The sequence below is a fragment of the Paenibacillus sp. FSL R7-0340 genome (assembly GCF_038002205.1).
GTDB classification, from domain to species: domain Bacteria; phylum Bacillota; class Bacilli; order Paenibacillales; family Paenibacillaceae; genus Paenibacillus; species Paenibacillus polymyxa_B.
Window position 1 is genome coordinate 403698 of record NZ_JBBOBY010000002.1, and the last position, 57671, is coordinate 461368.

54 protein-coding genes and 1 riboswitch are annotated in these 57671 nt (G+C 46.7%); of the genes, 41 read left to right on the plus strand and 13 right to left on the minus strand.

Going from position 1 to position 57671, the window contains the following annotated elements:
* The first annotated feature begins 87 nt into the window (after positions 1 to 87).
* On the plus strand, positions 88 to 666 hold the full coding sequence (locus MKX59_RS24690; RefSeq protein WP_029515795.1) for a hydrolase: 579 nt from the start codon (positions 88 to 90) through the stop codon (positions 664 to 666).
* 604 nt (positions 667 to 1270) lie between these two features.
* On the opposite strand, the gene MKX59_RS24695 is transcribed toward MKX59_RS24690, so the two are convergent.
* Positions 1271 to 2092, minus strand: a complete 822-nt coding sequence (locus MKX59_RS24695; RefSeq protein WP_340859207.1) for an AraC family transcriptional regulator — start codon at positions 2090 to 2092, stop codon at positions 1271 to 1273.
* 174 nt (positions 2093 to 2266) lie between these two features.
* On the opposite strand from MKX59_RS24695, the gene MKX59_RS24700 reads away from it, so the two are divergent.
* Positions 2267 to 4459 (plus strand): alpha-galactosidase, encoded by a 2193-nt coding sequence (locus MKX59_RS24700; protein WP_340859209.1) that lies wholly within the window; start codon positions 2267 to 2269, stop codon positions 4457 to 4459.
* 24 nt (positions 4460 to 4483) lie between these two features.
* Positions 4484 to 5917, plus strand: coding sequence for a PTS transporter subunit EIIC (locus MKX59_RS24705; RefSeq protein ID WP_340859211.1), 1434 nt, complete (start codon positions 4484 to 4486; stop codon positions 5915 to 5917).
* A gap of 192 nt (positions 5918 to 6109) precedes the next feature.
* Here MKX59_RS24705 and MKX59_RS24710 read toward each other — a convergent pair whose 3' ends face one another.
* Entirely contained in the window at positions 6110 to 6601 is a 492-nt protein-coding gene (locus tag MKX59_RS24710; protein WP_028541012.1) for a DinB family protein, read from the minus strand.
* 134 nt (positions 6602 to 6735) lie between these two features.
* Complete coding sequence (locus MKX59_RS24715; RefSeq protein ID WP_023986992.1) at positions 6736 to 7350, minus strand: superoxide dismutase; 615 nt, start codon at positions 7348 to 7350, stop codon at positions 6736 to 6738.
* Positions 7351 to 7871: 521 nt separating this feature from the next.
* Here MKX59_RS24715 and MKX59_RS24720 point away from each other — a divergent pair.
* The 7 genes from MKX59_RS24720 to MKX59_RS24750 all read left to right on the plus strand — a co-directional run bounded on the left by MKX59_RS24720 (position 7872) and on the right by MKX59_RS24750 (position 13407).
* Positions 7872 to 8297, plus strand: coding sequence for a GNAT family N-acetyltransferase (locus MKX59_RS24720; RefSeq protein ID WP_023986994.1), 426 nt, complete (start codon positions 7872 to 7874; stop codon positions 8295 to 8297).
* Positions 8298 to 8428: 131 nt separating this feature from the next.
* Complete coding sequence (lepB, locus tag MKX59_RS24725) at positions 8429 to 9013, plus strand: signal peptidase I (RefSeq protein WP_068939422.1); 585 nt, start codon at positions 8429 to 8431, stop codon at positions 9011 to 9013.
* A gap of 93 nt (positions 9014 to 9106) precedes the next feature.
* The gene (gene rnhA, locus MKX59_RS24730; RefSeq protein WP_023986996.1) at positions 9107 to 9544 is read left to right on the plus strand and encodes a ribonuclease HI; all 438 of its coding nucleotides are present in this window, start codon (positions 9107 to 9109) and stop codon (positions 9542 to 9544) included.
* A 95-nt stretch (positions 9545 to 9639) separates the two neighbouring features.
* Complete coding sequence (gene queG / locus MKX59_RS24735) at positions 9640 to 11388, plus strand: tRNA epoxyqueuosine(34) reductase QueG (RefSeq protein ID WP_068939420.1); 1749 nt, start codon at positions 9640 to 9642, stop codon at positions 11386 to 11388.
* Between the two features lie 105 nt (positions 11389 to 11493).
* Positions 11494 to 11748 carry a YneF family protein gene (locus MKX59_RS24740; RefSeq protein WP_013308742.1) on the plus strand — a complete coding sequence of 85 codons (255 nt, stop codon included), beginning with the start codon at positions 11494 to 11496 and terminating at the stop codon, positions 11746 to 11748.
* Between the two features lie 54 nt (positions 11749 to 11802).
* A complete protein-coding gene (gene folE, locus MKX59_RS24745; RefSeq protein WP_013308743.1) occupies positions 11803 to 12396 on the plus strand; it encodes a GTP cyclohydrolase I FolE in 594 nt (197 codons plus the stop codon).
* Positions 12397 to 12561: 165 nt separating this feature from the next.
* Positions 12562 to 13407, plus strand: a complete 846-nt coding sequence (locus tag MKX59_RS24750; protein WP_028541009.1) for a lipoate--protein ligase family protein — start codon at positions 12562 to 12564, stop codon at positions 13405 to 13407.
* 20 nt (positions 13408 to 13427) lie between these two features.
* On the opposite strand, the gene MKX59_RS24755 is transcribed toward MKX59_RS24750, so the two are convergent.
* Positions 13428 to 14807, minus strand: coding sequence for a Fe-Mn family superoxide dismutase (locus MKX59_RS24755; protein ID WP_071559308.1), 1380 nt, complete (start codon positions 14805 to 14807; stop codon positions 13428 to 13430).
* 253 nt (positions 14808 to 15060) lie between these two features.
* Entirely contained in the window at positions 15061 to 16098 is a 1038-nt protein-coding gene (locus MKX59_RS24760; protein WP_023987001.1) for an alpha/beta hydrolase, read from the minus strand.
* Positions 16099 to 16396: 298 nt separating this feature from the next.
* Between MKX59_RS24760 and MKX59_RS24765 the strand changes: the two genes are divergently transcribed.
* Entirely contained in the window at positions 16397 to 17140 is a 744-nt protein-coding gene (locus MKX59_RS24765) for an IclR family transcriptional regulator (RefSeq protein ID WP_023987002.1), read from the plus strand.
* A 155-nt stretch (positions 17141 to 17295) separates the two neighbouring features.
* Positions 17296 to 17408: riboswitch (TPP riboswitch) on the plus strand.
* A gap of 187 nt (positions 17409 to 17595) precedes the next feature.
* Positions 17596 to 19440 carry a phosphomethylpyrimidine synthase ThiC gene (gene thiC / locus MKX59_RS24770; protein WP_071559307.1) on the plus strand — a complete coding sequence of 615 codons (1845 nt, stop codon included), beginning with the start codon at positions 17596 to 17598 and terminating at the stop codon, positions 19438 to 19440.
* Between the two features lie 123 nt (positions 19441 to 19563).
* Here the strand turns inward: thiC and MKX59_RS24775 are convergent, their stop codons facing one another.
* Positions 19564 to 19716, minus strand: a complete 153-nt coding sequence (locus MKX59_RS24775) for a hypothetical protein (protein ID WP_010348453.1) — start codon at positions 19714 to 19716, stop codon at positions 19564 to 19566.
* A gap of 506 nt (positions 19717 to 20222) precedes the next feature.
* On the opposite strand from MKX59_RS24775, the gene MKX59_RS24780 reads away from it, so the two are divergent.
* From MKX59_RS24780 to MKX59_RS24790, 3 genes are all read left to right on the plus strand, one after another.
* The gene (locus MKX59_RS24780; RefSeq protein WP_023987004.1) at positions 20223 to 21059 is read left to right on the plus strand and encodes a YitT family protein; all 837 of its coding nucleotides are present in this window, start codon (positions 20223 to 20225) and stop codon (positions 21057 to 21059) included.
* Between the two features lie 794 nt (positions 21060 to 21853).
* The gene (locus tag MKX59_RS24785) at positions 21854 to 22039 is read left to right on the plus strand and encodes an SdpI family protein (protein WP_233903879.1); all 186 of its coding nucleotides are present in this window, start codon (positions 21854 to 21856) and stop codon (positions 22037 to 22039) included.
* A gap of 44 nt (positions 22040 to 22083) precedes the next feature.
* Positions 22084 to 22431: a DUF1648 domain-containing protein gene (locus MKX59_RS24790; RefSeq protein WP_071559305.1), complete on the plus strand. Its 348-nt coding sequence runs from the start codon at positions 22084 to 22086 to the stop codon at positions 22429 to 22431.
* 73 nt (positions 22432 to 22504) lie between these two features.
* Here MKX59_RS24790 and acnA read toward each other — a convergent pair whose 3' ends face one another.
* Positions 22505 to 25216, minus strand: coding sequence for an aconitate hydratase AcnA (gene acnA, locus MKX59_RS24795; RefSeq protein ID WP_071559304.1), 2712 nt, complete (start codon positions 25214 to 25216; stop codon positions 22505 to 22507).
* Between the two features lie 420 nt (positions 25217 to 25636).
* On the opposite strand from acnA, the gene MKX59_RS24800 reads away from it, so the two are divergent.
* The 14 genes from MKX59_RS24800 (at position 25637) to MKX59_RS24865 (ending at position 40315) form a co-directional block, all read left to right on the plus strand.
* Positions 25637 to 26632: an amidase domain-containing protein gene (locus MKX59_RS24800; protein ID WP_023987006.1), complete on the plus strand. Its 996-nt coding sequence runs from the start codon at positions 25637 to 25639 to the stop codon at positions 26630 to 26632.
* 73 nt (positions 26633 to 26705) lie between these two features.
* Complete coding sequence (locus MKX59_RS24805) at positions 26706 to 27794, plus strand: D-alanine--D-alanine ligase (RefSeq protein WP_068939418.1); 1089 nt, start codon at positions 26706 to 26708, stop codon at positions 27792 to 27794.
* A 101-nt stretch (positions 27795 to 27895) separates the two neighbouring features.
* Positions 27896 to 28219, plus strand: coding sequence for a hypothetical protein (locus MKX59_RS24810; protein ID WP_023987008.1), 324 nt, complete (start codon positions 27896 to 27898; stop codon positions 28217 to 28219).
* A gap of 138 nt (positions 28220 to 28357) precedes the next feature.
* Entirely contained in the window at positions 28358 to 29359 is a 1002-nt protein-coding gene (gene uvsE / locus MKX59_RS24815) for a UV DNA damage repair endonuclease UvsE (RefSeq protein ID WP_340859223.1), read from the plus strand.
* 174 nt (positions 29360 to 29533) lie between these two features.
* Complete coding sequence (locus tag MKX59_RS24820) at positions 29534 to 30400, plus strand: inositol monophosphatase family protein (RefSeq protein ID WP_023987010.1); 867 nt, start codon at positions 29534 to 29536, stop codon at positions 30398 to 30400.
* Between the two features lie 37 nt (positions 30401 to 30437).
* Positions 30438 to 30680 carry a hypothetical protein gene (locus MKX59_RS24825; protein WP_023987011.1) on the plus strand — a complete coding sequence of 81 codons (243 nt, stop codon included), beginning with the start codon at positions 30438 to 30440 and terminating at the stop codon, positions 30678 to 30680.
* A gap of 124 nt (positions 30681 to 30804) precedes the next feature.
* Positions 30805 to 32535, plus strand: a complete 1731-nt coding sequence (locus MKX59_RS24830; RefSeq protein WP_023987012.1) for a sensor histidine kinase — start codon at positions 30805 to 30807, stop codon at positions 32533 to 32535.
* Positions 32513 to 34072: a response regulator transcription factor gene (locus tag MKX59_RS24835; protein WP_023987013.1), complete on the plus strand. Its 1560-nt coding sequence runs from the start codon at positions 32513 to 32515 to the stop codon at positions 34070 to 34072. The genes MKX59_RS24830 and MKX59_RS24835 overlap by 23 nt, the downstream gene beginning before the upstream one ends.
* Before the next feature lie 175 nt (positions 34073 to 34247).
* Complete coding sequence (locus MKX59_RS24840; protein ID WP_340859228.1) at positions 34248 to 35537, plus strand: ABC transporter substrate-binding protein; 1290 nt, start codon at positions 34248 to 34250, stop codon at positions 35535 to 35537.
* 238 nt (positions 35538 to 35775) lie between these two features.
* Positions 35776 to 36684, plus strand: a complete 909-nt coding sequence (locus tag MKX59_RS24845) for a carbohydrate ABC transporter permease (protein WP_023987015.1) — start codon at positions 35776 to 35778, stop codon at positions 36682 to 36684.
* A gap of 5 nt (positions 36685 to 36689) precedes the next feature.
* Positions 36690 to 37529 (plus strand): carbohydrate ABC transporter permease, encoded by an 840-nt coding sequence (locus tag MKX59_RS24850; protein ID WP_023987016.1) that lies wholly within the window; start codon positions 36690 to 36692, stop codon positions 37527 to 37529.
* Between the two features lie 113 nt (positions 37530 to 37642).
* Positions 37643 to 38755, plus strand: coding sequence for a rhamnogalacturonan acetylesterase (locus MKX59_RS24855; protein WP_340859404.1), 1113 nt, complete (start codon positions 37643 to 37645; stop codon positions 38753 to 38755).
* A 72-nt stretch (positions 38756 to 38827) separates the two neighbouring features.
* Positions 38828 to 39862, plus strand: a complete 1035-nt coding sequence (locus tag MKX59_RS24860; protein WP_023987018.1) for a glycoside hydrolase family 88/105 protein — start codon at positions 38828 to 38830, stop codon at positions 39860 to 39862.
* 51 nt (positions 39863 to 39913) lie between these two features.
* A complete protein-coding gene (locus MKX59_RS24865; RefSeq protein ID WP_053324639.1) occupies positions 39914 to 40315 on the plus strand; it encodes a sensory rhodopsin transducer in 402 nt (133 codons plus the stop codon).
* A gap of 95 nt (positions 40316 to 40410) precedes the next feature.
* On the opposite strand, the gene MKX59_RS24870 is transcribed toward MKX59_RS24865, so the two are convergent.
* From MKX59_RS24870 to MKX59_RS24880, 3 genes are all read right to left on the minus strand, one after another.
* Positions 40411 to 41370, minus strand: coding sequence for a DMT family transporter (locus MKX59_RS24870; protein ID WP_053324640.1), 960 nt, complete (start codon positions 41368 to 41370; stop codon positions 40411 to 40413).
* 208 nt (positions 41371 to 41578) lie between these two features.
* Positions 41579 to 42895 carry a glutamate-1-semialdehyde 2,1-aminomutase gene (locus MKX59_RS24875; protein WP_023987021.1) on the minus strand — a complete coding sequence of 439 codons (1317 nt, stop codon included), beginning with the start codon at positions 42893 to 42895 and terminating at the stop codon, positions 41579 to 41581.
* A gap of 83 nt (positions 42896 to 42978) precedes the next feature.
* Entirely contained in the window at positions 42979 to 44100 is a 1122-nt protein-coding gene (locus MKX59_RS24880) for an LCP family protein (RefSeq protein ID WP_340859234.1), read from the minus strand.
* Between the two features lie 103 nt (positions 44101 to 44203).
* Between MKX59_RS24880 and MKX59_RS24885 the strand changes: the two genes are divergently transcribed.
* The 4 genes from MKX59_RS24885 to bcp are packed head-to-tail and all read left to right on the plus strand — an operon-like array spanning position 44204 to position 47343.
* The gene (locus tag MKX59_RS24885) at positions 44204 to 45244 is read left to right on the plus strand and encodes an ABC transporter ATP-binding protein (protein WP_075153730.1); all 1041 of its coding nucleotides are present in this window, start codon (positions 44204 to 44206) and stop codon (positions 45242 to 45244) included.
* A complete protein-coding gene (locus tag MKX59_RS24890; RefSeq protein ID WP_053324641.1) occupies positions 45237 to 46031 on the plus strand; it encodes an ABC transporter permease in 795 nt (264 codons plus the stop codon). The genes MKX59_RS24885 and MKX59_RS24890 overlap by 8 nt, the downstream gene beginning before the upstream one ends.
* A gap of 4 nt (positions 46032 to 46035) precedes the next feature.
* Positions 46036 to 46824, plus strand: a complete 789-nt coding sequence (locus tag MKX59_RS24895; RefSeq protein WP_028540996.1) for an ABC transporter permease — start codon at positions 46036 to 46038, stop codon at positions 46822 to 46824.
* A gap of 42 nt (positions 46825 to 46866) precedes the next feature.
* Positions 46867 to 47343, plus strand: coding sequence for a thioredoxin-dependent thiol peroxidase (bcp, locus tag MKX59_RS24900; protein WP_076295350.1), 477 nt, complete (start codon positions 46867 to 46869; stop codon positions 47341 to 47343).
* A 206-nt stretch (positions 47344 to 47549) separates the two neighbouring features.
* Here bcp and MKX59_RS24905 read toward each other — a convergent pair whose 3' ends face one another.
* Positions 47550 to 47903 carry a spore germination protein gene (locus MKX59_RS24905; protein WP_068939403.1) on the minus strand — a complete coding sequence of 118 codons (354 nt, stop codon included), beginning with the start codon at positions 47901 to 47903 and terminating at the stop codon, positions 47550 to 47552.
* Between the two features lie 156 nt (positions 47904 to 48059).
* Between MKX59_RS24905 and MKX59_RS24910 the strand changes: the two genes are divergently transcribed.
* On the plus strand, positions 48060 to 49292 hold the full coding sequence (locus tag MKX59_RS24910) for an MFS transporter (protein WP_340859240.1): 1233 nt from the start codon (positions 48060 to 48062) through the stop codon (positions 49290 to 49292).
* Here MKX59_RS24910 and MKX59_RS24915 read toward each other — a convergent pair whose 3' ends face one another.
* Positions 49293 to 49949, minus strand: a complete 657-nt coding sequence (locus MKX59_RS24915; protein WP_340859242.1) for a DedA family protein — start codon at positions 49947 to 49949, stop codon at positions 49293 to 49295.
* A gap of 145 nt (positions 49950 to 50094) precedes the next feature.
* On the opposite strand from MKX59_RS24915, the gene guaA reads away from it, so the two are divergent.
* Together guaA and MKX59_RS24925 are read left to right on the plus strand one after the other, a co-directional pair.
* A complete protein-coding gene (gene guaA, locus MKX59_RS24920) occupies positions 50095 to 51633 on the plus strand; it encodes a glutamine-hydrolyzing GMP synthase (protein WP_023987031.1) in 1539 nt (512 codons plus the stop codon).
* A gap of 474 nt (positions 51634 to 52107) precedes the next feature.
* Complete coding sequence (locus tag MKX59_RS24925; protein ID WP_076295349.1) at positions 52108 to 52725, plus strand: Type 1 glutamine amidotransferase-like domain-containing protein; 618 nt, start codon at positions 52108 to 52110, stop codon at positions 52723 to 52725.
* A gap of 70 nt (positions 52726 to 52795) precedes the next feature.
* Here the strand turns inward: MKX59_RS24925 and MKX59_RS24930 are convergent, their stop codons facing one another.
* Positions 52796 to 53926: a Gfo/Idh/MocA family protein gene (locus MKX59_RS24930; RefSeq protein WP_076295348.1), complete on the minus strand. Its 1131-nt coding sequence runs from the start codon at positions 53924 to 53926 to the stop codon at positions 52796 to 52798.
* Between the two features lie 131 nt (positions 53927 to 54057).
* On the opposite strand from MKX59_RS24930, the gene MKX59_RS24935 reads away from it, so the two are divergent.
* The 5 genes from MKX59_RS24935 (at position 54058) to MKX59_RS24955 (ending at position 57600) form a co-directional block, all read left to right on the plus strand.
* Positions 54058 to 54903 (plus strand): LysR family transcriptional regulator, encoded by an 846-nt coding sequence (locus tag MKX59_RS24935; protein ID WP_076265274.1) that lies wholly within the window; start codon positions 54058 to 54060, stop codon positions 54901 to 54903.
* 19 nt (positions 54904 to 54922) lie between these two features.
* Positions 54923 to 55594: an SGNH/GDSL hydrolase family protein gene (locus tag MKX59_RS24940; protein ID WP_076160664.1), complete on the plus strand. Its 672-nt coding sequence runs from the start codon at positions 54923 to 54925 to the stop codon at positions 55592 to 55594.
* 159 nt (positions 55595 to 55753) lie between these two features.
* Positions 55754 to 56224, plus strand: coding sequence for a MarR family winged helix-turn-helix transcriptional regulator (locus tag MKX59_RS24945; protein ID WP_023987036.1), 471 nt, complete (start codon positions 55754 to 55756; stop codon positions 56222 to 56224).
* Positions 56225 to 56245: 21 nt separating this feature from the next.
* On the plus strand, positions 56246 to 57184 hold the full coding sequence (locus MKX59_RS24950) for an NADP-dependent oxidoreductase (protein ID WP_053324647.1): 939 nt from the start codon (positions 56246 to 56248) through the stop codon (positions 57182 to 57184).
* A 26-nt stretch (positions 57185 to 57210) separates the two neighbouring features.
* Positions 57211 to 57600 (plus strand): nuclear transport factor 2 family protein, encoded by a 390-nt coding sequence (locus MKX59_RS24955; RefSeq protein WP_076295347.1) that lies wholly within the window; start codon positions 57211 to 57213, stop codon positions 57598 to 57600.
* Positions 57601 to 57671 lie beyond the last annotated feature (71 nt).

A 57671-nucleotide genomic window follows, 5' to 3' on the forward strand; every position in this document is an offset into this window, starting at 1 on the left:
ACAAAATACGAAACATGAAGTCAAATGACTATATGTTCGCGTAATTAAACATACGGTCAAATCGAAGAGATGAGGAGAACATACAGAATGGAACGATTATGGGATCCACAAAAAACAGCGTTGGTTGTTATTGACTTGCAAAAGTGGATAGGAAATCAATACGCCCCTTATTCTGCTGAGCAGGTAGTGTCTAACGCCGCAGCCTTGGCAGATACTTTCCGTGAGCAAAGCTCAATGGTTGCACTGGTCCGGGTATCTAGTAAAGATTTGAAGGATATCCCGCGTCCTAAGTTGGATTCGCCTGGACCACCCCTGAATCTGCCTGAAGGATGGGATCAAATCGTCCCGGAAATGCGGGTCACCGAGACAGACCATATCATCACGAAGAAGCAATGGGGGGCTTTTTACGGAACGGAGCTCGACCTTCAGTTGCGCCGCCGGGGAATTGATACCATCGTCTTATGCGGCATCGCTACTGAGTTGGGCGTTGATACGACTGCGCGGGAGGCGTTTATGCATGGGTATCAGCTGATTTTGGCGATTGATGCTATGACTGGATTTTCCGAAACCGGGCATGATTACGTAAAAAATTTCATTTTTCCACGCATCGGGCGTACCCGGACAACACAGGAAATCCTCTCTGCCCTTTCAGGCAACTGTTTATAGTTGAAAAAATGACTTTCCCATTCCCCGTGTATTATTTGACCGAATACACGAAGAACGCCACTGCTTGAAACTCGCTTTGCGTTTGCTGGGAATCTCATCTGGCCATACTTAAAGGACGATTATGTGTTCTCAGGGTGCACATATTGGCTGACGGCATGGGATACGACCTGCTGCACCAAATATACAAAGTAACCGCTGAATGATATAGAGCGAACGGCTCGTCGCAATTGGCACGCGCTTCTTGTATAGCAACCAGCATGAGTTCCGCAGTGCCCAATGGGACGAGTACGCCTAGTGGCGCAGCGCTAATGCTAATAAATTTGCATAATTGCCAGTGGAATTGGTGGTGCTCTTTTAAACGGTCTTTTCCAATCATGAGCTGCGCTTTTATTGTCTTTCGTAAGGCCATACGATTTATCGAAAGCTTTAAACTATCCTGCCCGTTAGCTTAATGAAGCAACGTCAGTCTAATACTTTAATTTTCAGTCTAGAACTTTATTTTCTTTTGACAATAGCGGCAGTATGGACATGAGGTTGATCCATGCTGCCGCTATTTTTCTGTTTTTGGAATGAATATGCCTAATTTAGTTGCGAACGAAGCGTGTTATTCCTGGGGATTTTTTCGGTATTCGGATGGAGTCACCTTGTTGACCGTTTTGAACATTTTGGAGAATAGGAGTACATCTTTATACCCTACAGACCGCGCAATATCTCCGATTTTAAGGGAAGTATTTCTTAATAGGGAGCACGATTTTTCAATCCTCAAATGTAATAAAAATTCCTGCGGTGACTTATTTAGTTGCTGTTTAAATAAACGATGCAAATACGAACGGTCAATTGAAATGTACTTGGCAATGTCACTTACGGTAATGAAGTGTGAATAGTTTTGCTGAATGAAGAGAAGCGCTTCTTTAATATACCGCTGCTGTCTTACCTCATGGTTGACTTCCTGATTAGGGTAATGTTCAAACATCAAATACAGAAATTCATATAGCTTGGATGCAAGCAGTAGGTCTTTGTTGGATTTCAGTGTAGAAGAAACGACGATGCTCTCCATACAGCGGGCAAGGCTGCCCTCTGCTTCAAACCGGAAAATGGGATTGTCCCTATTGATACAGGTCCGGCTTAGATATTCTTTTGCTTGCACCCCATTAAAACCAATCCAGGCATATTCCCATGGGTCGTCTTCGTCCGCTTCGTAGTAAATTAAAACCTTCGGCTCAATGAAGAAAGCATCGTTTTTCTCCAAATGATAGATTTTATCGTTGACTTTAAAGATCCCTTTTCCTTTTAAAATATAATGCACCATATACCCGCTTCGAATGGCTGGACCATAAGAGTGCTTGCTGGTACAGCTTTCTTTGCCACATGTGTATAAATTGAGATCCAGGTTGTTATAGGAATGATTGGAAAAGTGCGAACTCATTTGTTTTCACCCCTTAATTCATCTCTGTATATTATCACACCGTTTCATATAGAGTCTACATTATTCCATATAATTATTAAAACTATTCAATTATTATTAGGATGTAAACAATAAGAAAACAACATAATTTATAATTTTGAAAAAACGTACTATTGGCGCTATAAGGGGGTTGCTATGACTATACACATCGATAAAGAGAATCTTTTATTCCATTTACAAGGCAGCAATACGAGTTATGTCATGCAGGTTATACGAGATGGTTATTTAGCCCATCTGTATTGGGGAAAGAAAATTCAGAACTATCGGGGAAGCAATAAAATCATCTTTATGGATAGAGGATTTTCACCCAATCCGGATGGCTCGGATCGAGCCTTTTCACTGGATAACATCCCACAAGAATATCCGTCATTTGGAAATAGTGATTTCAGGATTCCTGCGTATCAGCTTCAATTGGAGAATGGTTCTACCGTGACAGACTTTCGGTATAAAGAACATCAGGTTTACCAAGGCAAGCCAAAATTGAAAGGGCTTCCTTCTACTTATGCAGAGGATGATGGCGAAGTAGAAACTCTGGAAATCGTCCTTGAAGACCCATTAATTGATGTAAAGGTTGTACTATCCTATAGCCTATATCAAAAGTGGGATGTCATCACCCGTTCAGTCCGGTTCGATAATGAAGGTCGGCAGCAGCTAAAACTGCTTAAAGCGTTAAGTGCTAGTGTGGATTTTCGTGATGATGAATACGAACTAATTACCTTGTACGGTGCGCATAATAATGAAAAAAATATAGCAAGGCGAAAAATTTTACCCGGAATTCAAATGGTAGACAGCTGCCGTGGAGCCAGCAGCCCTCAACAGGCACCCTTTATGGCACTTGTAAGAGAAGGAACAGATGAAGAACAGGGTGAAGTGTACGCCTTTAATCTGGTGTACAGCGGGAACTTTACGGCACAGGCTCAGGTAGATTCCTATCGGAACACAAGAGTCGCGATGGGGATTAATCCTTTTGATTTTACATGGCTGCTTGAACCGGAGGAATCCTTCCAAACGCCAGAAGTGGTCATGGTATACACCGAAAATGGATTGGGCGGCATGTCGAGAATTTATCATGAATTATACAGGAGCAGATTATGTCGTGGGCCTTTTCGTGACAAGGAGCGGCCGATCCTGATTAATAACTGGGAAGCCACCTACTTTAACTTTGATGCCGACAAGATTGAGCAGTTGGCGAAGGAGGCTCAAAGTGTAGGAGTGGAGCTGTTTGTACTGGATGATGGGTGGTTTGGAAAACGGGATGATGACAATACTTCATTAGGCGATTGGGTGGTGGATCGTCGCAAACTTCCAGATGGATTGCCGGATCTTGCAAACCGCATACGAAATCTGGGTATGGAGTTTGGTTTGTGGTTTGAACCTGAAATGGTATCCATAGACAGCAATTTATACAGAAAGCATCCAGATTGGTGTATCCATGTCCCTGATCGTCCGTATACGTTGGGAAGAAATCAACTGATGTTGGATTTATCGAGGAAGGAAGTGTGTGAGTACATTATTAAGTCGGTTTCCGATATTTTATCGGACGTTCCAATTACTTATGTAAAATGGGACATGAATCGTCACATGACGGATGTGGGTTCGGCAGCCTTGCCGCCTGAGAGACAAAGGGAGACTGCGCATCGTTATATCCTGGGACTCTATAATATTATGGAAGAGCTTACATCAAAGTTTCCCCATGTCTTATTCGAGAGCTGTTCTAGTGGAGGAGGCCGTTTTGATGCCGGTATGCTCTATTACATGCCTCAGACCTGGACGAGTGACAATACGGATGCCATTTGCCGATTGAAAATTCAATGGGGAACAAGTCTTGTCTACCCTCCAATTACCATGGGGGCACACGTCTCCACAGTACCCAACCATCAAGTGGGCAGAATAACTCCCTTGGAGACAAGAGGTTATGTCGCCATGGCCGGGAATTTTGGATATGAGCTAGATTTGACGACATTAACCGTTGAGGAAAAAGAAATAGTAAAAAAACAGATAGCTCTATATAAAGAAATGAGATCGCTCATTCAATTTGGGAAGTTTTACAGAATAATTAATCCGTTTGATGAAAATGAAGCCGCATGGAGCTTTGTATCAGAGGATCAAATGGAAATGGCGGCCAGCTATTTCAAGATTTTATCCCAACCTGCTGCCGCGATTAAAACATTAAAATTTAAAGGTCTGAATCCAGACTACGTTTATAGAAATGTAGAAACCGGTGAGCTGTTCGGCGGTGATGAATTAATGCATGTCGGCATAACACTTGCCAGGGTAAAGCAGGACTTTTTAGGCATGTTCTGGAGATTTGTTAAAGAAGACATCTGACTCAGCTAGAGGAGGTTTTACTAGATGGAAGCAAAAGAAAAGCAGTATAAGCAAATTTCTCAAGAAATTTTAAAATATATCGGTGGTGAAGAGAACATTATCGGTGTGGCCCATTGTGCCACAAGATTAAGAATTGTACTTGAGGACAATGAAAAAGCGGAATTAAAAAAGATTGAAGATATTGATCTGGTTAAAGGCGTTTTCATAGCGGGGGACCAACTGCAGATCATTTTTGGAGCAGGGTTGGTCAATAACATCTATGCCGTGTTCTCCAAACTGACCGGAACAGAAGATATGTCATTAAGTGATGTCAAATCGAAGTCCGCACAAAAGCAAAATCCTTTTCAAAAGGCCATTAAATCGCTGTCAGATGTCTTCATTGAGATCATGCCGGGAATTCTTGCTGCCGCATTGTTAATGGGGATAACCGGGCTGTTAGGTCAGAAGGGGTTATTCGGTCCTAAGTCAATTGTGGAGATGTATCCAATTTTTCAAGGGATCAATCGCTTCGTTCAAATCGTTTCCACGGGTATTTTTACAATCCTGCCGCTGCTTGTTGTTTATTCCGCAACCAAGAGATACGGCGGTCGTCCTATTCTGGGGCTTGTGCTGGGTGCGATTATGCTTCATCCGGCACTGGCAGATGCTTTTGAGGTAGCTAAAGGGAGTCAAAATCCGGAATCGATCAGTCTTTTCGGCCTTCCCGTACAGTTGGTTGGATTTCAGGGCGGTATTATTATTGCTCTAATGATGGGATATGTGGTAGCCAAGTTGGATCAGTTTTTTAACAAAAAGGTTCCAGACATGATTAAACTATTTTTGGCTCCGTTGCTGACGGTCTTTATTTCTTCCCTGCTATTGTTTACGATTATCGGCCCTCTTGGGCGAGAGCTAGCCAGTCTGGTCACCGTTTCGCTGCTTTGGATGACGCAAAACCTTGGGATATTCGGTTTTATGTTTTTTGCAGGCATTCAGCAGATCATTGTTATTACAGGCTTACATCATGTTATGGGTGCGGTAGAAGCGCAGCTGTTAACCGATACAGGCAGAAATTTTATCAACCCATTGGCATCAGTAGCTTTGATGGCTCAAGGGGGCGCCGTTTTGGGGTATATTCTTTTGAATCGCAAAGACACCAAGGTTAAAGAAATGGGTTACTCTGCATTCGGGTCTGTACTTTTTGGAATCTCCGAACCAGCGATCTTCGGGGTCACTTTAAAGTATAAGTTCCCCTTGGTTGCTGGATGCCTTGGAGGAATGATTGCGGGAGCATATGTATATTTAAGCAAGCTGACAGCCATAGGATTCGGAACCACGGCTCTTCCTGGCTTTGCAATTGCAGCGTCAGAGAACCATGGTCATATGAATTATCTTATCGCTCATCTTATTGCCCTGTTATGTGGAGCATTATTTACATTGGCTTACGGTGCTATCAAGAGCAAGAGGTCAACACTCTGAACCAAGAGAGTATTGATAAGTTGAATAACTTAATCAGTTACAATCAGGCTTTATGAAAACGGTTAAAAGAAGAGAATATGCGTGGAATGGACAAGAGAGTATAGATGAAAAAGTAAAAGAGCCGTCCTCAGTCGTTAAAAAAGACCGAGGACGGCTCTGAGTCACATGAATATACTTGTATGTTCGTTAAAGCTAATCGATGCCACCATCGCTTTCAATCAGCCCTTTGCCGATTACATTGGCCGAAACCGGAGGCTTGCCTAGCTCCCGAGACCATATGGACAACTGCCCAATATGGTGGATTTGGTGGGCGATGACATGACGCATCACCTCGCCCCAGGCATCAATTACAATCCTGCCGTCTGGGAGGTGATCTTCAAACCTTTTCCGTTCCAGACCATCATGCCAGGCGAGCACGAACGGCTCGACATCGAGTCGAAACTTTGCATCCAGCTCACGGACTTTGTCGAGCGTATCATACAGAGAGAAGTCCTCCTGAAAGTCGGGTTTGCCCTGAATCGTTTGAATCCAGCTCCACTCCACATCAACGATATGAAAGAGTGTCTTTAGAATGCTGCCGACTCCGCCGACGCGTTGTTTCAGTAATTCCTCCTGCGACACCTCTTCACACCAGCGGTACCATTGTTCCCGAATCATCCAGTTGTAACGAAAAAAAGTCTGCATCCATCAACCTCCAGAGCTGTATTCGAGAATCATCTCCACCAGTTTACCATGGTATGCCAAAAGGGCTGTCTCATTCGTAGAAAATCTACTTTTGAGACAGCCCTTTATTATAGGATAGAGATGTTGTTACTGGCTTATTTCTTTGCAGCCGCGTAACGTTTGTTTACTTCATCCCAGTTGATTACATTGTAGAATGCTGCAATGTAGTCTGGGCGTTTGTTTTGATATTTCAGGTAGTAAGCATGCTCCCAAACGTCCAGTCCAAGTACCGGAGTCAGACCTTCGGACAGCGGGCTATCCTGGTTTGGAGTGCTAGTGATCGCCAGTTTGCCGTCTTTGCCGACAACCAACCAAGCCCAGCCGCTACCAAAACGTGTTGTAGCTGCTTTAGTGAAGTCTTCTTTAAATTTGTCGTAGCCGCCCAGCTCGTTGCTGATTGCTTCAGCAATAGCACCTGTCGGTTGTCCACCGCCGTTAGGACCGATAACTTCCCAGAACAGGCTGTGGTTGTGGTGTCCACCACCGTTGTTGCGAACCGCAGTGCGGATGCTTTCAGGAACGCTGTCCAGATTGGAGATCAGATCCTCCAGGCTTTTGCTTTGCAGTTCAGGAGCGCTCTCCAGAGCTGCGTTTAAGTTCGTTACATATGTGTTATGGTGACGATCATGGTGAATTTCTACTGTCAGTGCATCAATGTGCGGTTCCAGTGCGTCTTTTGCGTAAGGAAGTTCTGGTAATTGAAATGCCATAGTAAAATCCCTCCTGGTTATATGGTTGGGTAAGTGTTCCTATGTAATAATACCCTCGACAGTTATATTAAACCGCATTCAGCCTATTTAATCAACATTTTTGTTTGTAAAATAGCAAACTGGGCAATACGGCCTGGTAGCTAGCATGTCCAAAAACCCGATTTGAATACATAATACCTAGGTAATAAGAGGTAAATTGTGAACATTAAAATGTAAACGCTTTATATACAGCGCTTACATGAGAAAAAGGGATGTATTCCATCAAAAAGTATGGTTTAATGGTCAAGGAAGCAGAAATTTCGGCTTTTTTGTCGTCTGCTATAATCTGTCATGTCTATGACATGACGAACTTGAGGGCATACACCCTTTTCCTGTTCTTCATTTCATATATAGCAGATCGTATGCATTTTTATCATAATGCCTTGTGATTAACACCATGATAAGAAATTTAAGGATTTATGTAAAAATGACGGTGCTGTCTCAATTTTTTTATTATGCTTACGAAAAGGGAGATATTACTTATGCACGTTCGTTCCTTTCAATTAAGTGATGTGAACTCAGTAACGGAACTCATGCAAATTGCCTTGTCAGAGGAGTGCTACAAAGAGACGGTGAGTGCGTTTGCCCGTCAGCTTTCGTGGGATTCCGGTTTGATCATCGTTGCAGAAGAAGAGGGTGAGATCGTTGGTGCTTTGATCGGCACGATCGATCAGAATGATGGTTGTTACTATCGTATCGCTATTCATCCGGATCGTCGTCGGATGGGAATCGGCAAATCGCTTGTGGAATCCATGGAGCAGCGTTTTCAGCAACGTAAGGTTAGCCGTATTTGGGTAGCAGGGGACAAGCATAACAGTGCGGCCATGCCTTTGTACGAAGCGATGGGCTATGGAGCAAGCCAGATTTTACAGGCTTTTCAGAAGCTGAGTATTTTGGCGCCTCATTAATCGGGAATCGAAATAAAGAGAATTGAATAACATTAAGTATAATATTTACATTTAGAGCATATCTGAGTAACCGTTGCAATCGGGTACGGGATATGCTTTTCTATTTATAACAGGGTTGAGGAGGTTTAATTATGGACGCTTTGGCTCCTTCGTCAGGCCCACTTCCCTCGCCGGAAACGTCCAAACCAGCAGGTCGCTCTGGTTACATACGCGATTGGTTAGTCACCCTTCTGATTGCCATGGTCGTCTTGCTGCTTCTGAACCTGTTTGTATTTAACTTGTCCACGGTCAGAGGACATTCGATGCAGCCGACGTTAATGGAAAGTCAGCATTTGTTCGTCAACAAGCTGGTTTATAATTTTCATGATCCGGGCAGGGGGGACATTGTGATTTTAAAAGATCCCGATTCCAAGCTGTCGAGTCCAAGATTTTTAGTGAAAAGAGTCATAGGTATTCCCGGAGATGTAATCCGAGTTGAACATAATCATTTGTATGTGAACGGTGAACTGCTAAATGAACCTTACACCAACTCTGACGTGGAGGATGGTGATTATGGTCCTTTTACGGTGGAGCAGGAGCACTTTTTTGTCATGGGAGATAATCGCCATACTGCAGCAAGCAAGGATAGCCGCTATTTTGGCAGCATTAAATCTCAAGATTTACTGGGACGTGCAGAATTTATATTTTGGCCGATATCTGAGTGGAAATGGCTATAGAGCAACTAAAGTCTGAAATTAATGCGGAACACGTCCGAACCGATCTGGACCATGACGGAGCAGGAGGTTACCGATGAGGAAAGGAAGAGGATGATGAAAGAAGTGATGGTATATACCGACGGTGCTTGTTCGGGAAATCCGGGTCCTGGGGGCTGGGGGATTGTTTTGCTGTATGGGGAACATCGTAAAGAGCTGTCAGGTGCCGAGAAAATGACGACAAACAACCGTATGGAGATCAAGTCCGTGATTGAAGCACTGAAGCTGCTCAAGGAGCCTTGCCATGTGAAAGTACATAGTGACTCTGCCTATGTGGTCAATTGCTTCAAACAGGGCTGGATTAAGAACTGGCTTCGTAATGGCTGGCGCAACAGTAAAAATCAGCCAGTGGAGAACAAGGAACTATGGGAAGAACTGTGGGAACTGATGGGTAAGCATGAGGTTGAATATGTGAAGGTTAAGGGGCACAGTGACAATGAACTGAATAATCGCTGTGATTTTCTGGCGACCAGTGCTGTTAAAAATTTACGGTAGCATCTGCTGCTGTTTTCTGTTGAAATTTGAGATATGAGAATTTTGCAAATCCTCATATCTGTAATGATGAAAAGTGGAAGAGAGGTGAGTATCGGATGCAACGCGGATTGACTCAGGCGGCTGCCGGAACCGCTTCGACTTGGGCTTCGCTCAAGCAGGAAATTATTGAGGCAGCTCCAGGGCTGGGTATCGACTCCATCGGGTTCGCATCCGCCGACCCCTTTCTGTCTCTGAAAGCTATATTGGAAGAGCATCGTGCGAAAGGCTATGAATCCGGCTTTGAGGAGCCAGATATTGATAAGCGGATCTACCCGGAGCTGTATGGCTCACAGCCTGCATCTCTGATTGCTATTGCGGTGGCGTACCCTTCCAAAATGAAGGACCCGCCGAAGTCGGACAAGGGGAAGTACCGTGGTATTTTGGCACGTTCAGCCTGGGGGAAAGATTATCATCTGGTACTACGCGAAGCGATGGAAAAGCTTGAGGCTTTTATAAGTGAGCGGGTACCTGATGCCATATTGAAAAACATGGTGGATACCGGAGAATTGTCGGATCGAGCCGTTGCGGAACGCGCAGGGATTGGCTTTAGCGGCAAAAATACGATGATGATTTCACCGACGCTGGGATCATGGATTTATCTAGGTGAGCTGTTGACGAACATTCCTTTCCAGCCAGATGAACCGGTAACGGATGGTTGCGGCGAGTGTACCAAATGTTTGGATGCCTGTCCTACGGGCGCGCTTGTGGGTCCTGGACAGCTGAATGCCCAGCGGTGTGTGTCCTTTTTGACGCAAACGAAGGGCTTTCTGGATGAGGAGTTTATGCGGAAGATAGGGAATCGGCTATACGGATGTGATACCTGCCAAATGGTATGCCCCAAAAATCGGGGTCTCAACTGGGATCACCATCCCGAGCTTACACCCGATCCTGAAATTGTGAAGCCGTTGCTGCTGCCGTTATTGGATTTGAGCAACCGTGAATTCAAAGACCAATTTGGACAAAGTGCGGCGGCTTGGCGGGGGAAGAAGCCCATTCAACGCAATGCAGTCATTGGACTGGGCAATTTCAAGGATATCAGCGCGGTGCCCAAGTTAACGGAGGTTTTATTGGATGATCCGCGTCCCGAGCTACGAGGCACGGCGGCGTGGGCTTTGAGTCGAATAGGAGGGGAGAACGCTATGACAGCGATCAAGCAAGCATCAGAGAAGGAACAACATGAGCAAGTACGCGAAATGATCGCGCAAGCGCATTCCAAACTAGAGGAACAAGAGCAGGCAGAACAGCAAAAGGCGTCTGAATTACCAAAATCAGAAGTAACGGCCGGAGATTCACAGGGTCCAACCACCATTTATTATGATGAGATGGAGACACCTGTGGGCACGTTGACGCTGTGCGCTACGGATCGGGGGCTGTGCCGAATAGACTATGGCGTTTTTCATGCAAAGGAAGCACTGCTTCAGCAATGGGCCCGAACATGGATTGGGGAATATGTCTATGTGCAGGAGCCGGAAAAACTGCGCGAAGCCGCGGACCAACTGCGTGAATATTTTGCGGGAGAACGACGGGAATTCAGTATAGCCTATGATTTGAGGGGCACTCCTTTTCAAGAGCAGGTATGGCGTGCATTACAAAATATTCCGTACGGACAAAGTGTGTCCTACAAAGATATTGCAGAATCGATCGGACGAGCCAAGGCGGTACGTGCTGTGGGTGGAGCCAATAACAAAAATCCGTTACCCATTCTGTTTCCATGTCACCGGGTATCGGGTGCAAACGGAAGTTTGGTCGGTTATGCTGGAGGCTTACCAGTCAAGACGAAGCTGCTGGATTTGGAGAAACAATAAGGACATATGTTTGCAAAAAGTGATTTGCTAGCTGTCCCATGTTTTGCTATGATAGGTTCGTGCAATTCAAGATGTTTCATATAAATATACAGAGGTGACGACTTCGTGGTGTGGAATATTGTCATTCCGATTATTACCCTGATTGCTGGTTTGGTTGGGGGATTTTTCATCGGTGCTTATTATCTTCGTAAACAGCTTGAAAAGATGCAAAACGACCCTGAAACGCTGCAAAAAATGGCCAAACAGATGGGTTACAACCTGAATGGGAAACAAATGCAAAAAGCCCAGCAGATGATGAAGAACCAACAGTTCTCCAAAAATCAGCCTGGTCCGCGTAAAAATCAGGGCCGTCGGAAATAATGAGCAACGTGAGCACGGATGCCGCATGAGGTTGCTGCATAGAGGAGGATTACTGTGGCTGGCGTAAAAGATTATATTAACCGCAAAGCTGCGGATAACCGGGATAAAATCGAGTACCATGTGGAGCAGATTTTACAACTGATCGGTGAGGACCCCAAGCGTGAAGGGTTGTTGGAAACACCGGCACGCGTTGCGCGCATGTATGAGGAAATATTTGCGGGTTATGAGGTTGATCCCCGGGATGCGTTGGGTGTGACATTTGACGAGAATCACGAGGAGCTTGTGATCGTGAAGGACATCGTCTATTACAGCCAGTGTGAGCACCATATGGCTCCTTTCTTCGGAAAAGTGCATATCGGCTATGTACCCAGCGGCAAAATTGTAGGACTGAGCAAGCTTGCACGCCTGGTAGAGGCAGTAACCCGCCGATTGCAGGTACAGGAGCGTATTACATCACAGATCGCTGATATTTTAAATGAAGCGGTCTCCGCTCACGGGGTTATGGTGGTCGTGGAAGGTGAGCACCTGTGCATGTGTGCAAGAGGTGTCAAAAAGCCTGGTAGCAAAACGGTAACGTCTGCGGTACGCGGTACGTTTCGTGATGATGCAGCGCAGCGCGCAGAGTTTTTGTCGCTGCTCAAGGATTGATCGAACATCGCAAGACGTTTATGTGATGAACAAAAAAAGGGTGGTTTACGCATAGGCGTAGCCACCTTTTTTTGTTAACATCAGAAATAGAGACGACGGGATAGCTGCCTTAAAATTACGATTTGCCTATGGATAACAGTTATTTTTATAGATAGGGGATAACGTATGGAGAATGTACATAGATCAATGGAAAAAACAACAGCTTTGCCTGAGTTACAGTGGTTTGAAACGCCACTCGCGGCCACTCAGGAGAATGTTTTGTCTCCGCTGGCTTGGGAGGAGCTGGCTTGTCGGCAAGTAGGGAAAGGAGCTACACCCATTTTGCATCTATGGCGGCATCCGTCAGCGCTTGTGATCGGTCACCGGGACCGCAGGCTTCCCTACGCCCCACAGGCGATGGAACGAGTGCGCAACGCGGGAACCTCGGTATGCGTACGCCCCTCGGGTGGAGCAGCCGTCATGCTGGACAGAGGGGTACTGAACCTGTCCTTAATCCTGCCGAATCCACAGCGGGCCATCAGCCTGCATGAGGATTTTCGGCTCATGGCAGCGCTAATTGCCGATGCGCTGGTTCCGTGGTCTGGCGAGGCGCAGACCGGAGAAATCCTCGGGTCCTTCTGTCCCGGGGATTACGATGTCAGCGTCCGGGGCCGCAAGTTTTGCGGCATTGCACAGCGGCGCCAAGCCAAGGCGTATATCATCACAGCCTTCGTGATGATTGAGGGCAGCGGTGCAGAGCGTGCACAGGCGGTGCAGCATTTCTATACAGAGGCAGCCGGGGACACATCGGCAGGCGTGCAGCAGCAGGATTACCCCCGGGTGAATCCAGCAACGATGGGTAGCCTGGCAGAGCTGGCTGGAGTGCCATCTGTTGAGGCGTACACGGCATCTCTGCGCCGTGTCGTTGAGAGCCGGACAGCCATTTTACCTGCCGATGGCTGGGTGGTACAACCGGAAGGATTGACCGAACAAATGGCAGCGCTCAGAGAGCGATACGATTTGCAGGTGTAGTTTTTCTTTAGCTTAGAAGCTTAGAAGGGTTGCCATCTCAGTTTGGAGGCTTGATCGTAGCGCGCTTCCACTTCAGGCCAGTTAACGACATGCCACCAATCCTCAATGTATTTGTTACGCTCATTTTGATGCTTTAAGTAATATGCATGTTCCCATACATCTATCGCCAGCAGCGGAATGGACTCCCATTGAGTCAGATTTTGGTGCTTTTCGGCCTGCAAAATTTCAAGCCGTCCCGCGCGTGGACTCCATACCAGGATAGCCCAGCCGCCACCCTCGACCTTTTCGGCTGCCGAACTGAATTGCTTTTTGAATGCATCGTAGCTGCCAAAATCCTTTTTAATCTGTTCAGCCAGCGGTCCGCTTGGGTTTCCGCCACCTTTAGGACTCATGATCGTCCAAAAAAGAGTATGCAGATAATGGCCTGCGCCGTTGAATGCCAGTTCGCGTTCCCAATGTTTTACGAGGTCAAAGTCACCTGTTTTTCGGGCTTCTTCGAGCTTCTTTTCCGCTTTATTCAGGTCATTCACATAGCTCAAATGATGCTTATCATGGTGAATACGCATCGTTTTCTCATCAATATACGGTTCAAGCGCATTATAGGGGTAAGGGAGCGGCGGTAGCCGATGTCCCCCAATAGGAACCGAGCGGCCGATTGAGGTTTTTTCCGTTGCCGAAGGTTGTGCCTGGCTGGACTTGACGCTTTTAGTCGTCCATGCGCCTTCTCCCCTTATGCCTGCCTGCCGTTCTCGAAACGCTTCCTCTGGGTAATTCTCACCCTCTGCCGCTACATGATACAACCTAGCAGCCCTTGCGATGGAGCCTGGTTCTTGAAAGGGGGTTGTCGAGATTAGGAAATATTGGCTTTCATGTGCCGCGTGTAATACAACTCCGGCGGATTTTGGCTGCTGACGCAATGCATGACTGTGCTCGCTCAGCAGACCGAGCTGTCGTACATACTCCTGTGACTGACGGTTTGCGGTTTGCAGCAAATCGTCCAGTCGACGATTTAATTCTTGTGAGTCAGGCTGAGAGTTTAAGGCTGACTCTGACAATGGCATCTTTACAGATGATGATACGTCTAATCCCCTTGACTGTTTTGAATGTTCAGTGAATTCGTGTGTATGTGCTTGTGGAGCAGCCGACATCTGTTTCCATTCCTGATGCCACGCCTGATCTGCCGGATCGAGTACGCTCCGTTGCTCTTCTAGCAACTCTATGGCGGTACGTTCCGTCTGTTCGAATACAGTCCGCCAATCATCCAGCAACCGTACATAAGTTGGCTCCAATCCCTCGGTAGCGGATTTAATCACTTCCACATGCCAACTTTCCTGCTGCTTCCAATGCCGAATTTCCTCCAGCACACGTAAGGGCAGGAAAGACCCATAAGTACTCAGCATCGTTTTTTTACCTCCCGTATCCTACTATGGCTATCCGGCGGATCTGGCAGATCTGCCCTGGATGCATACGTACCCAGTATATTCGCTGTCTCATCAGGAATATGTCTATGAACTCCCTTAATCCGGTCACATCTGTTACGTAAAACAATGAATACCCATGGAAAACGAAAAAGAAGCCCAGCTACGGCACGGGTTAAGTGTCCATAGGCAGGCTTCTTCCAGGCGAAGAATAGAATACAGTTCTTCGAAAAATTTACTTCGTAGTCGTTTGTTTGTGGGCATCAGCGATGGTTTTCTTGTCCTCCAGCTCCTGTACACTGCTTAGAAACGTCGATACCCGTCGCAAATATTCACGAGGGTGCTCTCTGAAAATAAGCTCATGTATCCCGTTTTTAACAATCCATACACTGGAAAGCGGGTTGGTTTGATTGGCAGCGAGCTTTTCCGCAATAGGATAAGGAGCTTTTTCATCCTGTGTACCATGCACAAACATGATCGGGAACGGATAGTTTTCCTTTTTAACTTCCTGATATGGAATTTGATGCAAGCTGGTTCCGTTCAAGACTGGAAACAGCAACTCCAGAATTTCCAAAGACGGATGTCTTGGCAGATTAATTTGATTGTGAATGTTATGGTACAGCGTATCTGGCTCCAGCAGGAAGGTGCTGTCCAAAATCATTGCGTCCACATCCTTGGTTTGCAAGCCCGCCTGAAGAGCGGTTCCTGCCCCCATGGAGAAGCCCCATACGATAATCTCCGACGAGCCGCGTTGCTTCGCAAGCTGAATTGCTCCGAGGAGCTGTTGGGATTCTGCTTTGCCTCCGGTTGCGACTGCTTTGCTGTTTTGTGACGCGAATCCATAATCGAACATGACCACATTAAAGTTCAAACTGTGGGCATAATGCGCCAGATCATACATGGGAATCCAGCTTTCTTCGCGGTTAGCCCCATAGCCATGACTGAAAATAATCGTTTTCCGCGATTGATCCGCCGGGATATACCAGCCTTGTACCATGCGGCTACCATCCTTGGCAGGGAAGCTGACTTCCTCATAAGGCATGCTTTTGGCCTGCATCGGATTAGAGTACAGTGGTGCAACGGTGGGATTCGTAAGTACCCATGCGATGTAAGCATGCAAGGCAATAAAACAAAACAACAGAAAAAAGACGACCGACAGCAGCAGAGCAATCACAACGTGCTTGAACCGCAGCAGACGGGGATTAAAGAGTGGGGTGGACGGCTCCTGAACAGCGGTCTGTAGCTGAGCGTTGCGCTGGGATGTCGAAATCATGCAAGAGCCTCCTTATATAAAATTGATCTTCGTTTCATAGAATTTAGGTATAATTCCACTTGAAAATAGTAGTGTAGATCCGTATAGATACCTATTATCGTATGATGGGGATTATCCAAAGTCAACGCCTGAACCGGAAAAGTAAAAATGATGCAAAGAATTGTCGATGTTTGTTCTCGTTCTGTAATATGGTTGTCACAAAAACATCGGTTTACAGTAGCCGCGACTATTCTATATAATTTATGTAACCATGTTTCATAGTGTGAAACGAATATGGATACAAGAGGAGCGGTTCACGATGGAAGACCGTAAATTAACCGTTCGCGCTGTAGAGCGTGCACTTGATATACTGCTGTGTTTTACCGCAGATTCGGATCTTGGCCTGACGGAGATTGCCTCCAAAATTGGTCTACATAAAAGCACGGTTCATCGGCTGCTGACTACGTTGGAGGATCGGGGCTTTGTCGTTCGGAATGCCGAAACGGAAAAATATCGACTTGGCTTCCGCATTTGGGAGCTATCCACGCACTTGTCCCAAAGCGACGAGCCGGCGGTGTTGTTACAGCCTGCAATGGAAGGACTACGTGATCGTCTGGGCGAGACGGTCAGCTTGTACTTACGGGACGGCAGCATGCGTATTCGCATACAAGCCGTGCAGAGCAATCAGGCGATCCGCAGGGTTGCGCCTGTAGGTGCGCGTATGCCGCTGGCTGTAGGGGCCTCCAGCAAAGTGCTGGCAGCCTTTATGCCGCCGCAGGAGCTGGAAGCCCTGCTAAGCGGGGATGAATGGCCGTCCTCAGTAGACCCGGAGGTCTATAAAGCCCAGCTACAGGACATTCGCGAGAAGGGCTATGCGACCAGCTATGAAGAACGGGAGCCAGGGGCTGCTGCTGTGGCTGCCCCAATTGTAAACCGGAAGGGACAGGTCACTGCGGCTTTGTCTGTATCCGGTCCGGTCAGTCGGCTTGCACCCGAGACGCTACATGACTTTGCTCCGATTTTGATTGAAGCGGCGAAGGAAATGGGGCTTATGCTTCCGTAACAAGAATGAACACAGTTGAAGCAAGCAGAGTGATTTGATGGGGAGCGTCTCCTTGGTAAAGGGAACCTAGAAGGGTTGCCAAAGCCATAAATTTAAAGTAGTCTGGTAAGGATGGCGGGATATCTGTTATAGCCGCCTCATGTGAATAGAAGTATCACAGTTACTGGGGGAGCCTGTAATGCCGGGCTGAGATGGAATCGTGCAAGATTCCGGACCCTTTGCACCTGATCTGGATCATACCAGCGTAGGGAAGTAATCGGCCATTGAAATGTATACGCGGCTGCTGTCTACGGTGACGCATTGGAATAGGATTATTCCACATGCGTACTGTCTGGATAGCTGCCTCGTTAGATTAGCCGGTTCCCTGGGGAACCGGCTTTTTTGCATAGATCAGCGCCACCCTGGGAATGGTTCCGGATCGGTGTGTCATTTCATCGAAACGGGAGGAATGGACAATGAAGCAGACAGAAGTAGAAGGAACAAAAGGAACAGAATTGAAATCAACAGAAGTAAGATTGGTAGGAACAAAAGAAGTTGAGGTAGAGAAGACAAACGGGGAGCAAGCCAGAGGGGTAACGCCCTTTCCAGGGAGCCGTAAGGTATATATTCAAGGCTCACGGCCGGACATTGCCGTGCCAGAGCGCGAAATTGCTCTTCATCCTACACATACGCCGCAGGGCACGGAGCATCATGAGCCATTGCGTGTGTACGATACGAGCGGTCCCATGACCGACGAAGCCTATCAGGTCGATATCCGTCAGGGCCTGCCTCCATTACGGCGGGCTTGGGCCCTGGAACGGGGCGATGTGGAGGCTTACGAGGGACGCGCCGTCAAACCGGAGGATAATGGACTGAAACCTGGCTCCAAACGGGAGACAGTTGAATTTCCCGGCGTGACCAACCGTCCGCTTCGTGCTTCGCAAGGTCGTACAGTGACGCAAATGCATTATGCGCGGCAAGGGATCATTACGCCCGAAATGGAATTTGCGGCGATCCGCGAAGGGGTGGAGCCTGAGTTTGTACGGCAGGAGTTGGCGGCTGGACGAGCCATTTTGCCTTCGAATATCAATCACCCGGAAAGTGAGCCAATGGTCATTGGGCGTCATTTTCACGTGAAGATCAATGCGAACATTGGTAATTCTGCGGTTACCTCCTCCATCGAGGAGGAAGTGGAGAAAATGACCTGGGCTGTGCGTTGGGGCTCGGATACAGTTATGGACCTGTCCACAGGCCGTAATATCCATACAACACGTGAATGGATCATTCGGAATTCTCCTGTACCGATTGGGACTGTACCGCTGTATCAGGCACTTGAAAAGGTGAACGGCGAAGCAGAAGCGCTGACGTGGGAGCTGTATCGCGATACGCTGATTGAGCAGGCGGAGCAGGGAGTGGACTATTTTACAATTCATGCGGGTGTATTGCTGAGGTATATACCGATGACGGCGAATAGAATGACGGGAATTGTATCCCGTGGTGGGTCGATCATGGCAGCCTGGTGCCTTGCGCACCATCAGGAGAATTTTTTGTATACGCATTTTGAAGAAATCTGCGAAATTATGAAAGCCTATGATGTGGCCTTTTCTCTCGGGGATGGTCTACGTCCGGGTAGCATCTATGATGCGAATGATGAAGCACAGTTTGCAGAGCTGGAAACGTTGGGCGAGCTAACGCAAATCGCCTGGAAGCATGATGTTCAGGTCATGATTGAAGGGCCAGGACATGTCCCTATGCATAAAATCAAAGAGAATGTGGATTTACAAATGGAGATTTGTAAGGAAGCTCCTTTCTATACCTTGGGGCCGCTCACGACGGATATTGCCCCCGGATATGATCATATTACCTCAGCCATCGGGGCGGCGATGATCGGTTGGTTCGGGACGTCCATGCTGTGCTATGTTACGCCTAAAGAGCATTTGGGTCTGCCGAATAAGGATGATGTCCGCGAGGGTGTCATTACCTACAAAATTGCGGCACATGCTGCCGATCTGGCGAAGGGTCATCCACGGGCACAGCAGCGGGATGATGCTTTGTCCAAGGCACGCTTTGAGTTCCGCTGGCGGGACCAGTTCAATCTGTCGCTTGATCCCGAGCGGGCCTTGTCCTACCATGATGAAACGCTACCGGCAGAGGGCGCCAAGGAAGCACATTTTTGCTCGATGTGTGGTCCCAAATTTTGTAGTATGCGCATCACGCAGGACATTCGCGCTTATGCAGCGGATAAGGGGCTGAACACTCAAGAAGCAGTAGCTGCCGGGATGCGTGAGAAGGCAGAGCAGTATCGGGATGGCGGTCAGTAAAACGAACGTGTGAGTTTAGGAACAAATGAACTAAAAAAAGCCGTGGTTCTCTACAGTCGATGTAGGAAACTACGGCTTTTTAGCTTATGTAAAGCGGGATCTTGCAACCGGATAAACGGCGCCTTATTTTTTACCCATTTTTTCATTCAAAATGTCCTGAAAGCTGAGCTTCTTCTCCGAGCTATCTTCTTTCTTCTGCATACTCACCGCGTTGGCACGTTGGTATTGGTGGTGAAAGGGCATCAGGGTGTGGACGGTTAAGTTCATTGTATTCATGTAGGTCATTCCTCCAATTCCATATTGTCAAATTCAGATTGAGTTGCTTAGGACGTCTGTATAGGACTATTTGTATGTACTTGATGTCGTGATGCTATGTAGGTTGCTTGGTAATGTTTCAATCATTATACCCACATTTTTTCAAAGTAAAACGCTTTTGACATAAAACAGGAAGATGGTCATATGTGTCCAAAATGTTGATTAGGAGGATGGTCGTTTTAGAGGAAAATGTGCCTAGGTCTAAAACAAGGGCTAGAGGCCCGTTTTCTTAGTTTAGTAGTCGGGATTGTGTTATTTTGTCGAATAACCTTGTAAAAGGAGAATTTTGCGGAATCCAAGTCAGGATTGAGGCAGTCTGGTGGCGAATTAAAGTGTCAAAGTTGTATTGACTTTATGTTTGGTAGTAGATACCATGAACTGGTTGTCAGCGTATTTTGGCAACAAGAGTCAGCCAATCCATCTGGCGATTCATCCTTTGAAATGTTAGAGAAAGGATTAGAGCATATATGAAAAAAAGTATTGCAGATATCGCATTTATTATTCTGGGTGCGTTTTTTTTCGCGCTAGCTGTTAATCTGTTTGTGATCCCGAATGAGTTTGGTGAGGGGGGCGTTACAGGGGTTACGATCATTTTGTACTACCTGTTTCAGTGGTCTCCCTCGATCGTCAATCTGGTGATCAATGGCTTGCTGTTGATTGTCGGATATAAATTTTTGGACAAGAGAACGACCCTGTACACTATAATTGCGGTCGCTTTTAACTCGCTGTTTCTACATTTAACGGTCAACTGGCGGATTGATTCGCATGAGCCGACGATTAATGCTGTATTTGCCGGAGTTTTGGTGGGGGTCGGCATTGGCTTAATTGTACGTGTAGGTGGCACTACGGCGGGAACGGTCATTTTAGCCCGAATTGCCAACAAATATCTGGATTGGAATATCAGCTATGGCCTGCTGTTTTTTGATTTGATTGTCGCGTTCTCTTCCTATTTTATTATTGGTCCAGAAAAATTGATGCTAACTATCGTTATATTGTACGTTGGTACGAAGGTGATGGACTTCATGATCGAAGGACTAAACCCTAAAAAAGCGGTCATGATCATTTCGGAGCACCAAGATAAAATTGCTGAGATGGTCATCACGAAAATGGATCGTGGAGTTACCGTCCTGTCAGGCCACGGATATTACACTAAAAATCCAAAAGAAGTGCTGTATATCGTCATTAGTAAACAAGAGGTATCAGCGCTTAAAAAGATAGTGAAAGCCATCGACACAGCAGCATTTATCACCATTCATGACGTGCGGGATGTGTTCGGAGAGGGTTTTCTGGATATTTCGAAATAACTCGCGTGCGAAGGTAAGGTTATAAGAGAACATAGTTGGAAGTCGGTCCTGAGGGATCGGCTTTTTTGTTTTTGTGATGTTTATTTTAATAATCGAAATAGAGTAGATAGATAATAAGTTCTTTTCGAAATAGAAGAAAAGATATTTTTTTTAAAAATATATTGAATGTGACTTTGATCTCTTATTTTTTTGAAAAATATGTATTATGCTCAGACAATGATATATATTTTATGCAAATATATTAATTTTTTACCATTAAAGTGTTATAAATCTAAGTAAAGAATCTTATTGCATCTACTTCTAAAATCAACTGAAAATCAGTTCGAAGTGAGGTTGTTTTGAGTGGAGAATAACTATGATTTAAAAAAAGAATTTAAAAAGCCGTGGATTCAGATTTCTATTTTATTTATTATATTGCATTTCATAAATTCATTTATTGTATTGCCTTCAATGAACCCTCTAAAGCTCCCTCTAGCTTTTTTATTGTGTCATCAGGAGCGATGATTATCTCTTTTCTTATTGTTGTCTTGTACCCAAAATTCTCGAAACATAGAGAACAATTTTCTGAAAAAAATTTGGTTCCATATCGTAAATTATGTTCCAGTGTGTTTGTTGTTCTAAATTTTATTTTTCTTTTTTTAATGTTACTGTATTCAAATGCTATTTACTTCAGTCCCTTAAATATAGTTTTACTGGTTTCAGCGATATCGCACTTAACAGTAGGTGTCACATTCCCTAAATTAACACCTAACCGTCTAATTGGTTTGAAGTTCCCTTGGCTACTTTCGAATGAAATGGCATGGAAGAAGACGCATCGTATCTCTGCTTATATTTGGATAGCCTTTGGCTTAATCGGGATCGCTATAGGATTAGGACAAGAAGTTAATGTGTATATGGTGCTCGCTTCTTGTTTACCGACGATGATTAGTTTTGTTACTTCTCTCTTTCTAAGCCATAGGTATAAAAATATAGACTGCTGATATCTGTATAATGCGGATCGATTTAGCATATTAGGGGGATTTCCATGAGAAGTAAATTAAATTTTTCTAATGTATTGTCTTTTCTTATTTCTGTTTTGCCTTTCATTATCTACCTTTTCATGTATCCGAGAATGCCTAGGAATGTAGCAATCCACTACAATTTCAATGATGTGGCTGACCGTTTTGTTGACAAATCCTCCCCTGAGGTATGGTTGTTGTGTGGAGTTAGCCTCATATCTTTTATAATTATGCTTATGCTCCAACCCTATTTCAGTCGTCAGTTCAAGAGCGAAGAAGGCTCTGCAATCATGGAAAGCCTGCCTGGTCTCTTCACACTTCTTATAACCCTCGTATTTGCAATCCTGGGTATATGTTTTCTTTTAAAGGCCTGAAGCATGTAAAAAATCCCCTCTCAATGTGCAGTTTCCACTGCATTTGGAGGGGATTTTGTTATTTATACGCTCTTTACTCTTGAATCATTTGACGCAATACGGTTTGCAGAATACCACCGTTGTGGTAGTAGTCGATATCGACAGTGCTGTCCAGACGGGCAATTACCGGGAATTCGAACTTCGTGCCATCCTCGCGTTTAGCCACAACCGTAAGCTCTTGACCAGGCTTCACGTCATTGTCGATGCCAAGAATGTCAAACGTTTCACGACCGTTCAGACCCAAGCTGGACCAGCCATAGCCTTCCTGGAATTGCAGAGGCAGTACACCCATGCCGACCAGGTTACTGCGGTGAATCCGCTCGAAGCTTTCGGCAATGACAGCCTTAACGCCCAGCAAAAGCGTACCTTTGGCCGCCCAGTCACGAGAGCTGCCTGTGCCGTATTCCTTACCAGCAATGACGATCAGGTTTTGATCGGCTGCCTGATATTTCATGGATGCATCATAGATGGACATTTCCTCATCCGTTGGCAAGTATTTGGTCACGCCGCCTTCAGTACCTGGAGCCACATTGTTGCGGATACGGATGTTGGCGAATGTACCGCGCATCATGACCTCGTGGTTACCGCGACGGGAGCCGTAGGAGTTGAAGTCCTTGCGTTCCACGCCATGCTCCTTCAAGTACAGTCCTGCCGGGCTGGAAGGAGCAATGTTGCCTGCTGGTGAGATATGGTCGGTTGTGACCGAATCATTCAACAGGGCAAGCACACGGGCATTACGGATTTCCTTGATATCCTGCACGCCATCCTGAAGTTTTTCAAAGAATGGTGGATTTTGAATATAAGTTGATTTTTCATCCCATTCATATAGTTCGCCTTCAGGAACCGGAATGGAGTTCCATTTTTCGTTGGCAGTAAATACATTCTCATATTTACGACGGAACATATCCGGGCTGAGAGACAGGCTGATGGCTTCCTTGATCTCCTCGGAGGTTGGCCAGATATCTTTCAGGTAGACAGGCTGATTGTCCTGATCGTAACCGAGCGGATCATTCACCAAATCAATGTTCACTGTGCCTGCCAGCGCATAAGCGACAACCAGTGGCGGTGAGCCGAGATAGTTGGCTTTTACTTGCGCATGCACACGACCTTCAAAGTTCCGGTTGCCGGAAATAACTGCGCCAACCGTCAAATCATTGTCAGTGATGGCTTGACTCACTTCGTCAGGAAGTGGGCCGGAGTTACCGATACAGGTTGCGCAGCCGTAGCCTGCTACATGGAAGCCGAGGGCTTCGAGCGGTCCGATTAATCCGGCTTTTTGCAGGTATTCCGTCACGACGAGGGAGCCTGGTGTCAAGCTTGTTTTAACATAGCCTGGTTTTTTGAGCCCGCGCTGCACTGCTTTTTTGGCCAGCAAGCCCGCACCGAGCATAACGCTTGGATTGGAGGTATTCGTGCAGCTTGTGATAGCTGCAATAACGACTGCTCCTGTACCCAACTCGCTGGTGGAGCCGTCCGGATGGGTCAGCGGAATCTTCTGTGCGATTTTTTCATCGCTCAGTCCATAGCCGCCCTTGTCCACCGGGGTACGGATAATGCCTTCAAACGTTTCTTTCATGCGGCTAAGCTCAACACGGTCCTGCGGACGTTTGGGTCCGGCGAGACTCGGTACAACCGAAGCCAGATCCAGCTCAATGGTATCGCTGAACACAGGGTCCGGTGTATCGGATGTGCGGAACATGCCTTGGGCTTTGTAATATTCCTCTACGAGGCTTACTTGCTCATCGGAACGTCCGGTGCTGCGCAGGTAGGCCAGCGTTTCCGCATCGACCGGGAAGAAGCCAATCGTTGCGCCGTATTCCGGTGCCATGTTGGCAACTGTCGCACGGTCAGCCAAGCTGATGTTAGCCAGACCAGGCCCGTAAAATTCCACGAATTTGCCGACTACGCCTTTTTTACGCAGCATTTGCGTTACAGTGAGCGCCAGATCGGTGGCGGTAGAGCCTTCCGTCAGACTGCCTGTCAGCTTGAAGCCAATCACATCGGGAGTGACAAAATACAGCGGTTGCCCCAGCATACCCGCCTCTGCCTCAATCCCGCCGACACCCCAGCCAACAACACCAAGGCCGTTAATCATCGTGGTATGGGAGTCTGTTCCCACGAGGGAATCTGGAAAGACGACCGTTTCGCCGTCAATGGTTTTGGTGGCGGCCACGGAGGCGAGATACTCCAGATTGACCTGATGGACGATACCGGTGGATGGCGGAACGGCGCGGAAGTTGTTGAACGCCGTTTGCGCCCAACGCAGAAAACGGTACCGCTCCTCGTTGCGTTCAAACTCTACATTAATATTGTAATCCAGCGCATCACTGGTACCGAAAGCATCGACCATGACCGAGTGGTCGATAACGAGATCGACAGGAACGAGCGGATTGATTTGTTTCGGATCACCGCCCGCTTTTTTCACCGTATCACGCATAGCTGCCAAATCGACAACCACCGGGACGCCGGTAAAATCCTGTAGCACGATGCGTGCAGGAATGAACGGAATCTCCTTGTTGGTGTCACGATCCTCAGCCCATCCTGTCAGCTGTTGCACATGTTCTTCTGTAATGGCGCGTCCGTCAAATTGGCGAACCGCGGCTTCCAGCAACACTTTAATGGAGAAAGGCAGCTTGGCAATACCGCTCTTTCCTTGTTCCTCCAGTGCCTTAAGACTATAGTAGCGATAAGGCTTACCGTTAACTTCGAGACTACGGGCAATGGAGAATTGATCTTTTCCTGACATAAGTATTACCTCCTTGAAGTGGATGCTTGGGGGAAAATAGGGATGTCGTTTTTTCGACGTCTTGCACAGTTGGTTTAAATTGGTTGCGTTCTCAATTACATCTTCAGTGGTTCATTACGTGTTAGAGGTTGCGATCAATGTAATTTGTTTCATTAGATGAAACGTGATTTCAAAATGATTGCTTTTGGATTAAGTATACCGTTTTCAGACGGTTCCGTAAAGTTTTTTTGGCCTAAATGATGCGTTGCAGATTGGAAAATAAAACGTTCCGCTCCCTCGCGTTTCGATGTTCATACCAAGCTTTAGAGATTCATACTTATAGATAGAGAGCATTTCAGACCAGAGAGGCAAGAAAGGAAGTTATACATGATTCCGGTTATCCCCGGAAAAGGATAGCGGGACGAATATGGAGGGATTGGGATGGGGGAGCGGGAATGGAAACAGGCCCTTTTTGCTTACGTGAATCAATACAATCGCAGTGAAGTGAATGGTGTACCGCAGCCAGATGAGTATCTGGAGGTGGGGCAGCGGATGGAACGAGCAGCACGTGCGGCCAGATTGGAGCAGTGGTACAACGAACGGGACGCTGTTCCCCTACGCAGCGAGACACGCGCCAAGCCGCTACGAATGGTGCAGGATACTCCGGATGAGGCTGTGGTAGATGTACAACTGCATGTCCGACTCTTTTATGAGAAGGGCGGGATGACTCACCGGGAGGATCGGATTGAACGGGAGCGTCTGACGTTCACACGCGAGGGTGAAGCCTGGCAGGTAGCGAGAATTGAGCGCGATCCGGCAGAAAGGAAGCCAGCAGGGGGAGAGGTTCCTTTTGAACAGGCTTCGTTTAATCAAGGAGGAAATCTGCCGCTGCTGAATCGCGGTGTGCTGGGCTTCGGCTCATCAGCACGTCCCAGCCGATATCGCCGCGAAGAAGCAGCGGCCTATGCAGATCAGTGGTGGGATAGCTTCAATCCGGAGTTTGAAGGTTTTGATGTGGATTGCACCAATTATATCTCGCAATGCCTCTTTGCAGGGGGAGCACCGATCCACTATACTGGTAAAAGAGAATCGGGCTGGTGGTATAAAGGACGGGTTGCCGGACGTGAGCTGTGGAGCTACAGTTGGGCAGTTTCCAACAGTCTGGAGCGGTATTTGGGCTCCAGTTCATGGGGGTTGACTGCTGAGCAAGTGAGTCGCCCAGAGCAGCTCATGCTGGGGGATGTCATTTTTTACGATTGGGATGGTGACGGAACCTTCCAGCACAGCACGGTGGTGACGGCCTTTGATGCGGGCGGCATGCCGCTAGTCAATGCACATACGGTAAGCTCCAGACATCGTTATTGGGACTATAAAAATTCGTATGCGTGGACCGACAACACGGTATATCGCTTTTATCACATCGCCGACTATTTTTAAATGAGATGATGGATAACAGGTACAGTGATGCAAATCAGTCACAATGACGAAAGCAGGAAAGCGGAGGATAGGCATGGCAAATCAAAAATTGACCGTAGGGCTGGTGTACGGTGGCAAATCGGGCGAACATGAGGTTTCGTTGCAAACAGCGTATGCGGTAATGAACGCTTTTAACTATGAGAAATACGAGATTATTCCTTTTTATATTACGAAGGCTGGCGATTGGCGTAGAGGGGCGCTATTAAGCGCTCCTCTGGCTTCTGTAGAGCAATTGAAGCTGGAACGCGCAGAGGGTGGCACCAAGGCGGCATTAGATACATTGTTCGGCAAGCTGTACGGAGAGCAGACGCTGGATGTGCTGTTTCCGTTGCTGCACGGTACCTTTGGCGAGGACGGAACGATTCAGGGTCTGTTCGAAATGGCGGATATGCCTTATGTCGGTGCGGGAGTGCTGGCTTCGGCAGCAGGTATGGATAAAGGCGTCATGAAGAAGCTGTTTGAGCATGCAGGATTGCCGCAAGTGAAATACTGTTATTTTAATAGTACACAGTGGGCCCAAACCAGTCATGATCTGGTACGTAACATGGAAACCGAGCTAGGTTATCCTTGCTTTGTCAAACCAGCCAATCTGGGATCAAGTGTCGGTATTTCCAAAGCCAGCAACCGAGAAGAGCTGGAAAAGGCTGTAGATCTGGCTTTGCAATTTGACCTAAAGGTGATTGTTGAGGAGTACGTCGATGCCCGTGAGATTGAGGTCAGCGTACTGGGCAATGATGAGCCGATTGCCTCGGTACCGGGTGAAATTGTATCGGCGAGTGATTATTACGATTACGCTGCCAAATATACGGATGGCCAATCGGAAATGCTTATTCCGGCACCGTTGGATGAGGAAGTGGCAGATCGTATTCGTGAAGCCGCATTGCAAGCATTCCGCGCTCTAGAAGGCTGCGGGATTTCCCGTGCCGATTTCTTCGTCAGACGCTCGGACGGGCATATCCTTATTAATGAAGTGAATACAATGCCTGGTTTTACACCATTCAGTATGTATCCATTACTGTGGAGAGAAACAGGCGTATCCTATGCAAGTCTGCTGGACCGCATGATTGCCCTTGCACTGGAGCGTTATGAGCGCAGGTCGGCACTGCACTACGAGAACTCATAAACGAAACAAAGGGGAGCTGATCACTCTCCTTTTTGTTCATATAAATGGCATATCTTTGAGCACAACACTAAACCCTTAATCATGAAAGGTGGCGGCTACACATGGGCTTTCAAACTGAATTTAACTCAGTGTGCAAATTCAAGAGCGAACAAGAACTTTACGAACTGCTGGAATACGGACGTGGCAAGATGGTTAAATCCGGGCTGCGCGTGTTTCCGACAGGCCAGAAGGTCATCGCTTACAGCGTGGATAACGTGGCAGTAGCCATCGTGCAGATTGTGGGCTGTATCGCCGAAATTAATTTCCAGGGCGATGAAGTGACCGAAGTTGAAATGATTCTCATTCGTAAGCTGAATGAAGAGGAAGCGAGAATTCAGACCGCATTGGCGGATGAAATGTTTTTTGGAGCACAGCAGCAATCCTAGCTGATTCCTTCTTGCAATTTGTGCGATAACACCGAATCAGCAGGTGCTTTTCCGGGTATGATCAGTAGAAAAGGGTTTTAGGTCACAGAACGAAAGCGGCCTTACCATCTACTGCGACTGCTGAAAGGAAGACACCCTATGATCGTAAGGTTCGGTTATGTAGCCATGTCGGTTACCGTGCAAAATGCATCCCCCTCTAAAACCATGACAATGAGCAGCTTTAACAAGATTGGAGACCGAGAAGCTGCGATCCGCAAGCTAGAACGGATAGCAGCCGAAAATCTCCATAATACTTTGAGGCTGTTGCGCCATAATCGCGCGAGTGATATCCAGGTCTATCGTTTCTCATCTAAGCTGATTCCGCTCGCGACCCATCAGGATCTGCGGGATTGGGACCCGTTTCAGGCGCTTGCTGCTGATTTTGCAGAGGTAGGGAACTATGTCAAGGCGAATAGGATGAGGGTATCGTTTCACCCCGATCATTTTACAGTGTTAAGCACTCCCCGTCCTGAGGTGTTGCAGAGCTCCATTAATGATCTGAAGTACCACAAAGCGATGCTGGAGGCCATGGGGCTCGGTGCCGAAGCCAAGAACAACATTCATATTGGTGGTGCATACGGAGATAAGGTGACCTCAGGTCAGCGTTTTGTAGAGCAGGTTAGTTCGCTGGATCTTTCGTTAAGAGAACGGTTAACGCTGGAAAATGATGATAAAACGTTCAATGCGGTGGAAACGCTGGAGGCTTGCAAATTGACGGGGTTGCCGATGGTTCTCGATATTCATCATCAATGGGTGAATAATGAGGGGGAAAAGCCGTGGGAGCTATGGCCGGGTATTTTGGATACTTGGAAAGGGGAGTTGGCCCAAGCCGGATCTTCTGCTGATTATCCATTGCCGCCCAAAATTCATGCGTCCAGTCCCAAAAGTGAAAAAGATCCCCGGGGCCATGCGGAGGGTGTTCTAGTGGAGCCGTTGCTTACCTTTTTGCGCAATATTGCCGGATATACGGATCGAATTGATGTCATGCTTGAAGCCAAGCTTAAGGATGAAGCGTTATTCGGATTGATGAATGAACTGCGCCTTCAGGAAGACAATGGGGTTAAAGTGCTGGATGGGGCTTCCGTAGAAATTATGCCTTAGAAAGTGGCATTTCGCGGATAAAGCTCCCATTTAGAGAAACTTTATGCAGTTTATTGTGTATACTAGAATGTGTAAACTAGCAAACTTGTAATGAAACAGAGATGGTTAAGAGACTGTGCTGTAGGGCAGCTTCATAAACCACGTAACAATGATATAGAAAGTAGAGTGAACACGTTGAACGAACATGAAAACGAAAAGGTTCCCTATATCGTATCAGGAAAAAGCTATACTGCCGTGGCTATTAACGCGGCATCCAAAGCCGGGGAATGGATTAAGAGCAGACTGGGAACTGTTGAACATTTGAATACCAAACAGTCTCCTACGGATCTAGTGACCGAGGTAGATAAAGGTGCAGAGCAGATGATTCGCAGACTGATTCTGACCCATTTTCCCGATCATGCTATTTTGGGTGAAGAGAGTGTAGAGCCGGGAGCCGAAGCTTCGGCCCGCGCATTAGAGGCTGCCCGTGAAGAGGAATATTTATGGATTATTGATCCGGTAGATGGCACTACCAATTTTGTACACAGTCTGCCGTATTACAGTGTGTCTATTGCCTTGGCCCATCGTGGAGAGGTGATTGTCGGGGTCATTTATGATCCGTCCCGTGATGAAATGTTTGTAGCGGAAAAAGGAAAAGGTGCGTATGTGCATGGCAATCGCATGCAAGCATCGAGAGAAGAAACACTGGGAGATAGTCTGGTCTGCATCGGCTTCCCACCGGACCGTACGTATGCACAACCGCTAAATATGAAAATTACGCAGGTTCTTACACCTCAAGTACGTGGCATTCGGGCGCTGGGATCGGCAGCACTGCATCTGGCTTATGTAGCGTCAGGACGGCTGTCGGCTTATTGCGAAATTGGTTTGAATGCGTGGGATGTAGCAGCGGGCGCTTTGCTGGTACAGGAATCAGGCGGTACCATCACCGATACATTGGGCAGACCTTATGACCTGAGTGTACGGCATATTGCAGCTACGAATACAGCTATTCATTCTCAACTTATTCAAGTGCTGAAAGAAGCAGACGCAACCGGGTTATAATTCTACGTAGACCATCATCCTGAAGGAGGAAATCGCGATGAGCCAATCCGAAGAATTGGAACGCCAGCTCAGTGAACTGCTGACGGAAGGCGAAATTCGTGAGAATGAGGCCAAAAAGCGGGAACGGCTCAGCCCTAAATATGAGGTGCGGGTTCAGACTCATATCGATCCCATTGTTGAGGAGACGCGTAAATACCGGAGTATGGCACGTGAACTTGATGACCGATACGACGAATATATGAGCAAGGCGGACAAATCGAAACCATCCGATCAACGCTAAGCAAATACAAATACCTCTTGCCGAATGACCAAGGCATGGGGTATTTTGTATGTTATAAAGGAGGCGACATTCACTGATTACCTACTTTAAAAGCGCTTACAAAAATGCTGGAATTCATCATAAAATGGTACTACTGATTACGGTGCTTATGCTGGTTAATTTTGCAGTAGTTGCAGTCATACTTAAGTACGTATTTCATATTTATGATAATCAAATGTACAAAAAAACATCCGAAGTACTCAATATTTCTTCAATCGGTATAGAAAATGAGTTGAAGGATGTGGAAAAAGTTACTTTCAAGGTAACAACGGACGAGCAGCTTCAACGTTATTTGCTGCAATTGGAAAAGGAAACGTCACCTTATGCCAAAATGGTGCTGCGTAAAAAAATAACGAATAGGCTCGTCGCCTTTGCCGGCTCTGAGACCTATGTCTATTCTATGATAGTGATCGATAAAGAGGGACAGGTCATGAGTGCGGGCAACCGCGAAGGTATTCCCCAAGAACTTCGATCCACCCTGTCGGAGCTGGCAGACGAACATGACGGTTCCAATGCATGGTATGCGGCAGGCCATTCCTCCTTGCTGGCAGCTCGGCAGTTCAAATCCTTTACCGATTCCAATTTTACGCTGAATGGGCTCGGAACGCTTGCGATTCGTGTGCGAATTGACCGGATTGTAGCGGACCGCGTGCAAACCTCCGGCCGTGACGGACAACTGATGATTACAGATGGAAGGCGGATGATTTATCCCGAAACACCACTATTGAGTGAGAGTGATATTCAGGCCGAGCTTGGTCGGAAGCAGCCTTACGGGATTGCGACCTACTCAGGAGGAACCTTTTTCGCTGCTCAAATCAAATCCTCTTATACGGGTTGGACGTATTTGCATATGACCCCCTTCGATGATATGTTTCGCAGCATTACGATCATTAAAGAAGTTGTAAGCGCTATTTTTGTCATTATGCTTCTTATTGCATTGGCACTGGGAGCTAGGTTGTCAGGCAGCATTACCAAACCGATCGTTCAATTAATCCAGAACATGCGTAAAATAGAAAAAGGCGATCTCGACCGTTTGGAGGAAGAAGCACTTGGCGCGGTCCCCCTTTCCACACAGGACGAGGTAGGCTTGCTACATCGGACATATAAGAAAATGATTCGCCGCATTCGTGAGCTCATTAATGAAAATGTTGCCAAGCAGCTATTACTGAGGGAAACAGAGCTAAAGGCACTACAAGCACAGATTAATCCACATTTTTTATACAACACGCTGGAATCCGTGAACTGGCTCGCCAAGGCCAACAAGCAGGATCGGATTTCAGAGATGGTGGAAGCACTTGCTTTTCTATTGCGTAGTGCGGTCAGTTTTGAAGAGCAACTGATTCCGCTTCGAAAAGAACTGGATATTGTAAGGAGCTACGTAACGATCCAAACAACACGTTTTGATGAGCGTCTCGTTTTCCATCTGGATGTCCCGGAAGAACTGATGGATGCGCAAATTCCGAAGCTAACGCTTCAGCCTTTGGTGGAGAATGCCATCCATTATGCGTTGGAGCCGCGAATTGAACCCTGTCGGATTGCTATTATTGCGAGAGAAAGCGAGGGGGCTCTATTTCTGCGAGTTGAAGATGACGGACCGGGAATGACGCCGGATTTCTTGGAAAAACTGCGGAGCGGGCAGGTCACGACCCGTGGGCAGGGCATTGGACTTACGAATATTCAAGAACGGATTAACCTGACATTTGGTACACCTTGGGGGATAGAGCTGCATAGCGAGTCAGGAACAGGAACGTCGATTCATGTCTGTATTCCATATGTGAAAGGGGATCAGGGTCGTGTACAAGGTGCTACTGGTTGATGATGAGCGTATGATTTTGGAAGGCATATCGCAGGTGGTTGATTGGGGTAAAGCGGGAACGAGATTGGTGGGTACGGCACGTAACGGGATTGAGGCTTATGATCAGATTCAGGCCAGCCCGCCTGACTTTGTGATTAGCGACATCTCTATGCCTGGACTAGACGGTATCGGACTGGTTGCCAAAACGACGGAGCACTTTCCAGACGTTCGTTTCATTCTGTTGTCTGGTTACAAAGATTTCGACTATGCCTGTCGGGCCATGCAATACGGGGTGAAGCACTACTTGTTGAAGCCATGCAATGAGCGGCAAATTCATGAGGCTCTGACCGAGTTGGGGCAGGAGCGGGAGGAGCAGGAAGAACGCAAGCAGTTTGTAAACCGGATGAAGCTAGATTTTCAGCGTATGCTGCCTCATGTGAAGGAACACTTTTTGAAGGAGTTTATTTCCTATAAAACTTACGGTAGCCGCGATATCGCATTTTATGAGCGGTTATTCGGACTTGAATTGCAAGATAAGCAGGTTCGAATGCTACTGCTGCGGGTGGAGGAATCACATGAGCCGGAGCATTTGTTTGCATTGCAAAATATAGCGGCAGATTTGATGGATGATGTCTTGCTCAGTACGACCATGCAGGGGCAATTGCTCATCGTGCTGGAAAGTGAGGATGACACGTCACGGTTTATGAAACAGATTGAAGCGGTACGTGCGACATTTCATCGCTTTTACAAGCTGGAGGTAACGGTCGCAGTTAGTGAGTCGGATAGTATGCAGCATTCACGGGGGATGTATCGGGAGACACTGCATTGTATGAATCACCGGTTTTACACCGGGGAAGGCAGTCTGATTACGAAGGAGGATTTAGCGGCTGAGGATACCCGGGAGATGGCAGATTTGGAGCTGGACGAGGAGAAGTTCGGTCTGCTGATCAAGGCTGGAAATACGGTGGAGGTTGCACAGGAAGTGGATCGGTTGTTCGGTATTCTGTCCCGTATGAAGCTGGAAATTTCCGTGACCCGCTCCTATGTGCTTCAGCTCTATGCCGCTATGATCCGTATATGCCCCGAAGAAGAGCGTGCGGCGTTTACGAGCCGAATGGTGGTGCTGGCAGAGCAAAAAACGCTGGCATGTCTCAAATCTTTTGTACAGGAAGCTGCCGAACGAATGACCGCAATCTATTATAAAAGTAATGTGTATCGCCAATCTTCCACCGTTGATAAAATGATCACTATTATTGAGCAAAACTACAGAAAATCCGATTTGTCGCTGAACGGAGTGGCAGGTCAAATGCTGTATATGAATTCCGACTACTTAGGGAAGATATTCAAAAAGGTGACGGGCGAAAACTTCTCACACTACGTCAATCGTTATCGGATCGAACGTGCGGCTGAGCATATTCGGGAGACAGGAGACGTGAAGGTGTTTGAGCTGGCGGAATGGTTCGGCTTCGGTGGGAACGCACAATATTTTAGCCAGGTGTTCAAAAAGTGGGCGGGTATGACGCCTTCCGAGTACATTAAATCACATGAACGGGGATGAGCGTATGGAGTCCCACTGTTTTTTAAACCCAGGAAACCTGATTTGTGTATTCCAATGTTTCTCGGCTTTTGGGAAAATAACAACAGGAGCTAATGTAAACGCTATCAAAATTGCGAAAGTGCGTTGTCACTCGTAATTTGGCTCCTTTCTAGAACAGCGAAAAGGGGAGAGATAGGTGGGCAAAAAGGGATGGTTTCTGATCATAGCTATGCTGCTCGTTTTGACGACGGCATGTAGCGGAGCGGGCGGCGGCAATTCGGGCACAAGTGCAGACGGGAAAGTAAAGTTACGTATCGCTTGGTGGGGATCGGATACGCGTCATGAATACACGCAAAAGGTCGTTGATTTGTATAAGCAGAAAAATCCAAATGTAACGATTGATGTGGAATATGCCTCTTTCGATGACTATTGGAAAAAACTCGCTCCGCAGGCTGCGGCTAATCAGTTGCCGGATATCGTGCAAATGGACATTTCGTACATTAGCCAATATGCAAAAAATGGTCAACTGGAGGATCTCGCGCCCTACTTGAATCAAAAAATTCAGGTTGCTGATGTGACCGAAAATGTACTCAAAACCGGCGTAATTGCTGGAAAGCAATATGGTATCCCAACCGGTGTTAATGTTCTGGGTTTCCAGTATGACCCGGCGTTGCTCAAAAAAGCGGGTATAGACAAAATTCCTGACAACTGGACATGGGATCAATACAAAGAAATGGCTTTAAAGGCTGGTTCCAATAAAGTATACTTTGACAGCTCGATGGCTGCCGATATTTTCTTCCACTACTATTTGCGTACTCAAGGAAAGACTCTCTACAATGCGGAAGGAACAGGATTGGGGTATGACGACGATAAGCTGTTTGTTGACTTCTTCAGCGGATTGGCTGATCTGATTAAGAAGGGAGCGACCCCGCCTCCTGAAATCATGAACCAGACTAAGGGGATTCTTGAGGAATCCGATATCGTAAAAGGAACAGGCATCGGTATTTGGCAGTGGTCCAATCAGTATGTGGGCTTACAGCAGGTCGTTAACCGCCCAATGGCACTGGCTCCGATGTTTGGGCCGAATATGGAAAAAGGCGTATATATGCAGCCTACGATGTACTGGACGGTTGCTTCCCGTTCACAGGTGAAGGATGAAGCCGCTAAGTTTATTGATTTCTGGATGAACGATGTAGAAGCGAATAAATTGATTAAAGGCGAACGGGGCGTGCCGATTTCCGCCAAAATCAAGGAAGCTGTTGCACCAGAGTTGAGCGAGCCTACGAAGCAGGTGTTTGAATTTGTAGCTTCCATGGAGCCGATGGCTTCTCCAATGAGCCCGCCGCCACCAGTCGGATCGCCGGAAGTGATTGCGACTCTGACCGATTATATTGAGCAGGTCAATTTCGGACAGATGACGGCTGAAGACGCAGCGACCAAATTCCGGGCTGATGCGAATACCATCCTTGCGAATAACAAGCAATAATAAGCGTAATGAGACCTTTAGGATATCTGACAACGTTTTAGCATAAGAATCGATAGGATCGAAGGAACATTTCGTTAAGTTAACCGTGCGTAGTCCAAAGCATGATTGCGCACGGTTGATTCGACGAAGCAACTGCATAAGCACCCTTTGCAGACATCACGATATTATTCTCATAACAACGAATTATTGACATCATAAAGTTTTACTAATTCTTTAAATGCAACAGAAGGGAGGCTTGATGAGCTTGCGAAATCATCAGAGCTTGAAAGCCAATATGACCGGATATGCGTTTATCAGCCCTTTTATTGTGGGCTTTCTGGCGTTTACGTTAATTCCAATGTTTATTTCGCTGTATCTGTCCTTTACCACCTACAACCTGTTCACCCCGCCCAAATGGATTGGTCTGGGTAACTTCGAAAAGATGTTCACAGGCGACCCGAAATACTGGAATTCGATCAGGGTCACGTTTACGTATGTATTGGTCGGTGTACCGTTGCGACTGATTTTCGCGCTGTTTGTGGCTATGATTTTGAATACCAAATCGCGCATGGTCGGCACCTATCGGACGATGTACTATCTGCCATCCATTATCGGAGGTAGCGTTGCGGTATCGATTATGTGGCGGAACATTTTCAGTAATAACGGCATAGTGAACAGCCTGCTTTCGACTCTAGGGGCGACCCCGGTGAAATGGTTTGGTGATCCGGATGCTTCGCTTACGATGCTGATCACCCTGTCCGTATGGCAATTTGGCTCCTCTATGCTGATTTTTCTGGCAGGTTTGAAGAACATTCCTGTTGAATTGTACGAGGCGTCCAGTGTAGATGGCGCTAAGCCAGTACGAAAATTTTTCAGTATTACGCTGCCGTTGCTTAGCCCCATTATTCTATTTAATCTGATTATGCAGACGATCAGCGCCTTTATGACCTTCGTCCCGGCTTATGTTATTTCTAAGGGCGAAGGAGGCCCGATGGATGGAACGATGCTGCATTCACTGTATCTGTTCCGGCAGGCGTTTATGTTCAGCAACATGGGATATGCGGCAGCCATGGCTTGGGTCATGCTCATTATGATTGGGATACTGACAGCGATTTTATTTATAACCTCCAGATACTGGGTATTTTATGAAACGGAAAAGGGGCGCTGATACTGATGGCATGGAAAACGGTCAAATGGCCAATTTATCACATACTGGTTGCTGCACTGGCGCTCCTGATGCTGTATCCCGTTTTTTGGATGCTGTTCAGCTCGTTTAAAGAAAGTCGGACGATATTCGTCACGGCATCCTCGCTTTTCCCTACAGAATGGATCTGGCAAAACTATGTAACAGGCTGGAAAGGGACGACTGGCTACAACTTTGGCACGTACATTCTGAACTCGCTCACGATCGTGGTGATTTCAACGATTGGAGCTGTGCTTTCCTCCTCATTGATCGCATTTGGCTTCGCACGCTTGAAATTCAAAGGGCGTAACTTGTGGTTTGCTTTGATGATGGTGACGCTTATGCTACCAGGAGATGTGGTACTGGTACCGCAATATATTATTTTCACCAAGCTCGGTTGGATCAATACGATCTTACCGTTGGTGGTACCCTCCTTTTTCGGGATGCCGTTCTTCATCTTTCTGATGGTGCAGTTTATACGGACGATTCCAGCAGAGCTGGATGAGGCGGCGACGATTGACGGATGCGGCAAGTTCCGGCTGTATTTCAGAATTATTTTACCCTTACTTAAATCGTCGTTGGCTACAGCGGCAATCTTCTCTTTCTACTGGAAGTGGGAGGATTTGCTTGGTCCGGTACTGTATCTGAATTCGCCAGAGAAATATACCGTATCTATTGCACTCAAGATGTTCCTCGACAGCGAGTCGGCTTCCAACTGGGGAGGAATGTTCGCGATGTCTATCCTAAGCCTGCTTCCAGTTATCGCTGTATTCTTCGCATTCCAGAAGCAAATTGTAGAAGGAATGAGTACGAGTGGTTTGAAGGGGTAAGATCCAAAATCCATAGCGTGAGGATATGAAGCTTACGTGTGGAAATGGAAGGCATCCGGGATTGTACGATTGAATGGACGGGATTTGAGGGCGATGGCTGAGAGGTGAGTAAATTGTGGAAGTTTGATTTTGGTCCGGGGGAGCCTGCGGATGGCTACAAGGGAGTGTCTCCGGATTGCTTATATACAACTGAACAGGGCTATGGCTTTGAGACTACGGAGCATGTGTACGGTCGGAAAAGGCAGAGTGCAGCCAAGGATGCACGCACGCGGCTGCGAAGCAGCTTTTGTATTCCACTAAACGCTGCATTTGTTGTAGATGTGCCAGACGGGCTGTATCTTGTCACTATACTGGTTGGCGATTCGCAGGCGGAAACGCTCACGCGACTCAAGGCTGGTGAAGGCAAGCACATGCTTCCCCCAGTGCACACGCTGCCGGGCCAGTTCACCGAAGCCCTGTTTGCGGTGCCTGTCCGGGGTGGCAAACTGCGCCTCACCGTGTCAGGCACCGCGCCACGGCTCAATGCGCTGGAGATTGCGCCAGCGCCACAGACCCTCCGGCTATTCCTAGCCGGAGATTCCACGGTTACGGATCAGGACGCATCCGGCTATCCGTATACAGGCTGGGGTCAGGCTTTGCCCGCCTTGTTCAAGCATGATGTCTGCGTGGATAATCATGCCGTATCGGGGCGAAGCTCCAAAAGCTTCATGGACGAAGGACGGCTGGGTGTCATTTTGGGCGAAATAAAGGCAGGAGATTTCCTGTTCATCCAGTTCGGTCATAATGATCAGAAGCCTGATCCGGAGCGGGCTACAGAGCCTTTTACAACCTACAAGGAGCATCTTCGCCTCTATATCGACGGCGCAAGAAGCCATGGGGCAACCCCGGTACTGGTCACGCCCGTACATCGTCGCTATTTTAGCGAGGATGGTACGCTATCTGACACACATGGTGACTATGTAACAGCGGTTCGTGAGCTGGCGGAAGAAGCGAATGTACCGCTGATTGATTTGTCTGCCCGCACGCAGGAGTTATATGAGCAGCTGGGTCCCGAAGAGAGTAAAGAGCTTTTTATGTGGTTGCTGCCTGGTGAATACATGAACTTTTCCGGCGGCTTAGAGGATAACACGCATTTTCATGAGAATGGCGCGGTTCGTATTGCAGACATGGTGGTGGATGCTGTGAAGGAACTGGATTTGCAACCGCTGCGCATGTATTTACGTTGAAGGACGACCTTTTCATGTACGGGCGTCAAGGAGGTAACTCACGTGAAACTTACCAAAGGGGGAGACGTGGAAATGCCTGCATTGATTTTTGATGAAGAACAAGTTAAGCAGGTGATCGACCGGGTAGTAGAACGCACCTTTCAAATGCACTACAGCTGGGATTGGCCGGGCGGAGTAGCCTTTTACGGAGTATGCGAAGCGTATGAAGCGACAGGGAACGAAAAGTATCTGACCAAGCTAAAAGAATGGGTAGACGAAAATATCGAGGATGGGCTTCCGTCTCTCTCGGTGAACGGCGTTTCTGTCGGGCACTGTTTGTTGACGCTTTATCAGGCCACAGGTGAGCAAAAATACCTTGATATTGCCATCGAGATGGCAGAATTTTTGGCCAAAAAAGCGGAGCGGTTTGCCGACGGCATTTTCCAGCATACGGTGAATTCACTTCATGATGTATTTCCGCAGCAAGCATGGGTGGATACGATGTTTATGGCCGGTTATTATTTGCTGCGCATTGGTCATCTGTTAGGCAACAAGGAGTATTGGGAGGATGGAATTCGTCAATATCACGGGCATGAAGAATTTTTGCAGGACCCGGATACGAATCTGTATTATCACGGATGGGATCATGCGAATCAAAGCCGGATGTCAGGAATATATTGGGCGCGCGGCAATTCATGGGCAGCCCTCACGATGGCAAAAGCGCTGAAACTTGTGGAGGTGCAGCATCCATCTTATATGATCATCGACGGCTCGCTGCGTGACCAGCTCAATGCACTGGTGCGGCTGCAATCCCCAGAAGGGCTGTGGCATACGGTGCTGAACGATGATACCTCTTATCTGGAAACCTCGGGCTCGGCAGGAATTGCGACCGCCTTGCTTATGCAAGGAAGATTGTTTAACAAATACACCCAAAAGGCGATCGAAGGTATTCTTTCCCGCATTAAGGACGACGGCACAGTAACGGGTGTATCCGCGGGAACTGCTGTGATGAACGATATTGACGGCTATCGAAACGTTCCATATAAACGCATTCAGGGATGGGGTCAGGGATTGGCGCTTGCTTTTCTGGCTCAACTGTTGCGTACCAAGGAGAATCCGTACGGCTAGAAGAAGGGGGATAAGCGCCAAAAAGTATTATGAGTAAAGGAGGCCAATAGTATGGGAAATGCTGAACTTTCTCAGAATAAGGTGGCTAATCAGCCGCGAGGTAGCCTATTCTGGGTCATCCCCGATGGGTATATTCCACCGGAAAGCCGGGGAGGGCTGCTCAGTCATGAGAGTATATGCGTGCTGAATTGTGGGAGCCGTGTGGCAAATCTGAGTATAGACATCTATTTTGAAGACCGCGAGCCATTGGAGGGATTGATCGAGGTGGTGGAAGGAAGACGAACCCGTCATATCCGAACAGCCTCGTTGGAGAAAACCGACGAACGGATTCCGGTAGGTATTCCTTACGCAATTACGGTCACTAGCGATGTGCCCATAATCGTACAATATAGCAGATTGGACACGACACAGCCGGAATTGGCGTTAATGAGTGTCATGGCGTACCCTATCTAATGCGACGAAGACTAAGAAATGAAAAAAGAAATCTCTCGGCTGGAATTGCGCAGCCTGGAGATTTCTTTTTTTTGCAGGCAAATGAGTGTCTATTTTTAGCCCGTTTTTTGTGATTTTGCCAAAGTTGTTTTGATTGGCGTGAAGTTTTTTCGTCCTCCGAAATTGGTACCCAACACGCCGATAATGATCATCACAGCCCCAATAATGTGATAGTAGGCGAGCTGCTCCTTCAAAATGTAAGCACCGGCAATCATGGAAATGAGGGTGGATAAATTGCCGATCACACTCATTTTGGAGGCTTCGATCCACTTCAAGGCAAAGCTCGATAACAGCGAGGTGACGAGGGTAGACAGAATGCCTAGATAAATCAGTGCCATCCAATAACCAGGCTTCACCAGTGGAGCGGTATAGGCGCTCATGGAGCCGTCTATGGCATGATATCCCAGTGCCACCACGTTAAAAACGATACATCCCAAAATAGAGGTAACGTAGGTCAATTCCATTGGGTTGTACTTTTGTGTTAATGGTCGTGCCAGCACATTATAGCCAGATAGGCATATCGCAGAAAGCACGAGCAGAAGAATACCGCCATAGCTATTGGATGCTAGCGGTGCTCCGCTTTTCATCACAAATATAAAAACCACGCCAAAGACAGAGAGCAGTAAGGAAATCTTCTGGACTACCGTTGTACGCTCTTTAATAAAATAGGAAGCTAACAGCAGCGTAAAGATGGGAACGGTTGCTTGGATAATTCCACCTTCCGATGAAGAAGTGCTCATCAGCCCGAAGGCTTGCAGTGGAAAATACACTAATGGCGAGAGCAGCGCCAGTGGTAAAATGCGCAGAATGTCACGCATCTTGATGTTGATCTTGATCCAACCGAGCAACACGGGAATGGTCAAAGCGATAAAAGACAGCGCAAAGCGGTGGGCGATCACATCCAGCGGGCTCGCCTCTGTGACTGTCAATTTTACAAATAAAAATGAAAATCCAAGTATAGCTGCATAGCTGAGAGCTGCCAGATAGGCGGCTCCATTTCTGGAACGACTGTTCATAATAAACCTCCGTAATAATGACCTTAACCTGTGGTTCTCTCAATATACCCGGATGGCATAACTTGATACAATCCATAAAATCTGCAACTGTACGGGTACAGTTGTGAAATGAAAAAAAGCCGGAACGAAGTCCCAGAGGTCGGATACCCATCCCTAAGACTACTTCCAGCTCTTATCCTATTCATATTTTATCAACTTACTGTTTAGTTTACTTACCTTGTGACATCGCCCGGAACGAATCGTCCGCCGCTTCCAGCGTAGTATCCACGTCTTCATCCGTATGCGCTGTTGTGAGAAACCAGGCTTCGTACTTGGATGGTGCCAGATGAATACCGCGATCCAGCATGTGACGGAAGAAGGATGCAAACGCTTCGCTATCCGTATCCTGCGCCTGCGCGTAATTCGTGATCGGATGATCACAGAAATGCGTCGAGAACGCTCCACGAATTCGGTTGATCGTCAATGGCACGCCGTAGCGTTCGGCAGAGGACTGGATACCGTCCGTCAGCCTCACAGCTAGACGTTCCATCTCTTCATACACGCCTTCCCCTTGAAGGACTTCAAGGCAGGCGATGCCTGACGAGATGGACGCCGGGTTGCCCGCCATCGTACCCGCCTGATAAGCTGGGCCGAGTGGGGCAACCTGCTCCATGATGTGCTTGCTGCCGCCGTAGGCACCAATCGGCAGACCACCGCCCATGATTTTGCCCAGCGCGGTCAAATCTGGCTGAATCGCATCATGGTTGTCCAAACCTGCATACGTTTGGGTGGAACCGAAGTGGAATCGGAATGCGGTAATGACCTCGTCATAAATGACGAGTGAGCCGTTCGCACGCGCCATGGAGCACAACCCTTCCAAATAACCGGGTTGCGGCATGACCATGCCAAAATTACCGACAATGGGCTCGACCATGACTGCCGCCACATCGTCGCTCCAACGCTCCAAGGCTTGGCGTAACGCGTCGAGATCATTGAATGGTACGGTAATAACCTCGCTCGCAATGTTGGTCGTAATGCCTGCACTGTCAGGTATGCCTAGCGTGGAAGGGCCGGAGCCTGCGGCAACAAGTACCAGATCCGAGTGACCGTGGTAGCAGCCGGCAAATTTGATGATCTTGTTCCGTTTCGTATAGGCCCGTGCAACACGAATCGTTGTCATAACCGCTTCTGTGCCAGAATTCACAAACCGGACCTTGTCCATAGAAGGAATTGCTTCCTTCAGCATCTTGGCCAGTTTGATTTCCAATACCGTTGAGGTTCCGTACAATACGCCGTTCGCGGCCGCTTCGCTGATAGCCTTAGTAATATGGGGATGGGCATGTCCAGTAATAATAGGGCCATAAGCCGCCAAATAGTCGATATACCGATTATCATCCTCATCCCAGAAATGAGCACCTTTAGCGCGTTTCATGAATACTGGAGCGCCGCCGCCCACAGCTTTAAAGGAGCGTGAAGGGCTGTTAACGCCCCCGACAATATGCTCCAGGGCTTCTTTATATAGTGCTTCGGAGTTTTCCCGTTTCATCATCAAAAACTTCCTTTCCGTTCATTAAAATAGGGTATACACACGCCAAAGGGCAGCGTTCACGGCTGCCCCTGCATACATCATTATAGCTCTTTTTGTCCTGTCTTTGTTGTTGATTGTGTGGAAGCATCCTCATTACTGGTTTTACTGCCCCCTGTAAAAGAAGCTTTATCCTTCTTAGTAGACGATGCACTGTCTGGCTGTTTCGTTTCATTCTGATCCTTATTTTGTTCCTGTGTTTGTACGGGTGGATTATTAAATATATCCTGCACATACGTTTTCAGTTCTTCCGGATCGCGGACAGTAAGAACTGCCGCGCCGCCCACATTCTCTTCTCCGAGCATCTTCATCGGTGGAACCTGTTCGCTGCCTGCAAAGTTGCTTTGGTACCCCACATTTGCCAGCTTCCACATATCGTTAACACTGAGATTCGTGTCAATGAACGGGTTAACCTGCTCTAAAATATTTGGCAAGTTAGCGATGGAAGTCGTGGTCTGCATTTTCTGGGCTATTGCCTCCAAAAATGCGCGTTGCCGTCCTGATCGGGAGAAGTCGGACATTGCATCGTGGCGGAACCGCACATATTGAAGCGCCGTGTTGCCATCTAGATGCTGCATGCCCTTTTTCAAATCAATATCGTACTGATGTTTATCCGCATTACTTGTATAATGCATATCCTTTTCCACTTCAAAATCAATCCCGCCTACGGCATCCACCAGTTTGATAAAGCCCTGGAAATCCGTGTACACATAATATTGCACCGGGATGCCTAACAGATCGCCAGCCGTCTTCATGGCTGTGTTGGGTCCGTGAGTAATGGCGGTGTTAATTCGATTTTTTCCATAGCCGGGAATATCCACGTACGTATCACGCAAAATAGAGAACAGGTGGATTTTTTTCTTAACGGGGTCCAGCGATACGACCATCATACTGTCTGATCGGGGAACTTCCCCTTTCTGGATACCGCGCCCATCGACACCCATCAGCAAAATGTTAACCATATCGGTACCTTCCCACTTGGGCGGTTCTGGCGTACGAACCTGATCGACCTGCTTTACATTTTTGAAGGGGGAGTTAGCGCCCTCTTTATGCAGATTATCCAGCTGATTATAAATGGATGTAAAATAGTACACGGCAAAGCCGACAATCGCGACGATTACCACGGCTAGAACCGACCATATCGTCCTTTTGGTTCTGCTTGTCATGGATGCTCTCCCTTTCGCTTTTCAGTTCATTACATTATAATTTCTTTTTGGAGCACAATCAATTTAACTATGGATTTTACAAATCCTGATTGAGAGGTATAACATGCTGGCAATTGATGTGCAGGATCTGCGCAAAACATTTAAGGTTCAAAAAAATCGCGAGGGCTTAAAAGGTGCCTTCCTTGATTTATTCGCCCGCGAATACAACGAGGTAGCCGCGGTCAAAGATATATCCTTCCGTATTCCGCAAGGAGAAATATGCGGTTATATCGGTGAGAACGGCGCCGGAAAGTCCACCACGATTAAGATGCTGACAGGCATTCTCGTGCCGACATCGGGACATCTCAAGGTGGGCGGTTATGTCCCCTATGAGGAACGCGAGAAATTTGTAGGCAACATTGGTGTTGTTTTCGGTCAGCGCAGCCAGCTTTGGTGGGACATCGGTGTGATCGAGTCTTTTCAACTACTGCGGAAAGTATATCAGGTTCCGGCCACGGACTTCAAACGTAGGCTGGATGAGCTGGTAGAGAGACTGCAATTGCAGGATCTGCTAAGCCGCCCGGTACGCAAGCTTAGTCTCGGGCAACGGATGCGCTGTGAGTTAGTAGCAGCCTTGCTGCACAATCCGTCCATTGTTTTTCTGGACGAGCCGACCATTGGCCTCGATATTATGGTAAAGTCCGAAATCCGCGAGTTTCTAAAGGACATGAACCGGGATTATGGTACGACTATTTTGCTGACAACCCATGATTTGCAGGATATTGAAGCGCTGTGCTCGCGCGTCATTATGCTGGATGATGGGAATATCATCTATGATGGTGGTCTGGAGGATCTGAAGGCACGTTGGGGTACAGGTCGAGAAGTACGGTTTCAGTTCGGCACACCGACCCAACTGGAGCAATTACAGGCATGGACTGCTGATATGCCACTGGCTTGGACGGCGGATAACGATTTGGCTGCCAAGGTATGGATTCCTCTTCATATTAATGTATCGGATGTTCTCGCTTGCGTAGTCGGTCGCACGGATATTACGGATATCAAAATCATTGAAACCAACACGGATGATATCGTCCGCAGTATCTATCAGTCTGGTTCGGCTGAACGCCAGGGCAATCCGATAGTGGAGGCCAAAGTTCATGCTTAGCGTATACACCGATTTTATTCGTATCCGATTTCTCACGATGCTTGCGTATCGTGTGAACTATTATTCAGGAATCCTTATTTATTGCATGAATATTGGCGTATATTATTTCACATACAAAGCGATATATGGCGATGCGGGTAGCATTGGAGGTTTTACCGCTGCTCAGATGACGACGTATGTAGCAGTATCGTGGATGGCGAGAGCCTTTTATTTTAACAATCTGGATCGTGAAATCTCGACGGATATACGTGATGGAAGCATTGCAATTCAGATGATCCGACCTTATAACTATGTACTTGTTAAATTTATGCAAGGACTCGGCGAGGGAATGTTCCGTTTTCTGCTGTTTATGATTCCAGGCATGGCGATTGCGATGCTGCTATTTCCGGTAAAGCTTCCCACGGATCCGGTAGCCTGGGTTGGTTTTCTGGTCATGCTGTTTTTTAGCTTTATGATCAACACTCAGATCAATATTATTACGGGGTTAACGGCCTTTTTTATCGAAAATAATGAGGGCATGATGCGTATGAAGCGCGTAGTTGTAGATCTGTTTTCTGGGTTGATTTTGCCAATCAGTTTGTTTCCAGGCTGGCTGGCGACGATCGCCCAATGGATGCCGTTTCAGGCGATTACCTATTTGCCGGGCTCTGTATTTACGGGACGTGTAAAAGGCGTTGGCATCTGGAATGTACTGGGTATCCAAATCATTTGGCTGGTCGTTCTGCTCGTGCCGATGATCATCATTTGGCGACTGGCGCGCAGACGTCTGTTCGTGCAGGGAGGGTAAGCCGATGATGTACTATTTGGGTCTCATTAGCGAATATTTAAAAAATTACATGAAGTCACGGCTCACCTATCGGGCCGACTTTTGGGTAGAAGTGATTTCAGACCTGCTGTTTCAGGCCACAAATCTTATTTTTATCCTGGTTATTTTTATGCATACAGACAGTTTGGGCGGCTGGAGTGAAAATGAAGTCGTGTTCGTTTATGGATTTTTCATGGTTCCATACGGACTATTCAGTTGTTTTGTAAATCTTTGGAACTTTAGCGAGCGTTACATTGTGAAAGGTGAACTCGACCGGGTAATGACCCGTCCCGCGTATAATCTGTTCCAGATTTTCCTTGAAAATGTGGATCCGCCTGCGCTGGTGGGTTCTGTGATTGGCCTGATTATCATGGGGATCAGCGGGGCACAGATGGACTTGGCTATGGAGTGGTGGTTCGTACCGGCGCTGATCATTTTGAGCCTAAGTGCCGTGGCGATCTATACGGGCATCTACACCATATTGACATCCCTTTCGTTTTTTTCGGATGCGCCGACAGGAATTATCCCGCTCATGTACAATATTCAGGGCTACGGACGTTATCCAGTGACGATCTATAACCGTGCTATTCAGGTTGTGCTAACTTGGATACTGCCTTTTGCTTTTGTTGGTGTATATCCAGCCTCCCTGTTCCTTCACCGAGAGGATATGCGCCATATGGCCCTGTTAACTCCTGTGATGGGAATTGTCTTTCTGACTTTGGGTTTACTGGCATGGAACTGGGGAGTTCGCCGTTACAGAGGGGCAGGCTCATAGGGCGGATCACATAAGAACTCCCACAAGATAGGAGATGATGAGATGTCCACGACATCTACCATTATTGGACAAGAGGCACCGGATTTTGAATTGCCTGGGAGTGAGGGAAAGCATGTTAAGCTGTCTGATTATCGAGGCAGTAGGGTATTGTTGTATTTCTATCCCAAGGATTTGACCTCTAGTTGCTCGACTCAGGCTTGTGATTTTCGGGATAAACATACGGAGTTTGAAGGCTTGAACACGGTGATTCTGGGGGTAAGCCCTGATCCACTCAAGCAGCATGACAAGTTTATTGCAAAGTACGGACTCCCTTTTCAGTTGTTATCTGATGAAGAGCATCAGGTGGCTGAGACGTATGGTGTATGGCAGCAAAAACAGATGTACGGCAAGCAGTACATGGGTATTGTTCGGTCTACGTTCCTTATTGATGAAAATGGAATTTTAGTTCATGAATGGCGTGGTTTAAGAGTAAAAGGACATATTGATGCTGCGCTGGCATACATTCAGGATATGGCGTAAGTGAAGAACCAAAGAAAACCTTTTGAAACCGGATCGTGCTTTCAGGCGTGTCGGTTTCAAAAGGTTTTTTTTAATTTTTAGATATATTTTGCCGCTGCTTCCACTTTTGCTTGCAGAGATAAACACCCCATAATAGAAGCGGAATGATCAAGCCGTTACCACAGAAAATGAATACATATACAGATAACAGCATCTCACTAACGCGACTAAAAGCCTCTATTCCCGATAGTACAGTAAACACCAGTAATATCCATTTCCTCCAAACTACCTGAGTTACCAGCAATCAATACTTGATCCTTTAAATAGTCGAATGGTTCCGCGCCCTCTGGTACATGATGTTCGTTTTCCCGCATTAATGAACGCAGAACGGAATCATGGAGTAATTGAGTGTTAATCAGACCATTGATATAAAACAAAGCCGCTGGCCATTTTTGCATCCATAATAGCTCTTTAATGATTAAATCTCCGCTGTTTCCAAAGGAGCTTTCAATATGGTTTACATTATCCCTCAAGTTAGAGGACACATGAGTAACTGGACAACTTTTATTCTGATTTGGCATACGTAAAATCCTCCGATATTGGAGTTTCTTGGCTTAGTATGCTCTGAATATATGGATTTATGCCTTGACGGTTGTATAGTAAACTTATAAATTAGACAAATAACTAATTAGATTTATATATAATAAAAGAATTCTATCGATATGGAGCTGTTTAAAATGTTAGACAGGCAATACAGGAAGTTATTTGCCGCAGACATCATTAACGGAATTGGAGACCGTTTCTGTCAGATCGCTTTGTTGGCTTTGATTTATCGGCTTACTAGTTCAGGATTCAGCGTAGGTATCATGCTGGGATTGCGAGTGATTCCTTTTTTAGTCCTGTCACCTGCGGCGGGTGTGCTTATTACCCGCATATCCCGGCGTACACTTATGATGACCACGGATCTATTCAGAGGCTTGGTAGCCCTTGGTTTTTTAAGTGTTCATAGTCCTGAGGATATATGGATCATTTATGGGGTTAGTACCCTTCTAGCTTGCGGAGAAGCGGTGTATGCTCCTGCTCGTAAATCATCCATCCCGCTGCTTGTTCGTCCGTCGGAGTTATTGAAAGTGAACAGTCTTGAGCAAGTGATGAGTGGGCTGGTGCTGGTCGTTGGTGCTGCTGCCGGAGGCATCATATCTGCTCTCTTTGGACCACAAGCCGCATTTATACTGAACGCAGCAAGTTTTTTTGCCGCAGGTCTGATCGTTCGCAATATTGCATTCCCACCTGTCATGAAGGAGAAAATAAACAGGGAGGATTCCTGTGTTAAACCACATAAAAGCCCTTCGTTGTTAGATCATCCAAACCGGAGCAGATCGCGAATGTTGGACTGTATTCGTGCATCCGTTCCTCTCCAAGTCGTTGTTGCATTTGAGTTGCTGGTTCCCATGCTCAATGGCATTGATAATGTTCTGATCAGTGTATATGCAGTGCAGGAATTCAGGCTGGGCGATGCCGGGATCGGATTGTTTTACGCCGCTTTGGGCGCGGGTCTGGTTGCCAGCTATGCAATAGGGCGTTTATTCAGTCGTTCTTTGTTGAAGGGAGGACTGGTGTGCCTTTTGTTGGAAGGGATTTTACTTATGGGATTAAGCGGTATTTATCACGTATGGGCGGCGGTTGCCATTTACTTCTTAATTTCGTTGGCTGGCGGGGTGGGGGCGATTTGTCTGGATACATTATTAATGCAGGAGACCCCATTGTATTTACAGGGTCCATTGTTGGGCATGCTGACGGCGTGGAGCCAAGGTATCATCGGACTGTCTATGTTTGGAGCAGGGGTGGCGATTGAAATGATGGAGCCGCGTATGTTGGGCTTGGGTGGAGGCGCGGGGTTTGTTGTGATATCTATCGTGATTTCAATGTATTATGCAAGGACCCGTAGTCGTAAGGCAGCAGGAGTTTGACTACTCCGTGTCATCCTTGTTGCTGGTTTTCACTGATTTTTCGGATTTGCGTAGCCAACTAAACAGGAAGCTTCTCCACCGGTAAATAATATACAGCAGGATCATAAACCCAACGACTCCCGCAATTCGCAGTGCATACAGCTCTACCAAATGGAAAATGACATCCCATTGGGGACCAAACAGCTTGCCGATGCTTAGAAAGAGGATGACCCAGAATAAAGCGCCGCTGTAAGCATACAAGACAAATTTACGGAAAGAAAGAGCAATAATCCCGGCAAAATAACCGGTAAAATGCCTGACACCGGGGATGAAATATCCAAGGAAAATAAGCCAGTATCCATATCGTTGAAACCATTTTTGTGTTTTCTGAAGCTTGTCCGGCGATAACAAAACCCATTTACCATATTTCTGAATAAAGGGGAGTCCAGCCCACTTTCCGATAAAGTAGGTAATAGTCATACCGATGGTTGTGCCCAAGAAAGCTAGTAGCACCAGTTTACCGTAATCCAGGGTACCGGCATAGGAAAGATATCCCGCATAAGCCATTGTGGTTTCCCCGGGAAAAGGTAAAGCAATAAACTCAAGCAGCAAGCCGAAAAAAAGGACGCCGTAGCCGTATTCTTCGAACAATTGCGCGATCCACTTCAGCACATCCATCGTTTACACTCCTACGAACAGATTGAGTATTTTAGAATCAATTCATTTTAACAATCTTTTCATGCCCACTCAACTCCGGTTGATTTCTTGACGTCTTGTTTTATCGTTGCGTATAATGAAACGAACAATTGAGGGAGGCACGGTAATGAATAAGCCTAATGAAATCGTTGTAGTTCTCGATTTTGGAGGACAATACAACCAGTTAATCGCAAGAAGAATTCGGGATCTCGGTGTATATAGCGAGCTCCTTCCATACAATACGCCTGCGGAGAAGCTGAGAGAGCTGGCGCCAAAAGGGATTGTTTTCTCAGGCGGACCTTCCAGCGTATATACAGACAATGCTCCTCAGGTGGATCGGGCAATTTATGATCTTGGCATTCCTATCTTTGGTATTTGCTATGGCATGCAACTGATGGCTCACCAACTGGATGGTAAGGTAGAACGTGCGGGCAAGCGTGAGTATGGCAAAGCAGACGTGCAATTCAATCAGGATGCTCGCTTGGCTAAAGGATTGGATTCTCGTCAAACCGTATGGATGAGCCATGGGGATCACGTTACAGATCTGCCAACAGGATTTACACTAGATGCAGGAACAGAGAGTGCGCCGATTGCCGCGATGAGTAACCTGGAGCGGAATCTGTATGCGGTGCAATTCCATCCAGAGGTACGTCATTCCGTTCAAGGTAACGAGATGATCAGCAACTTCCTTTATGAAGTGTGTGGTTGTGAAGGCAACTGGACCATGGAATCGTTCATTGAAGATCAGATTCGTGAGATTCGTCAACAGGTTGGCGACAAGAAAGTATTGTGTGCCTTAAGCGGTGGCGTGGATTCTTCCGTTGTAGCGATGCTCATTCACAAAGCGATCGGTGACCAACTGACGTGTATGTTCATTGACCATGGATTGCTGCGCAAAGGTGAAGCCGAAAGTGTAATGGAGACGTTCGTTGGTAAATTTGATATGAAAGTTGTCAAAATTGACGCACGTGAGCGCTTCTTGTCCAAGCTGGCAGGAGTCGATGATCCAGAACAAAAACGTAAAATCATCGGTAACGAGTTTATCTATGTGTTCGAGGAAGAATCTTCTCAATTTGACGATTTTACTTTCCTGGCACAGGGTACGCTGTATACGGATATTGTAGAGAGCGGAACAGCAACGGCACAGACCATTAAATCCCATCATAATGTGGGTGGTTTGCCGGAGAACATGAAGTTTAAGCTGATCGAGCCGTTGAATGCCCTGTTCAAGGACGAAGTGCGTAAAGTCGGAGAAGAATGCGGACTGCCACCTGAGATTGTATGGCGTCAGCCGTTCCCAGGTCCGGGTCTTGCCATTCGTGTGCTGGGTGAAGTGACAGAGGACAAGCTAACGATTGTTCGTGAGTCGGATTACATTTTGCGCGAGGAGATTGCTAAAGCCGGTCTGGACCGGGAAATCTGGCAATACTTCACCGCTTTGCCGAATATGAAGAGTGTTGGCGTTATGGGCGATGCTCGTACGTATTCTTACACTGTAGGTATTCGTGCAGTAACCTCCATCGACGGTATGACCGCCGACTGGGCGCGTATTCCTTGGGATGTGCTGGAGAAAATTTCGGTACGTATCGTAAACGAAGTGGATAACGTGAATCGCATCGTGTATGATATCACCTCCAAACCACCAGCAACGATTGAGTGGGAATAAACGCGGAGACTCCCGCGCCGTAACCATCAATCCTTTAAGATTTACCAATACAACATCAGGACTCCTCCGTATCGGCGAAATATCGCTATGCGGTTGGAGTCTTTTTTACGGGTGCCAGGTCGAACCTTTGCTCGGGAAAGTTTACTGTACGGCAACCTCAATCGACGGGGGTTAGCTAAAGGCGAACAGCATTGCCTCATGCGGCGGAGATATGAAGTCATTTATTGTTGCAAAACGGAATATGAAGCTGAAAAAAGGAGATATTATTTAATGGTAATGTCTCCTTTTTTTATATGGTTTTATTAGATTCAAGCTATAAATAGCTTAAATCAAGTATGAAATTAAACGTTCACTTCTTTTTCATGTCATGCTCTAATGGTGTCATGTTTTGATACTAATATATTTTATAATGTACCTAGATTAAAGTGTTGCATATCTCGTTTTATTAAACGCTGTTCTAAGGAGAATAAAGAGATGAAAAAATTATTTCTGTCGTCCTCATTTAAGGATGTTGCACCATGCTTAGTCCATTTCGCTGGGGAAAACTTAGAAGGAAAAAAAGTCACCTTCATCCCAACCGCAAGTATTCCAGAGAAAGTTAAGTTTTATGTGGATTCAGGGAAAAAAGCATTAGAGAATTTAGGATTAGTCGTGGATGAAATCGAAATCGGCACAGCAACATTGAATGAAATAGAGAGTAAAATTAGAGAAAATGACTATATTTATATTACCGGAGGCAACACATTTTATTTACTTCAAGAGTTAAGAAGAACCGGGGCTGACAAAATCATTGCTGATGAAGTTAATGCAGGGAAGTTATATATAGGCGAATCGGCAGGTTCGATGATTTTATCACCGAATATCGAATATGCCCGACTTATGGACAATGTGGAGGAGGCGCCTGCTTTGGATTCCTTTATTGCGCTCGGGATAATTGAATTCTATCCAGTCCCCCACCATACGAACATCCCGTTTAAAAAAGCGGTGGAGAGCATCATTGAGGAATATGGCAGCCAATTAAATTTATATCCAATCAGCAACGCGGAAGTTATTTTGGTTGAAAATGACAGTATAAAGGTCGAGAATGCATGATTTTAAAAGATCAAGAACCTTTAGCTCCACATCTATCGTGGTGTTAAAGGTTCTTTTTTATAATACTACCTTACCATACGATCTTTTTCCCAGTTGCAGCCGATTCCTCAATGCGGTCCAGTAGCTGATGCAGCTTTAAGGCATGGTTGAAATCGGGAGCGAGACGGGTGTGTGTCAAAATATCCTCGGCAAAAACATAATGAGCCTTGGCTACATTTAGGGTTACCCCTTCTCTTGGGAAATCCAGGCTTATATTAGGCTCTCTAGTTATACTTATTTGTTCAAAAGCACCATTAGGACCATGACTCTGCGTACTGCTTGGATCGTACACAAGTTTTTCGAGCGTTAGATTCCCGAATTGAACATGCCCAAGCGAAGGATTCTGTGACAAACGCAAAATGCCCTTTTTTCCTTGAATCTCTATCTCAAACTTAGAACTCACTCCACCTTGAATGTGAACGGATACCGGTGCTCCTTTTTCCAATATTCCTTGAATCAGAATCTGATCGGCTGTATCCTTGGAAATGACTTCACCCGTTTCCTGAATAGTGGCTTCGTGATAACGAGATGATGTGATGGCCGATAGCTCGCGGAATTCGCCAACGATGTATTGCAGCGCATCCAAGGAATGCCCGCCATTAATCGTGAGCAGATTAGCCCCATTGGCTCTATTCAGCAGATAAGCAGTGTCCTGATTTACTTGTCCTCCTTTGCCGGGAGTAGCTACTTGCATATGACAGGATATAATTTCACCAATCTCTCCGCCCTCCACGAGCTTTTTCATCGTTTGCACTTCAAGATCCTGCCGTGCCTGCAAGCCGACGGTATGATGAATGCCTGCCAGTTCCGCCGCTTTGGCCATTTCAGCAGCTTCCGCAGTGTTTGCCCCCAAGGGCCATTCACAAAAAATATGCTTTCTCTCTTGAATTGCCGCCATCACCGCCTCGTAATGATGGGGAACTTTTACGCTCACCACGACCATGTCCACATCCTCGGAAGCTGCGAGCTTTTTGGAATCATCAAAAGCTAGTGCCGCACCTACTTCTTCTGCGCTTTGTCGCGCACTCTCCATACGAGAGGTACCGACGGCAGTGATATCCAGGTTCGAGTGCTTGAGCAAAGCCGGAATATGCGTTTGACTGGCCCATTTATTATTCATCGAACCTCCTACGATACCTACACGAATCTTCTTTTTGATCATGTTGCCATACCTCCTGATTTTTAAAATGAGGGTGGAAAATAGCATCCAAGGCCAATATAATACACTTAACTCATAAATAATAATGCTTGTTTATGATACAGGTATCATTTTATTTGATGGGAGGTGAAGGGATGGATATTGAAAATATGCAGGCATTTGTTTCGGTGGCAGAGCTGAGAAGCCTGACAGAAGCAGCACAAAAGTTGAATCACCTGCAATCGAATATGACGGCCAAAATAAAGAAGCTGGAGGCCCATTACGGCACAGCGTTATTTTACCGAAAGCCCCGTGGTATGGAGCTGACACCCGCAGGAGAAACCTTGTATGCTCAGTTCAAGCAAATGTTGTTGCTATGGCAAGACACGGAGATGAAAATGAGACCGCAGGAGGAAAAGCTGCGCATCGGTACCATGCAGTCCATCGTGGCGGGCGAAACAACGAGGGCGCTCACGAAGGTATATGAGCTGTATCCGCAGGCTTCGGTTACATTAAAAACCGGAACCACGACGGAAATGGAGCGATTGATCCTTGACGGCGAACTCGATATTGCTTTTGTTACAGGGTATCCCGCCAACCCGTATATTCATTATCAAAAAATATGCCGTGAAGAACTGGTGCTGGTGGGGAAAGGCATACATGAAGGCTCGGATCTCAAACAGGTACTCCAAGGAGCGTCTATTATCATATTGTCGGATGGCTGCCTGTATCTCACGTATTTAGAGAAGATGTATCAGGACATGCAATTGACCCATGGCGAGGTGGTGGAGGTCGGTGTGTTTGATACGATGGTGCAATTTTCCTTGATGGGAATGGGAATCACCCTCATGTCCAAAAAGCTGGCGCGGCAATTTAAAGTAACATCCTATTTGCCCGCTCCCCCAACCTTCGGCTATATGGATACATATTTAATAACCCGGTCAAATCACGAAATGACAGCGATTGAACATAAATTTATCGAAATCAACAATACGATCTAATAGATAGGAGAGATATCGAATGACAATCAATCAAGGCAAATACCAAGGCAGCCATGCTGTATTTCTGGGCGATAGCATTACGTTTGGATATGAATTGCGTGATGGAGAAAAGCCTTACCCCCACCTTGTGAGCGACGCACTGGGATTCCTAACCTTTGAGAATCACGGCATATCCGGCAGCAGTGTAGCCAGCGGCGGTTTTGAACCGATGTGTGAGCGTTATGAGAAAATGAACCCTCATGCAGACGTGATCTTTTTTATGGGGGGAAGAAACGATTTTTCGATGGGAGAAATACCGTTCGGTAGCTTGGATACGCCATCGACAGAAACGCGTACGTTTTATGGTGCGCTCAAGCATATTGCCGAAGGACTAATTAACCGTTACCCGGACAAGCTGATCGTCTTTTTGACTCCGCCTCACGGATCAAGTGATACGGTTCCTGAGCATCTGCCTAATGCCATTACTGGTCAAGTCTATAGCGCGTATGCACAGGCCGTGAGAGAAGTGGCCTCACTTTATTCTTTCCCGTGCTGCGATCTGTGGAATATCGCCGGAATTCAACCACTATTGCCTGTACATAAACAGATGTACTTTACAGGGGAAAATGGTGTTCCTGACGGCCTGCACCCGAATCAGGCAGGCCACGAGCGGATGGCGGCCCGTATTATGGGATTTATGAATACACTGTAATTTGGACCATTTCATCGTTTTATCGAATGACCCTACTAACTACAAAATTCTAGAATGCTCAGGCTATTCGTTTAGCTTGAGCATTTTTTTGTGATTGTAGGATTTGTATATATAGACTTGTCTCAGGGCTTGTTTATTTTTAGAGGGGGTGTATAATACTTGATATATCAATTGATAGGTCAAGTATTAGGAGGAGGGTTTGTCATCGAACATTGCTCTGAAAAAAGCCAGTTGTTTTATCGCATGCATCTTTTGTGTAAAGAAATGAATAACGCCTTTGAAGCACAGTTAAAAACCAGCTTTACCAAGGTTGAAATTTTGTATCATATTGATCATCGTCAGGAACTAAGTCAGCTGGAACTCCAACACCTGCTCGTTCTGGATGGTGCAGCAGTAACCCGACATCTGAGAAGGCTGGAAGAGGAAGGTCTGATTTTACGTAGTAAAAAAGAGCAGGATAAGCGTGTGACCTATATATGTTTGACCGAATTAGGGGTTCAAGAGCTGCAAGTTTTGTCAGAGCAAAGACAAGCCTTTCAGGAAAAGCTGCTCTGTAAGTTTACAGATGAGGAAATTGTGGCTTTGACAGATGTGCTACAGCGTATGTCTAGCAATGTAAAGAATATGTAAATGTGCGAGGAGGAAATGAATATGAAAGCCATCGTTATAGATCAGTATGGAAGCAAGGATGAATTGAAAGAAAGAGAAGTGGCTACTCCTACACCACAGGCTCATCAGGTTGTAGTCAAAGTGGCGGCTACCTCCATCAATCCAATTGACTGGAAGCTGCGTGAAGGTTACTTAAAACAAATGATGGATTGGGAGTTCCCGATTATTTTAGGCTGGGATGTAGCCGGCACTATTTCGGAAGTAGGCAGCGAGGTCACCGATTGGAAAGTGGGAGATGAAGTGTTTGCACGCCCGGACACCACACGGTTCGGTACCTATGCCGAGTATACCTTGGTGGATGATCACCTGCTGGCACGTAAACCTGCCACAATTTCTTGGGAGGAAGCCGCTTCTGTACCTTTGGCGGGGTTGACTGCTTGGCAGGCGCTCTTTACACATGGTCAACTGACCAAAGGGGAGAAAGTATTAATCCACGCAGGTGCAGGTGGCGTAGGCATGTTTGCTATCCAGTTTGCCAAACAGGCCGGAGCCTATGTCATTACTACAGCCAGTGAGCGTAATCATGAATTGCTTGCTTCATTGGGAGCCGACCAAATCATTGACTATCGTACAACTCGTTTTGAGGAAGTTTTATCTGATGTGGACGTGGTGTTCGATACGATGGGTGGGGATGTTCAGAAGAATAGCTTTAAGGTAATGAAAAGGGATACCGGACGGATCATATCCATTGTCAGCAATTTTGACGAAGAGCTGGTGAAGGAGTACAACGTAACGGCCAAAAATATATGGCTGGAGCCCAACGGACAGCAGCTACAGGAAATTGCCGACCTGTTGGAGCAAAAGAAAGTAAGATCGGTAGTAGGAGCTACGTTTCCTTTTTCACAAAAAGGTTTGTATGACGCACACGCTTTAAGCGAAACCCACCACGCTGTCGGTAAAATTGCAATAACCTTCTCATAAGGACAGCACGAAAGGAATTGCACACGATGAAGATTTTAGAAGAATATTTTCACTACTATGATTTAGCAAAAGATGACGAGAAGAGTAGAGAACGATTAATTAGCCTTTTTTCTGAGAAGATTGAGTTTGTATTGAATGGTGATCGAAAACAAGGTATGAGCAGTTGGAAAAGCTTCTTGAATATGTTCTTTGAGGGATCGCTCGAAATCAAGCATATGTATGAAGGTTGGAAACCTGTACCCAGAGAACCTGATACCTATCAAACCAAATGGGCAGTGTGTGGTAAAAAAGCAACAGGCGAAGTTTATACACTTACTGGAGTGGACAAGGCCCGGCTGGATGCGGAAGGTAAGATCGTTTATCTGGAAAATATACCAGACACAGCGAATGCCTTTGATAAGTACAAAAATCTCTGATTCCTCTAAATCATAACCCGTCAGCTGCATAATAGCTTGCGGGTTTTCTGTTTTCCGAACAATACATATGT

Excerpts from the sequence above, each read along its gene's own strand:
- MKX59_RS24875 (WP_023987021.1), bottom strand. The coding sequence starts at position 42,895 with ATGAAACGGGAAAACTCCGAAGCACTATATAAAGAAGCCCTGGAGCAT.
- MKX59_RS24860 (WP_023987018.1), top strand. The coding sequence starts at position 38,828 with ATGCCTGCATTGATTTTTGATGAAGAACAAGTTAAGCAGGTGATCGAC.
- MKX59_RS24720 (WP_023986994.1), top strand. The coding sequence starts at position 7,872 with ATGCACGTTCGTTCCTTTCAATTAAGTGATGTGAACTCAGTAACGGAA.
- MKX59_RS24760 (WP_023987001.1), bottom strand. The coding sequence starts at position 16,098 with ATGATTTCGACATCCCAGCGCAACGCTCAGCTACAGACCGCTGTTCAG.
- MKX59_RS24845 (WP_023987015.1), top strand. The coding sequence starts at position 35,776 with ATGAGCTTGCGAAATCATCAGAGCTTGAAAGCCAATATGACCGGATAT.
- MKX59_RS24930 (WP_076295348.1), bottom strand. The coding sequence starts at position 53,926 with ATGATCAAAAAGAAGATTCGTGTAGGTATCGTAGGAGGTTCGATGAAT.
- MKX59_RS24950 (WP_053324647.1), top strand. The coding sequence starts at position 56,246 with ATGAAAGCCATCGTTATAGATCAGTATGGAAGCAAGGATGAATTGAAA.
- MKX59_RS24935 (WP_076265274.1), top strand. The coding sequence starts at position 54,058 with ATGGATATTGAAAATATGCAGGCATTTGTTTCGGTGGCAGAGCTGAGA.
- MKX59_RS24700 (WP_340859209.1), top strand. The coding sequence starts at position 2,267 with ATGACTATACACATCGATAAAGAGAATCTTTTATTCCATTTACAAGGC.
- MKX59_RS24870 (WP_053324640.1), bottom strand. The coding sequence starts at position 41,370 with ATGAACAGTCGTTCCAGAAATGGAGCCGCCTATCTGGCAGCTCTCAGC.
- MKX59_RS24810 (WP_023987008.1), top strand. The coding sequence starts at position 27,896 with ATGGGCTTTCAAACTGAATTTAACTCAGTGTGCAAATTCAAGAGCGAA.
- bcp (WP_076295350.1), top strand. The coding sequence starts at position 46,867 with ATGTCCACGACATCTACCATTATTGGACAAGAGGCACCGGATTTTGAA.
- MKX59_RS24710 (WP_028541012.1), bottom strand. The coding sequence starts at position 6,601 with ATGCAGACTTTTTTTCGTTACAACTGGATGATTCGGGAACAATGGTAC.
- MKX59_RS24880 (WP_340859234.1), bottom strand. The coding sequence starts at position 44,100 with ATGACAAGCAGAACCAAAAGGACGATATGGTCGGTTCTAGCCGTGGTA.
- MKX59_RS24940 (WP_076160664.1), top strand. The coding sequence starts at position 54,923 with ATGACAATCAATCAAGGCAAATACCAAGGCAGCCATGCTGTATTTCTG.
- MKX59_RS24850 (WP_023987016.1), top strand. The coding sequence starts at position 36,690 with ATGGCATGGAAAACGGTCAAATGGCCAATTTATCACATACTGGTTGCT.
- MKX59_RS24775 (WP_010348453.1), bottom strand. The coding sequence starts at position 19,716 with ATGAATACAATGAACTTAACCGTCCACACCCTGATGCCCTTTCACCAC.
- MKX59_RS24780 (WP_023987004.1), top strand. The coding sequence starts at position 20,223 with ATGAAAAAAAGTATTGCAGATATCGCATTTATTATTCTGGGTGCGTTT.
- guaA (WP_023987031.1), top strand. The coding sequence starts at position 50,095 with ATGAATAAGCCTAATGAAATCGTTGTAGTTCTCGATTTTGGAGGACAA.
- MKX59_RS24750 (WP_028541009.1), top strand. The coding sequence starts at position 12,562 with ATGGAGAATGTACATAGATCAATGGAAAAAACAACAGCTTTGCCTGAG.
- MKX59_RS24805 (WP_068939418.1), top strand. The coding sequence starts at position 26,706 with ATGGCAAATCAAAAATTGACCGTAGGGCTGGTGTACGGTGGCAAATCG.
- MKX59_RS24825 (WP_023987011.1), top strand. The coding sequence starts at position 30,438 with ATGAGCCAATCCGAAGAATTGGAACGCCAGCTCAGTGAACTGCTGACG.
- MKX59_RS24885 (WP_075153730.1), top strand. The coding sequence starts at position 44,204 with ATGCTGGCAATTGATGTGCAGGATCTGCGCAAAACATTTAAGGTTCAA.
- uvsE (WP_340859223.1), top strand. The coding sequence starts at position 28,358 with ATGATCGTAAGGTTCGGTTATGTAGCCATGTCGGTTACCGTGCAAAAT.
- rnhA (WP_023986996.1), top strand. The coding sequence starts at position 9,107 with ATGAAAGAAGTGATGGTATATACCGACGGTGCTTGTTCGGGAAATCCG.
- MKX59_RS24925 (WP_076295349.1), top strand. The coding sequence starts at position 52,108 with ATGAAAAAATTATTTCTGTCGTCCTCATTTAAGGATGTTGCACCATGC.
- MKX59_RS24895 (WP_028540996.1), top strand. The coding sequence starts at position 46,036 with ATGATGTACTATTTGGGTCTCATTAGCGAATATTTAAAAAATTACATG.
- MKX59_RS24705 (WP_340859211.1), top strand. The coding sequence starts at position 4,484 with ATGGAAGCAAAAGAAAAGCAGTATAAGCAAATTTCTCAAGAAATTTTA.
- MKX59_RS24890 (WP_053324641.1), top strand. The coding sequence starts at position 45,237 with ATGCTTAGCGTATACACCGATTTTATTCGTATCCGATTTCTCACGATG.
- MKX59_RS24785 (WP_233903879.1), top strand. The coding sequence starts at position 21,854 with ATGGCATGGAAGAAGACGCATCGTATCTCTGCTTATATTTGGATAGCC.
- MKX59_RS24695 (WP_340859207.1), bottom strand. The coding sequence starts at position 2,092 with ATGAGTTCGCACTTTTCCAATCATTCCTATAACAACCTGGATCTCAAT.
- MKX59_RS24790 (WP_071559305.1), top strand. The coding sequence starts at position 22,084 with ATGAGAAGTAAATTAAATTTTTCTAATGTATTGTCTTTTCTTATTTCT.
- MKX59_RS24830 (WP_023987012.1), top strand. The coding sequence starts at position 30,805 with ATGGTACTACTGATTACGGTGCTTATGCTGGTTAATTTTGCAGTAGTT.
- MKX59_RS24865 (WP_053324639.1), top strand. The coding sequence starts at position 39,914 with ATGGGAAATGCTGAACTTTCTCAGAATAAGGTGGCTAATCAGCCGCGA.
- acnA (WP_071559304.1), bottom strand. The coding sequence starts at position 25,216 with ATGTCAGGAAAAGATCAATTCTCCATTGCCCGTAGTCTCGAAGTTAAC.
- lepB (WP_068939422.1), top strand. The coding sequence starts at position 8,429 with ATGGACGCTTTGGCTCCTTCGTCAGGCCCACTTCCCTCGCCGGAAACG.
- MKX59_RS24800 (WP_023987006.1), top strand. The coding sequence starts at position 25,637 with ATGGGGGAGCGGGAATGGAAACAGGCCCTTTTTGCTTACGTGAATCAA.
- MKX59_RS24915 (WP_340859242.1), bottom strand. The coding sequence starts at position 49,949 with ATGGATGTGCTGAAGTGGATCGCGCAATTGTTCGAAGAATACGGCTAC.
- MKX59_RS24715 (WP_023986992.1), bottom strand. The coding sequence starts at position 7,350 with ATGGCATTTCAATTACCAGAACTTCCTTACGCAAAAGACGCACTGGAA.
- MKX59_RS24955 (WP_076295347.1), top strand. The coding sequence starts at position 57,211 with ATGAAGATTTTAGAAGAATATTTTCACTACTATGATTTAGCAAAAGAT.
- MKX59_RS24765 (WP_023987002.1), top strand. The coding sequence starts at position 16,397 with ATGGAAGACCGTAAATTAACCGTTCGCGCTGTAGAGCGTGCACTTGAT.
- MKX59_RS24690 (WP_029515795.1), top strand. The coding sequence starts at position 88 with ATGGAACGATTATGGGATCCACAAAAAACAGCGTTGGTTGTTATTGAC.
- thiC (WP_071559307.1), top strand. The coding sequence starts at position 17,596 with ATGAAGCAGACAGAAGTAGAAGGAACAAAAGGAACAGAATTGAAATCA.
- queG (WP_068939420.1), top strand. The coding sequence starts at position 9,640 with ATGCAACGCGGATTGACTCAGGCGGCTGCCGGAACCGCTTCGACTTGG.
- MKX59_RS24755 (WP_071559308.1), bottom strand. The coding sequence starts at position 14,807 with ATGCTGAGTACTTATGGGTCTTTCCTGCCCTTACGTGTGCTGGAGGAA.
- MKX59_RS24905 (WP_068939403.1), bottom strand. The coding sequence starts at position 47,903 with ATGCCAAATCAGAATAAAAGTTGTCCAGTTACTCATGTGTCCTCTAAC.
- MKX59_RS24910 (WP_340859240.1), top strand. The coding sequence starts at position 48,060 with ATGTTAGACAGGCAATACAGGAAGTTATTTGCCGCAGACATCATTAAC.